This is a genomic window from Runella sp. R5_40, from assembly GCF_057652295.1.
In genome coordinates, this window is record NZ_JBYFCH010000008.1 from 115,343 (window position 1) to 173,013 (window position 57,671).

General features: G+C 45.2%; 49 protein-coding genes (2 of these 49 running past the window's edge). 16 read left to right on the plus strand and 33 right to left on the minus strand.

The window, feature by feature from the left end:
* From AC23N5_RS16180 to glmM, 5 genes are all read right to left on the minus strand, one after another.
* Positions 1-1,134: the 5' portion of a S8 family serine peptidase gene (locus AC23N5_RS16180; protein ID WP_487756374.1), read on the minus strand. The gene continues 60 nt to the left of window position 1, outside the view; the window shows 1,134 of its 1,194 coding nt (coding positions 1-1,134); the start codon lies at positions 1,132-1,134; its stop codon lies beyond the left edge, outside the window.
* 191 nt (positions 1,135-1,325) lie between these two features.
* A complete protein-coding gene (locus AC23N5_RS16185) occupies positions 1,326-1,934 on the minus strand; it encodes an OmpH/Skp family outer membrane protein (protein WP_028522416.1) in 609 nt (202 codons plus the stop codon).
* Between the two features lie 218 nt (positions 1,935-2,152).
* Positions 2,153-3,541, minus strand: coding sequence for a vanadium-dependent haloperoxidase (locus AC23N5_RS16190; protein WP_487756375.1), 1,389 nt, complete (start codon positions 3,539-3,541; stop codon positions 2,153-2,155).
* A gap of 109 nt (positions 3,542-3,650) precedes the next feature.
* Positions 3,651-4,142, minus strand: coding sequence for a gamma carbonic anhydrase family protein (locus AC23N5_RS16195; RefSeq protein ID WP_487756376.1), 492 nt, complete (start codon positions 4,140-4,142; stop codon positions 3,651-3,653).
* 12 nt (positions 4,143-4,154) lie between these two features.
* On the minus strand, positions 4,155-5,555 hold the full coding sequence (glmM, locus tag AC23N5_RS16200; protein WP_487756377.1) for a phosphoglucosamine mutase: 1,401 nt from the start codon (positions 5,553-5,555) through the stop codon (positions 4,155-4,157).
* A gap of 139 nt (positions 5,556-5,694) precedes the next feature.
* On the opposite strand from glmM, the gene AC23N5_RS16205 reads away from it, so the two are divergent.
* From AC23N5_RS16205 to AC23N5_RS16225, 5 genes are all read left to right on the plus strand, one after another.
* Complete coding sequence (locus AC23N5_RS16205; protein WP_487756378.1) at positions 5,695-6,144, plus strand: hypothetical protein; 450 nt, start codon at positions 5,695-5,697, stop codon at positions 6,142-6,144.
* 59 nt (positions 6,145-6,203) lie between these two features.
* Positions 6,204-7,802: a hypothetical protein gene (locus AC23N5_RS16210; protein WP_487756379.1), complete on the plus strand. Its 1,599-nt coding sequence runs from the start codon at positions 6,204-6,206 to the stop codon at positions 7,800-7,802.
* Entirely contained in the window at positions 7,799-9,673 is a 1,875-nt protein-coding gene (locus AC23N5_RS16215) for a CocE/NonD family hydrolase (RefSeq protein ID WP_487756380.1), read from the plus strand. Before AC23N5_RS16210 ends, AC23N5_RS16215 begins: the two co-directional genes overlap by 4 nt.
* Before the next feature lie 136 nt (positions 9,674-9,809).
* The gene (locus AC23N5_RS16220; RefSeq protein ID WP_487756381.1) at positions 9,810-10,424 is read left to right on the plus strand and encodes an immunoglobulin domain-containing protein; all 615 of its coding nucleotides are present in this window, start codon (positions 9,810-9,812) and stop codon (positions 10,422-10,424) included.
* A 39-nt stretch (positions 10,425-10,463) separates the two neighbouring features.
* Positions 10,464-11,435, plus strand: coding sequence for an NADPH:quinone oxidoreductase family protein (locus tag AC23N5_RS16225; protein ID WP_183978912.1), 972 nt, complete (start codon positions 10,464-10,466; stop codon positions 11,433-11,435).
* A gap of 28 nt (positions 11,436-11,463) precedes the next feature.
* Here AC23N5_RS16225 and AC23N5_RS16230 read toward each other — a convergent pair whose 3' ends face one another.
* Complete coding sequence (locus AC23N5_RS16230; RefSeq protein WP_487756382.1) at positions 11,464-12,558, minus strand: Gfo/Idh/MocA family protein; 1,095 nt, start codon at positions 12,556-12,558, stop codon at positions 11,464-11,466.
* 116 nt (positions 12,559-12,674) lie between these two features.
* A complete protein-coding gene (locus AC23N5_RS16235) occupies positions 12,675-13,943 on the minus strand; it encodes an aminotransferase class I/II-fold pyridoxal phosphate-dependent enzyme (RefSeq protein WP_472489636.1) in 1,269 nt (422 codons plus the stop codon).
* A 267-nt stretch (positions 13,944-14,210) separates the two neighbouring features.
* Here AC23N5_RS16235 and AC23N5_RS16240 point away from each other — a divergent pair, with 267 nt between their 5' ends.
* A complete protein-coding gene (locus AC23N5_RS16240; protein WP_183978918.1) occupies positions 14,211-14,552 on the plus strand; it encodes a hypothetical protein in 342 nt (113 codons plus the stop codon).
* Positions 14,553-14,586: 34 nt separating this feature from the next.
* Here AC23N5_RS16240 and AC23N5_RS16245 read toward each other — a convergent pair whose 3' ends face one another.
* The 5 genes from AC23N5_RS16245 to AC23N5_RS16265 form a co-directional block, all read right to left on the minus strand.
* Positions 14,587-15,837 carry an O-antigen ligase family protein gene (locus tag AC23N5_RS16245; protein ID WP_487756383.1) on the minus strand — a complete coding sequence of 417 codons (1,251 nt, stop codon included), beginning with the start codon at positions 15,835-15,837 and terminating at the stop codon, positions 14,587-14,589.
* A gap of 20 nt (positions 15,838-15,857) precedes the next feature.
* Positions 15,858-16,994 carry a glycosyltransferase family 4 protein gene (locus tag AC23N5_RS16250; protein ID WP_487756384.1) on the minus strand — a complete coding sequence of 379 codons (1,137 nt, stop codon included), beginning with the start codon at positions 16,992-16,994 and terminating at the stop codon, positions 15,858-15,860.
* Positions 16,991-17,758 carry a class I SAM-dependent methyltransferase gene (locus AC23N5_RS16255; RefSeq protein ID WP_487756385.1) on the minus strand — a complete coding sequence of 256 codons (768 nt, stop codon included), beginning with the start codon at positions 17,756-17,758 and terminating at the stop codon, positions 16,991-16,993. Before AC23N5_RS16255 ends, AC23N5_RS16250 begins: the two co-directional genes overlap by 4 nt.
* The gene (locus AC23N5_RS16260; protein WP_487756386.1) at positions 17,755-18,798 is read right to left on the minus strand and encodes a glycosyltransferase; all 1,044 of its coding nucleotides are present in this window, start codon (positions 18,796-18,798) and stop codon (positions 17,755-17,757) included. Before AC23N5_RS16260 ends, AC23N5_RS16255 begins: the two co-directional genes overlap by 4 nt.
* A gap of 86 nt (positions 18,799-18,884) precedes the next feature.
* A complete protein-coding gene (locus AC23N5_RS16265) occupies positions 18,885-21,062 on the minus strand; it encodes a hypothetical protein (protein WP_487756387.1) in 2,178 nt (725 codons plus the stop codon).
* A 178-nt stretch (positions 21,063-21,240) separates the two neighbouring features.
* On the opposite strand from AC23N5_RS16265, the gene AC23N5_RS16270 reads away from it, so the two are divergent.
* Positions 21,241-22,533, plus strand: a complete 1,293-nt coding sequence (locus tag AC23N5_RS16270; RefSeq protein ID WP_183978928.1) for an acetylxylan esterase — start codon at positions 21,241-21,243, stop codon at positions 22,531-22,533.
* Between the two features lie 70 nt (positions 22,534-22,603).
* Here the strand turns inward: AC23N5_RS16270 and AC23N5_RS16275 are convergent, their stop codons facing one another.
* The gene (locus AC23N5_RS16275) at positions 22,604-25,717 is read right to left on the minus strand and encodes a TonB-dependent receptor (protein WP_487756388.1); all 3,114 of its coding nucleotides are present in this window, start codon (positions 25,715-25,717) and stop codon (positions 22,604-22,606) included.
* A 150-nt stretch (positions 25,718-25,867) separates the two neighbouring features.
* Between AC23N5_RS16275 and AC23N5_RS16280 the strand changes: the two genes are divergently transcribed.
* Positions 25,868-26,929 (plus strand): DUF3089 domain-containing protein, encoded by a 1,062-nt coding sequence (locus AC23N5_RS16280; RefSeq protein ID WP_487756389.1) that lies wholly within the window; start codon positions 25,868-25,870, stop codon positions 26,927-26,929.
* 51 nt (positions 26,930-26,980) lie between these two features.
* On the plus strand, positions 26,981-28,051 hold the full coding sequence (locus AC23N5_RS16285) for a mannose-1-phosphate guanylyltransferase (RefSeq protein ID WP_487756390.1): 1,071 nt from the start codon (positions 26,981-26,983) through the stop codon (positions 28,049-28,051).
* Between the two features lie 63 nt (positions 28,052-28,114).
* Here AC23N5_RS16285 and AC23N5_RS16290 read toward each other — a convergent pair whose 3' ends face one another.
* The 7 genes from AC23N5_RS16290 to AC23N5_RS16320 form a co-directional block, all read right to left on the minus strand.
* Positions 28,115-28,507, minus strand: coding sequence for a RidA family protein (locus AC23N5_RS16290; RefSeq protein ID WP_028522434.1), 393 nt, complete (start codon positions 28,505-28,507; stop codon positions 28,115-28,117).
* 29 nt (positions 28,508-28,536) lie between these two features.
* The gene (locus AC23N5_RS16295) at positions 28,537-30,915 is read right to left on the minus strand and encodes a M1 family metallopeptidase (RefSeq protein ID WP_487756391.1); all 2,379 of its coding nucleotides are present in this window, start codon (positions 30,913-30,915) and stop codon (positions 28,537-28,539) included.
* Positions 30,916-30,996: 81 nt separating this feature from the next.
* Positions 30,997-32,073, minus strand: a complete 1,077-nt coding sequence (locus AC23N5_RS16300; protein WP_183974956.1) for an LptF/LptG family permease — start codon at positions 32,071-32,073, stop codon at positions 30,997-30,999.
* The gene (locus AC23N5_RS16305) at positions 32,070-32,402 is read right to left on the minus strand and encodes a DUF6169 family protein (protein ID WP_487756392.1); all 333 of its coding nucleotides are present in this window, start codon (positions 32,400-32,402) and stop codon (positions 32,070-32,072) included. Before AC23N5_RS16305 ends, AC23N5_RS16300 begins: the two co-directional genes overlap by 4 nt.
* Positions 32,389-32,538 carry a hypothetical protein gene (locus tag AC23N5_RS16310; RefSeq protein WP_164490184.1) on the minus strand — a complete coding sequence of 50 codons (150 nt, stop codon included), beginning with the start codon at positions 32,536-32,538 and terminating at the stop codon, positions 32,389-32,391. Before AC23N5_RS16310 ends, AC23N5_RS16305 begins: the two co-directional genes overlap by 14 nt.
* Before the next feature lie 140 nt (positions 32,539-32,678).
* Positions 32,679-34,724 (minus strand): protein-disulfide reductase DsbD family protein, encoded by a 2,046-nt coding sequence (locus AC23N5_RS16315; protein WP_487756393.1) that lies wholly within the window; start codon positions 34,722-34,724, stop codon positions 32,679-32,681.
* Between the two features lie 27 nt (positions 34,725-34,751).
* Positions 34,752-35,282 (minus strand): hypothetical protein, encoded by a 531-nt coding sequence (locus tag AC23N5_RS16320; RefSeq protein ID WP_487756394.1) that lies wholly within the window; start codon positions 35,280-35,282, stop codon positions 34,752-34,754.
* Positions 35,283-35,722: 440 nt separating this feature from the next.
* Between AC23N5_RS16320 and AC23N5_RS16325 the strand changes: the two genes are divergently transcribed.
* Positions 35,723-36,739: a GntR family transcriptional regulator gene (locus tag AC23N5_RS16325; protein WP_183974950.1), complete on the plus strand. Its 1,017-nt coding sequence runs from the start codon at positions 35,723-35,725 to the stop codon at positions 36,737-36,739.
* A 179-nt stretch (positions 36,740-36,918) separates the two neighbouring features.
* On the opposite strand, the gene AC23N5_RS16330 is transcribed toward AC23N5_RS16325, so the two are convergent.
* The 4 genes from AC23N5_RS16330 to AC23N5_RS16345 form a co-directional block, all read right to left on the minus strand.
* Complete coding sequence (locus AC23N5_RS16330; RefSeq protein WP_487756395.1) at positions 36,919-37,503, minus strand: carboxymuconolactone decarboxylase family protein; 585 nt, start codon at positions 37,501-37,503, stop codon at positions 36,919-36,921.
* A gap of 24 nt (positions 37,504-37,527) precedes the next feature.
* The gene (locus AC23N5_RS16335) at positions 37,528-38,082 is read right to left on the minus strand and encodes a peroxiredoxin (RefSeq protein WP_183974946.1); all 555 of its coding nucleotides are present in this window, start codon (positions 38,080-38,082) and stop codon (positions 37,528-37,530) included.
* A 292-nt stretch (positions 38,083-38,374) separates the two neighbouring features.
* On the minus strand, positions 38,375-39,496 hold the full coding sequence (locus AC23N5_RS16340) for a glycoside hydrolase family 88/105 protein (RefSeq protein WP_487756396.1): 1,122 nt from the start codon (positions 39,494-39,496) through the stop codon (positions 38,375-38,377).
* A 38-nt stretch (positions 39,497-39,534) separates the two neighbouring features.
* Positions 39,535-40,911, minus strand: a complete 1,377-nt coding sequence (locus AC23N5_RS16345) for a glycoside hydrolase family 88/105 protein (protein WP_487756397.1) — start codon at positions 40,909-40,911, stop codon at positions 39,535-39,537.
* A gap of 152 nt (positions 40,912-41,063) precedes the next feature.
* Between AC23N5_RS16345 and AC23N5_RS16350 the strand changes: the two genes are divergently transcribed.
* The 5 genes from AC23N5_RS16350 to AC23N5_RS16370 all read left to right on the plus strand — a co-directional run bounded on the left by AC23N5_RS16350 (position 41,064) and on the right by AC23N5_RS16370 (position 46,783).
* Positions 41,064-41,822, plus strand: coding sequence for a LytR/AlgR family response regulator transcription factor (locus AC23N5_RS16350; protein ID WP_487756398.1), 759 nt, complete (start codon positions 41,064-41,066; stop codon positions 41,820-41,822).
* Between the two features lie 82 nt (positions 41,823-41,904).
* Positions 41,905-43,812, plus strand: a complete 1,908-nt coding sequence (locus tag AC23N5_RS16355; protein WP_487756399.1) for a histidine kinase — start codon at positions 41,905-41,907, stop codon at positions 43,810-43,812.
* Between the two features lie 76 nt (positions 43,813-43,888).
* Complete coding sequence (locus AC23N5_RS16360) at positions 43,889-45,496, plus strand: tail fiber domain-containing protein (RefSeq protein WP_487756400.1); 1,608 nt, start codon at positions 43,889-43,891, stop codon at positions 45,494-45,496.
* Positions 45,497-45,508: 12 nt separating this feature from the next.
* Positions 45,509-46,441 (plus strand): hypothetical protein, encoded by a 933-nt coding sequence (locus AC23N5_RS16365; protein WP_487756401.1) that lies wholly within the window; start codon positions 45,509-45,511, stop codon positions 46,439-46,441.
* A 3-nt stretch (positions 46,442-46,444) separates the two neighbouring features.
* Positions 46,445-46,783, plus strand: a complete 339-nt coding sequence (locus AC23N5_RS16370) for a LytR/AlgR family response regulator transcription factor (protein WP_487756402.1) — start codon at positions 46,445-46,447, stop codon at positions 46,781-46,783.
* A 65-nt stretch (positions 46,784-46,848) separates the two neighbouring features.
* Here AC23N5_RS16370 and AC23N5_RS16375 read toward each other — a convergent pair whose 3' ends face one another.
* From AC23N5_RS16375 to AC23N5_RS16405, 7 genes are all read right to left on the minus strand, one after another.
* Positions 46,849-48,096 carry a sulfate adenylyltransferase subunit 1 gene (locus AC23N5_RS16375; protein WP_487756403.1) on the minus strand — a complete coding sequence of 416 codons (1,248 nt, stop codon included), beginning with the start codon at positions 48,094-48,096 and terminating at the stop codon, positions 46,849-46,851.
* A gap of 101 nt (positions 48,097-48,197) precedes the next feature.
* Positions 48,198-49,130 carry a sulfate adenylyltransferase subunit CysD gene (gene cysD, locus AC23N5_RS16380; protein ID WP_487756404.1) on the minus strand — a complete coding sequence of 311 codons (933 nt, stop codon included), beginning with the start codon at positions 49,128-49,130 and terminating at the stop codon, positions 48,198-48,200.
* A gap of 52 nt (positions 49,131-49,182) precedes the next feature.
* A complete protein-coding gene (locus AC23N5_RS16385; RefSeq protein WP_487756405.1) occupies positions 49,183-49,896 on the minus strand; it encodes a phosphoadenylyl-sulfate reductase in 714 nt (237 codons plus the stop codon).
* 8 nt (positions 49,897-49,904) lie between these two features.
* Positions 49,905-51,095, minus strand: a complete 1,191-nt coding sequence (locus tag AC23N5_RS16390) for a trans-sulfuration enzyme family protein (RefSeq protein WP_487756406.1) — start codon at positions 51,093-51,095, stop codon at positions 49,905-49,907.
* A gap of 39 nt (positions 51,096-51,134) precedes the next feature.
* Positions 51,135-52,043, minus strand: coding sequence for a sulfite exporter TauE/SafE family protein (locus AC23N5_RS16395; protein WP_183974925.1), 909 nt, complete (start codon positions 52,041-52,043; stop codon positions 51,135-51,137).
* Positions 52,043-52,747, minus strand: coding sequence for a DUF2490 domain-containing protein (locus AC23N5_RS16400; RefSeq protein ID WP_487756407.1), 705 nt, complete (start codon positions 52,745-52,747; stop codon positions 52,043-52,045). Before AC23N5_RS16400 ends, AC23N5_RS16395 begins: the two co-directional genes overlap by 1 nt.
* A gap of 155 nt (positions 52,748-52,902) precedes the next feature.
* Positions 52,903-54,084, minus strand: a complete 1,182-nt coding sequence (locus AC23N5_RS16405) for an acyltransferase family protein (RefSeq protein WP_487756408.1) — start codon at positions 54,082-54,084, stop codon at positions 52,903-52,905.
* A gap of 133 nt (positions 54,085-54,217) precedes the next feature.
* On the opposite strand from AC23N5_RS16405, the gene AC23N5_RS16410 reads away from it, so the two are divergent.
* The gene (locus AC23N5_RS16410; protein ID WP_487756409.1) at positions 54,218-55,291 is read left to right on the plus strand and encodes an MBL fold metallo-hydrolase; all 1,074 of its coding nucleotides are present in this window, start codon (positions 54,218-54,220) and stop codon (positions 55,289-55,291) included.
* 144 nt (positions 55,292-55,435) lie between these two features.
* Here AC23N5_RS16410 and AC23N5_RS16415 read toward each other — a convergent pair whose 3' ends face one another.
* Together AC23N5_RS16415 and AC23N5_RS16420 are read right to left on the minus strand one after the other, a co-directional pair.
* Positions 55,436-57,253, minus strand: a complete 1,818-nt coding sequence (locus AC23N5_RS16415) for a glycosyltransferase family protein (protein ID WP_487756410.1) — start codon at positions 57,251-57,253, stop codon at positions 55,436-55,438.
* A gap of 386 nt (positions 57,254-57,639) precedes the next feature.
* On the minus strand, positions 57,640-57,671 hold the 3' end of the coding sequence (locus AC23N5_RS16420; RefSeq protein ID WP_183974915.1) for a response regulator transcription factor. 664 nt of this gene lie beyond the right edge of the window; the window shows 32 of its 696 coding nt (coding positions 665-696); its start codon lies beyond the right edge, outside the window; it ends in the stop codon at positions 57,640-57,642.

Sequence of the window (57,671 nt, forward strand, 5' to 3'; positions counted from 1 at the left end):
TACTCCGTCGGGGTCATTGGAAGCGGTTCCTGAGGTTGGAATAGCTACTCCTTTAATTAAAAGTAAACCTGCCACGTGTGGTGCCGCCATGGATGTGCCCGAGAGAATGGCATAGCGTCCATTGGAATAGGTGGAAAGGATACGAACTCCGTAAGCGGCGACATCCACGGCGTCGTTGCCATAATTGGAAAAGCTCGCAAAACGTCCAGTACTATCTACCGCTGACACCGTGAAAATATTGCTGTGATTAAGTCTCGCGGGTGAGAAACCACTGGCAAGCTTGGCGTCGTTTCCTGCGGCAATGGAAAACAAAATTCCCAAATCTGCGGCAGTCTGCACCTCGCGGTCGAGGGTAGTTGAAATACCTTCTAATCCCAAACTCATATTGACGACATCGCCCGCTTTGCCATTTTGGCGGATGTAAGAAAGCGCCGAAATCACGCTCGACAGTCGCCCTTCGCCCAACTGATCTAGTACTTTGAGTGCCACTATTTTGGCGCCTGACGCAACGCCCATTACCCCCAAAGTGTTGTTTTTTGCCCCAATGATACCCGCTACGTGGGTGCCGTGCCCGTTGTTGTCTTCGGCAGTAGTGATGCCACTGATGAACGATTGACTGCGTTGGGTGTCGATGTTGAGGTCAGGATGGTCGAGGTCAACCCCCGTATCAATGACCCAGACGGTTTTGTCTTGGAAGTTTTCTCCGTTGCCATACCCTGTTTTTCTAACGTTCCAAGTAACAGAGGTTGAACTTACTACTTCTAAACACGAACATAAGCCGATTTTTCGGTCGGGCTCAATGAGCTCTATGCTAGGGTCAGTTTGGAGAGAATGAAGTTCTGTTGGGGTGAGGCTGGCAAAAAAGCCTTCGCGGTGTCCTTTGAAGGTAGTACGAATCGCTTTTGAGGAAAGGTTGTATTTCTGCCGCAGTTGGTCAGAAACGACGGCTATTCGGGCAGTAGTGCTGGATGTGCTGGAAACCTCTTTGAGCGTAATAATGTATTCACCCTCAATAATGTCGCCGCTGGTGGCGGAAGCAGTCACTAAACAATCAGCCGCAGGGGTCGTTGATGTAATTTCACGCTGACAGCTTGCAAGCCCTACCAAAGTCAGGAGTACGATTACTTTTTTCATTCTGTGTTAAGACGGGTTGGTTAAGAAAAAAGTAAACGTGATAGGTCATAAAGAAGCGCTACGAAGGGGTGAACGAAGATTGGTAAGTTGTTTGGAAAGTAACGCGGTTGTCCCTCAAAAATTGTTGTATAAACAAAAAGCGGCAGCACTTCGATGGAGAAATGCTGCCGCTTTTAACGCCTAAGACGTGCTTATTTTTTAGCTTTAGCTGCGTCTTTTTCTTTGTATTCTTTGTTAAGTCCTTCTACGATTTTCTTGGTTACGTCAAGGCTGGCATCGGCAAACAAAATACCGCCACCTTTGCTGTAGCCCAATACAAACTCGTAGCCACTTTCCTTGTTGTATTTTTTGATATAATCGAAGATGTTGGTATAAAACTCTTCTGTTTTCTTCAAACGTTCTTCTTCCAACTTACGAAGTTGCTCATCGCGGTATTTCGTAATGTCTTGCTCTTCTTTGCCTAACTGCGCTTGCGCTGCTTGTGCTTGGTCTTGCGAAAGAGCACCTTGTTGGGCACGTTGTTGGAAGAAAGCCACTTTATTTTGGAACGTGCGTCCTTTGTTAGCTAAGTCGTTTTCCAACTGAAAGCCTTTACTTTCAAACTCTTTTTGAAAGTCCTTGTAATAATCATAGTTTTTGAGAAGCGAATCAGCTTGCACATAAACGATTTTTTTGCCTTTTGCGGCATCAGGAGTGCTGCTGCTATCTCCCCCCGAAGAGTGATGTTGGAAGTGTTGGTATCCCAAAAAAACGACGGCCAAAGTCAAAACTGCATTCCAAATAAGTAGTCCGTTTTTCACTGTAAAATTGTTTTAAAGTTTTTAAAAGTTAATCGTAAACAAGTCTCTTTCATAGTTAAATTTGTAAAGAGTTGATTTCCAAAAATTTACTTTAAAATGAAAGCAGATAGTTCCAATGGTGACAAAAATAGAAAAAACCATTCCCTTAAAAAAACTTTCGCTCACCAAAAGGACATTTGCCTTTGTGGTGAGCGAAGAGACTGCTTAGTATCTGGTTGTTATTTCTTCCAAGCCAGGGCATTGATATGTTGCCCTACTTTCTTGCCTTCTTTCAGGCCAGTGTCGTTGTCTTGGAAGGTATGAATACCGCCGAGAAAGCGCGAATAGGCGGATTCAGAAGCGGCTTCTTGGAGCGATTTAAAGCTACGGGCTTTGAAATCAACGTTTCTTTTGGTGTCTTTTACCCGTTTTACGTGGGAGTCATCCACAAAGGCAAACGACGTTCCAAAAACGCCTTCAAGCGCTACTGCCGAAGCCGATGACTGTGTGGCGTGGCCTGAGGCATAGCCAGGAAACGGTGGGGCGGGCCAGAACGGCACCCAACTAGGATCGATAGCACGGCGCACAAAAGTATAAGGGCGTTCGTTGTTGAACATGTACTTACATTTCCAGCAAATGATAAAAGCGTCGGCTACTGCAATACCCGTGCGGGCCAATGCTTCCGCGGCTTTGTCTAGTTTTACATTGCTGGTTTTGATGGCAATTTTCGCGATGTTATATGAGTGACCAGGAGGCGTAAAGGTCTCGCTTGGGTCATCAGCCCACCATATTGAGATTTCCTTTTCGGTTTGGGTGAGGCTGATGTTTTTCTTGTAAACGTCGTAGTATTGCTGGAAATAAGGCGAATTTACCTGCGTCGAAATCGTCAAAGGTGCAGGAGGCGTTAAGAGCCCATTGGCTGCGATGAATGTACGGTTTTGACCCCAATACGGTAGCATCGGGATGGTGCGTCCGTTTTCGGTTGGCTGCCACGACCCTGGAAAAACAGGAACTTTGTAGGTAGCGGGGAAATTACGGGTAAACCCTTCGTGTCCACCGTCGCTTTTTGACCAGTCAAAAATGGCCTTTCCGATGGCGTATCCAAACGACTCCGAACGCTCTACAATGGCTTGACTGCTACCTGCAATAAGCTCATTACGAATGACTGTGCCGAGCGAATCAATTTTCTTTTTGGTGGCGTCGTTGGCAGTAGGCCAAAGGTTTTTGGCCATATAAATTTGAGCTGCATTGGCGCTGGCTGCCCAGTTGTATTCTTGGTTAGCTTCGGGGACGGGTAAGTCTGTTAAACCATTTAATTGCTTGACCAATGAACGATTATCTTTGATACCAGGCACAACGGCTTCGTACATGGCTACTCCTGCATACCCCAAGGCGCGAGCGGCCACAGGTGGCGTAAATCCAGTGCTGTTTTGCGTAAGAACTAGGTCCATTTCGGCCCATTTGGTGGCTACGTCAGCACTGTAGGTTTCGGTTCCTTTTGAATTTGCAGTAGGTTCGACGGGTTCTTGAGAAGCGTCGCGACAACTATATATCGTCAGAGCAACCAACGCGGCAACCGCTGTCGGTAATTTTCTTCTGAGCGACCTAAAAAATAGACTGTTTTTCATACTTATTCGTCTTTAATAGGTAAGGCGTATAACGAAGAAGTGTATATCAAAAACAATGCCAAACGGAATAAACGTTTGGCAAAGAGGGGATTAAATACAATGTAAGTGTTTATTGTACTAGTGGAAATGCGCCTTCTGCGTGTTTATATGCCATTTCGACGTAGTGAGCGGCACTTTCAAGAAGTTTTTTGGCATAGGTTTCGGGAAGTTGCTTGATAATTTTCCCTGGCGTACCTACAACCATCGAAAAATCAGGGATTTCCATGCCCTCCGTCACAAGGGCATGGGCTCCGATGATGCAAAATTTTCCAATTTTGGCGTTGTTCAGAATCGTTGCGCGCATTCCAATCAACGAGCCATCGCCAACAATTGCGCCGTGTACAATTGCGCCATGCCCCACCGTGACATCTTCACCAATGATGGTTGGAGTCCCAAAATCAGCGTGAAGAACGGCCGTGTCTTGGATGTTGCTACGGGCGCCGATGCTGATTTTTTCCACATCGGCACGAATCACCGCGCCGTACCAAACCGATACCTCTTCGCCGAGGGTTACTTGGCCCATCACACAGGCAGTAGGAGCAATGAACGCAACGCGACTCATAACATTGTCGATTTATAAATGATTGGAAATGACTTCCTTAATGTCATTGATGATTTTTTTGGCAAGATGGTTGGCCGTAGATTCCGTTTCTGATTCAGAATAAATCCGAATGATGGGCTCGGTGTTAGATTTACGCAAGTGAACCCACTCTTTGTCAAATTCAATCTTTACACCATCGATGGTATTAACGGGGTTTTTGGCGTATTTCTGACTAATTTTTTCAAGCACCTTGTCCACGTTGATGTCAGGTGTAAGCTCGATTTTATTTTTAGAAATAAAATAATTGGGGTAGGTACTTCTAAGAATAGAAATGGATTTTCCGAAGTTAGCCAAGTGGGTTAGGAACAACGCAATCCCAACAAGGGCATCGCGGCCGCTGTGTAAGGCAGGATAAATAATACCTCCGTTGCCTTCGCCACCGATGACGGCATTTTGCGCTTTCATCATTTCTACCACATTTACTTCCCCTACCGCCGCGGCAAAATACTGCGCTCCTGCTTTGAGGGTAATGTCGCGGAGTGCGCCCGTAGATGATAAGTTAGAAACCGTATTTCCGAGGGTATGTTTCAACACATAATCGGCCACAGCTACGAGGGTATATTCTTCGCCAAAAGGAGAACCATCTTCGCAAATCAAAGCCAAACGATCTACGTCGGGGTCCACAACGATACCAAGGTCATAGTGGCCGCGTTTGAGTTCGCTGCTGATTTCGATTAAATTTTCGGGAAGAGGCTCAGGATTGTGGGCAAAATTTCCCGTAGGCTCACAGTTGATGAGTTTGATGTTTTCCTTTTTTACGCCCAAAGCTTCCAACAACATCGGCACGGCAATTCCGCCCGTTGAGTTTACGGCATCGACCGCGATTTTGAAATCTTGCGCGGCAATGGCCTCTTTATCGACCAATGGCAGGTCAAGAATCAACTCAATGTGTTTCTGAAAATAAGTGTTGTCTGTTCGGTAGCTTCCTAATTTACGGACTTCGGCAAAATCAAAATCTTCACTTTCGGCCAAAGCGAGTACATCGGCCCCGTCTTGCCCCGAAATAAATTCACCTACACTGTTGAGGAGTTTGAGGGCATTCCATTGAATCGGATTGTGGCTTGCCGTAAGGATGATACCTCCTGCGGCATTTTCGAGCGGTACGGCAATTTCTACCGTGGGGGTGGTTGAAAGCCCTAAGTCGATTACTTCAAACCCAATGCCTTGAAGGGTAGAGGCTACAAGCTTAGAAACCATTTCGCCCGAAAGGCGTGCATCGCGACCAATCACAATGCGTAAGTTGTTGGGCTGAGAGCGTTTGAGCCAAGTTCCAAAAGCTGCTGAAAACTTTACAACATCAATAGGCGTAAGCGAATCTCCCGTCTTACCTCCAATCGTACCACGAATACCCGAGATTGATTTTATTAGAGCCACTTTATTTTATTTTTTTACTGTCGTATGATGGGGTCAAAAGTAGTAATTTTTGGTCATAAACAGGTGCTTCTTGCAAAATCCAACGACTTTTACGAAGTTCGCCCTTTAATCTGTTTAACACTCTAATTTTTACAAGATTATGCGTAAGTGGCTCTTTCTTGTGATTTTCTTCCTGATTTTAGGAGGAATTTTCTATTATGTTACATTTGGTTATTACAGCGACGGTACGCGCGTAGGCTCATTGGTGAAGTTGAGCCGCAAAGGATACGTTTTTAAAACTTACGAAGGTCAGTTGATGGTAGGAGGAATGTCGGATGGAACGGGGACATTTAATTCTACCACTTGGGATTTTTCAGTCGATGGAGACAACGAAGCGGTGGTAAACGCCCTAAACGAGTCACAACGGACAGGGCAGCGGGTATCGCTTCATTACGAAGAGAAGTTTTTTAAGCTTCCTTGGAATGGAGATACGGAGTATTTTGTCATTTCGGTGGAGTTAATTCCTGCCCCAAACGTTCCTCGACAGGTACTACCCGCACCGCAGCCTGAACTACAAGCGGCTCCCGCGGACACGACCAAAGCGATTTAATTTATTGACTAAAAAAAATACATTGTCGAGGCAGCAGCGCTTCGACAATTTTTTTCTATATGCGTTTACATTGGCTTGGAGTATTTATTGTGTTGCTTGCAGGGTGGGTACTGGTTCATGACATAACCGCCTGGAAGGATGTTGAATTTGGTGATGAAACGACCTATTTGGGCTCAGGTCTGACATTTTCGGTGCCATTTATTGGAGGAGTCCAATGGGGCCCGTTGTATGCTGCTTGGTATGCTTTCTGGCATTTGTTCATTCCCGATAGTCTCGATTTGTACTACGCCAATTGGGCTATTTTGAGCGTTTTGGCGGGTTTTGTCGTCTTTTTGTGGTTTCGCTCTCTGAAGGTATCCGTGGCAATGAGCGCATGGTTGGCGGTGCTGTTCTTATTTTCCAACCAAAACCTTCCGCTTAATCCTAAAATTTCTATCGCTCCCTTTTGCCTCATTTTGGGCGCACTTGCGCTGGTTCATTTCAACGCATGGCCTCAGTACGTGCGCTTTTTGGTGGTGGCATTCACAGGTTTGGTTTGCTCCTACATTCGCCCCGAATTTTACGTGTCGTTTCTTTGTGCGACGGTCATTGCGTTGGGCTGGTTGTGGAAAGAAGAGCCCAAAGATACAATTCGATGGGTGCCTTTGGGAAGTTTTGTGGTAGCTACTTTGGTGTTACACTTGCTTTTTGGTAATCCCTTGTTTGGAGCAGACGACAGCCGTAGCACAGTAGCGTTTCAGCAGCATTTTGTGGTAAATTACAGTGCATGGAATCATCAGCCTGAGCCGAGTACAATTGAATCGCAACTAAAGCTATTTCATAAAGTATTGGGAGATGATGTACAAACCTTTGCCGATGCGGTCAAAAAACAGCCTAAGTGGGCATTTAAACACGTTTTTACGAATATCACACACAGCCTAACGGCCAACGTAAAAAATGCGGTGGATACGTTTTACCAAACCCTTTTTCGGGGGTGGTATTCGCGCTGGCGAACGGCTTTCGTAGGTCTGATTGTCTTGATATTTGCGGGTTGTGTGGATTATCGTCGCACTTTTCAAAACTTTCAGAAAACCTCAGTCGATTTTTGGGGGTTTGTGGCCGTGCTGGTGTTGTTGTTGCCATCGCTCATTGCTACCGTGCTGATTTACCCGCGTACGCATTACTTGGTATTTCATTTGATTCTCATTTTCTGGTTGTTAGCCCAAGTAGTAAAACCGATTTCGTTGCGCAATTTTTCAATGTTTAACCAATCTTTACAAGGAACGGTGGCTTTGGGCGTCTTGCTTGTATTTGTGGGAATTCGGTATTTCTCGTATTCTCAACCTCTCCCCACTCCCATTGCTGACAACGTTCGTTTTATCAAAGCCATTCAGCCTACAGCGCGCTTACGCGTTCTTGAACGCGATTGGTATCGGGTTTTCCTTAAAGAGGAATCTGATTGGATTCACGTGGAAGAATACACTTCGGGTAATTTTACGGACTTTGTAAAAGCTAAAAACATCAATTTCATTTTGATGACCCAAGACATGCAAGCGTATTTTGCAAAAGATGCGGGTTTTCAGGCGTTTTTGCAAAGTCATGCTTCGTTAGGTTTTGAAAAACGTTTAACCAATTCAATAGGAGATTATTTACTCATCAAACAAACTCTCAAACCATGAAAAAGTGGATTCTTTTGTGCGTTGTGGCCTTGCAGCACACCGTTTATGCCCAAGTTGATTGGGTGAAAGAAAATTACACCAAAACCGAATACGACATTCCTGTGCGTGATGGGGTGAAACTGCACACCATCGTTTATGCGCCCAAAGACGCGTCTGCTTCCAATACCTACCCGTTTTTGATGCAACGGACGTGTTACAGCGTAGCACCGTACGGCGAAGGCAAATTCCCTGGCCAGCTAGGCCCCAATAAATTCTTGATGAAAGACAAGTACATCTTTGTTTATCAAGACGTTCGCGGACGCTATATGAGCGAAGGAAAGTGGACAAACATGACGCCGCAAATTCCTAATAAAACCCAGCCCACGCAGGTGGACGAATCGTCGGATACGTACGATACGATAGAATGGTTGGTGAAAAACGTTGCCAACAACAACGGTCGCGTTGGTCAATGGGGAATCAGTTATCCAGGGTTTTATACGGTAGCGGGCGCGTTGAGCCAACACCCAGCCCTCAAGGCTTCGTCACCCCAAGCGCCCGTTTCAGACTTTTATTTTGATGATTTTCACCACAATGGTGCTTTTACGCAAGGCTATTTCTTGACGTTTCCTGTGTTTGGGATTCAGCACGAAAAACCAACTACCTCCCATTGGTGGATGCCACAGATGATTCAGGAAAAAACCAAAGACGGCTATCAGTTTAACCTTGATTTGGGTTCCCTCAAACATTTTGACACGTATTACAAAGACAACTTCTTTTGGCAAGAACACAAAGACCACCCCAACTACGACGAGTTTTGGCAGAAACGCAGCATTATTCCGCATTTAAAAAATGTGAAACACGCCGTAATGACGGTGGGTGGCTGGTTTGATGCCGAAGATTTGTATGGGCCACTGACGGTGTATAAAACCCTAGAAAAAAACAACCCCTCGACCTACAACACGCTGGTGATGGGGCCTTTTGGCCACGGTCGTTGGTCGGCCGAAACGGGCCATACGCTGCACAGCAATGTGTATTTTGGAGATAGTGTTGCTACGTTTTATCAACGAGAAATTGAGAGTACGTTTTTTAAGCACTTCTTGAAAGGCGCGGGCGACGGAAAAACGGGTTTGCCCGATGCGTACTTGTTTAATACTGGCAAGAAACAATGGGAGAAATTTGAACGTTGGCCTGCCGCCGCTGCCGAAAAGAAAACCTTGTATTTCCACGCCAATGGTAAATTGTCGTTTGATGCGCCTTCCCAAGCCGCATCAAAGACAGCCTACGTCAGCGACCCGCTCAAGCCAGTGCCGTACATCGAAGACAATACCGAAACCATGGGCTTCACGCCGTTTAATTACATGTCGGAAGACCAGCGTTTTGCGGCGCGTCGTACGGATGTGCTGACGTTTCAGACCGAGCCACTTACCGAAGATGTAACCCTGGGAGGGGAAATAATGGCCAAACTCAAGATTAGCACAACAGGCTCGGATGCCGACTTTTTTGTAAAGCTCATTGATGTCTATCCTGGCGACGAACCTAATCATGCTTTTATGCCTAATAAGAACGTCATTTTAAGCAATTATCACCAGATGGTACGTAGCGAAATCATGCGTGCGCGCTTCCGAAATTCGTTTGAAAAACCCGAAGCTTTGGTACCCAATAAAGTGACCGACGTGAACTTCCGTTTGCAGGATGTACTGCATACTTTTAAGAAAGGACACCGTATTCAGATTCAAATTCAGAGTACCGCTTTTCCACTTTTTGACCGAAATCCTCAAAAATTTGTGCCTAATATTTACGTTGCAAACGACTCAGATTTTATCAAAGCAACGCACACCGTTTATCACCAAAAAGGCGCTTCAAGTGCGGTTGAAGTGCAAATTTTGCGTTAGAATTGGTATATTTCTATTGGGATATAAAAACAAACCAAATTTGTAATTCGCTGTTAATCAGTTAATTTTAATTTTATTTTTTTGGAGGGTATAATAGAAGCCATTAAATTTGTATTCTATTATACCCTACTCATAAGTGAATTTATTATGTCGAAGAAGCCCTTTGCTGGGCTTCCTTTTGATGATTGTATCCGTCACTCACACCTTTTCTCAAGGCAAAGTTAGTTTCAAAGTAACTGAAATAATATGCCCTAAAGTGTGCGAGGGAGAAAGCCGTTATCGAATTGTTTTCAGCTTGATAGACGCTGAAATCAATTCGAACAAAGGCCGTATTCAAAATGATACCATCGTGGACATTGACCCAAGTTTTGACTATAAAGTAGTGGTGACAATTCGGCCAAACGACACCACCGAGCTCGCCCGCCAAGAAGTAATTCCGCTCCCCATTTGCGACCCCATTTTACCCGACGCTCCCTTGGCAGTTAGTCAAAGTACCTGCGAAGGGCAGCCTATTCCTCCCCTAATTGCATTCCCAAAGGACAATGAAACCGTCGATTGGTATGATAAACCAACGGGTGGGACATTGTTGGCAAAAGGAATATTACAGTATATTCCGACTAACTCTGGTATGTATTATGCCGAAACCCGCCGCCTTGATTCTGGATGTAAAAGCCTAGGGCGAACACCTGCGCGTTTGGACATTCAAAGGACGATGTGCGTTCCGATAACCGTCAAAAAAGTAAGGCAGTAATTTTTTTTGCTTTTAGGGGAAAACAAACCTTCTTTCCTTATGAAAGCCCTTCTCTGCAAACAGTACGGAACCCCCGATAGCCTCCTCGTTGAAGACATAGCTCCACTGACTCCCAAGGCAGATGAGGTGATTATTACGGTCAAAGCCTGCGGGGTTAATTTTCCCGATACGCTTATTATTCAAGGAAAATACCAGTTCAAACCAGCGTTTCCTTTTTCGCCTGGGGGCGAGGTGGCAGGAGTGGTTAAAGAAGTAGGCGAAGGTGTAACGCACCTCAAAGCGGGCGATGATGTATTTGCCATGCCAGGCTGGGGCGGATTTGCGGAGGAACTGGCCGTTAAAGCCAACCGAGTGTTTCGGATGCCGCCTAAAATGGATTATAAAGTGGCTTCTTCGCTGATGTACACGTACGGAACGTCGTATCATGCCCTAAAAAACCGTGCGGAACTGAAAGCAGGTGAAACGCTGCTCGTACTTGGTGCGGCTGGTGGTGTGGGGTTGGCAGCGGTCAATTTGGGTAAAATCATGGGGGCAAAGGTAATTGCAGCGGCGTCGAGCGATGAAAAGTTGGAACTGTGCAAATCGTACGGTGCTGATGCCCTGATTAATTACTCAAAAGAAGACCTGCGCGAACGCCTAAAAGAAATAACGGGCGGTGGTGTGGACGTGATTTACGACCCTGTAGGGGATAAATATGCCGAACCTGCACTGCGCGCGATGAACTGGAAAGGACGGTATTTGGTGGTAGGTTTTGCCGCAGGACAAATACCGTCGATTCCGCTCAATCTGGCACTGCTGAAAGGTTGCGCTATTGTTGGCGTGTTTTGGGGAGCTTTTGCCGAACGAGAGCCTAAAGCCAATTTTCAGAACATTACGGAGTTGTTTCAATGGTACCAAACGGGCGAACTCAAACCCCATATTCAGAAAACATACTCGCTCGAAGAAGCCCCGCAAGCGTTGTACGACATGCTCGAACGCCGAGCGATGGGCAAATTAGTCGTTGTGCCGTAGTGTGTAGGGGTTGCTCACAACCCCTGTGTTATTTCAAAATAATACTCTTTCCTGTCTTAGCAGATTGTACCGCAGCATCCAAAATCTCAACTACCACTTGGTTGATTTCGAGCGAAGATAAATCTTTCTTGGGAGTGATTTCGCCTTTGATGACGGCCCCAAAGTAAGAAAACGGGTCGTTGTAAGGTGCCGAAAGTGGGGTAAGTGTTTGCAATTTTTCGGGGGCGTCGCGTTGCGCGCCATCTCCTTGCCGAACGCGCATTTGGAGGGTTTTGTCACAGATGACGTACCCTTTTTGTCCATAAATTTCGATGTCTTTGCGGTCAAAAGGCCAGTTCCACGAAGCCTGAATGACGGCTTGAGCGTGCGGATAGGTAAGAATAATGGTGGCCTCGTCATCGACTTTTGGGTAAACAGCAGGTTTGATTTGTTGGGTAATGGCCGTGACCGACAGCGGGCGTTCGCCTTGCATGAGCCACGTCATTAGGTTGGCACCGTAGCACCCAAAATCAATGATGGCTCCTCCCCCATTCATCACGGGGTCGGTGAGCCACGATAAAAAGTCTTCGGAACAACCAATTTCTCGGGGCCCTTTGTGCCCGTCGTGAACTACTACCTTCCGAATTTCGCCCAACGCATTTTGTTCTTTAATCATCCGATAGGCTTCTTGGTGGCTGGCGTACCAAGTTGTTTCAAAGTTGGTCAATAGCTGAATTTTATGTTTTTGGGCCAGCTTAACCATGGCTTCAGCGTGTTCACGATTCACGGCCAACGGTTTTTCAACCATCACATGAATGCCTTTGGGCGCGCAGATTTCGACCACTTGTTTGTGTTCATAAATGCTATTAAAAGCACAAACAGCTTCGGGTTGCGTGGCGGCAATCATGGCTTCGAGCGATGGATACCACAGTTTTTCTGACAATTTATAACGTTTCAAATAACGCATGGCCAAATCGCGATTAGGCTCGGCTACTCCCACGATTTCAACATCGCCTTTGTCGGGGCGACTCAGAATCTGATGGACGTGGTCGTGGGTAAAACCAGCGATGCCTAGCCGAAGCGGTTTGGCTTCTACCAATAAGCTACCAATGAGCAACAAGACAAAAACGGAGAGTGATTTCATAGGAGAAGGGTGTTTGTAGTAAAAGAAGGTTGATGTCAAAACTCCCCATTGTTGCCATAAAAAAAGCGAGTAACCTCCTAAAAGGCACTCGCTTTGGAATACAAAACCAAAATTATTTAGGCAACCACTTCGAGGCCAGCGCGATAGACGCCTGCGTCGAGTTTGGAGCGCATGTTGTCAAAAGCTTTTAAGGTACGATCTACGTCTTCAAGCGTGTGTGCCGCCGTTGGAATCAAACGCAAGATGATTTGTCCTTTTGGAATCACAGGATAAACGACGATAGAGCAGAAAATACCCATATTTTCGCGCAAATCACGCACCATGTTGGTCACTTCGGGAAGACCGCCTTGAAGACCCTGCATAAACACGGGCGTCACAGGAGAGGTTGTTTCGCCAATGTTAAACCCAAGGTCGCGGAGACCATTTTGAAGGGCATTGACAATCGTCCAGAGTTTTTCGCGAAGTTCGGGATGCGCTTTGATAAGCTCCAAACGCTTACGACCTGCTTCCACGTAAGGCATTGGCAGGGCTTTGGCGTAAGTTTGTGAGCGCATGTTGTATTTGAGGTACATGATGATGTCTGGATCATCAGCCGCGATGAAGCCACCGATGGCCGCCATTGATTTGGCAAAAGTCGAGAAGTACAAATCAACTTCTTTGGCTACGCCAAAAAGCTCGGCTACTCCGCCTCCGTTGGCACCCATGGTTCCAAAACCGTGCGCGTCGTCCACCAAAAGACGGAAATTATATTTTTTCTTCAATTCAACGACTTTGTCGAGGCTACCTACTTTTCCTGACATTCCGAAAACGCCTTCGGTAATGACAAGAACGCCACCGCCTTTTTCTTCGGCCAATTTGGTGGCGCGAATGAGGTTTTTCTCCAAGCTTGCCATGTCGTTGTGGTTAAACTTGTAGTACTGCCCCATTTTGGCTTTGTGCAAACGGATACCGTCAATCAAGCAAGCGTGCGCTTCGGCATCATAGACGATAACGTCGCGGTGGTCGCAAACACACTCAATGACCGACATCACTCCTTGGTAGCCGTAGTTGAGCAAGAAAGCTTCTTTTTTGCCAACAAACTCCGCCAATTCTTTTTCGAAAATCTCGTGTAAATCAGAGTTGCCCGACATCATACGGGCGCCCATTGGATATGCCAATCCCCATTTTTCTGCGCCTTCGGCATCGGCCTTACGAACTTCTGGATGGTTGGCCAAACCGAGGTAGTTATTCAAACTCCAGTTGAGGACGTCCATTCCACGAAATTTCATATGTGGACCGATTTCCCCTTCTAGCTTTGGAAATGAAAAATAGTGGTGGCTATTAAGGGCTTTTGCGGCCGCCCCGATAGGTCCCCAGTTACTACGTAGTTTCTCGAAAATATCCACTTAATTATGCTATTTTTAGAGTTAAATACAGCTTTTAAATAAATTTTGTACAAAAATAAAAATTCCTAACTCAATTTCAAAGAGTTAGGGGTGTTACTGATGCCAAGTGACTGCGTCTGAATGAAGAAACCAACTCGCAAAAATCCAATTTGTGAACGGTGTTTCGCTGAAAATTAATGTGATGAGCGGCGAACCAACCCGCTTGGTTTCTCTTAAATTTGTAGCAACTTACAATCACTTATTTTAAACCACATAATACGAGTAATCATGGAAGATCAATTGAAAAATGCAGCCGAACAAGCCAAAGCCAAAGCGCAAGAATTAGCTTCTGAGGCACAAGAAACATTTCAAGAATTGAAAGAAGAAATCACGGAGAAAATACAAAGCGTTGATGTAGAAGCCTTGAAAGCGCAAGCGACAGCAAAAGCGGAAGAAATGAAAGCTGAAGCCGAAGAAGCACTCGCCGAAGCCAAAGCCAAAGCGGAAGAGTTGGCTGCCGAAGCCCAAGAAAAATTTGAAGACCTCAAAGAAGAAGCGGGTGAAGCACTCGACAAAGCAACAGGGTTTATCAAAGGACTTTTTGGCGGAAGCGAAGAAGAGAAAAAATAGTCAACTGCTTTGCAGAAATACAGAAAAGGGAAGCCTAGGCTTCCCTTTTCTGTGTGTTATGGAGGCTCATCTCGTGCACGGGAATCTGCAATGAACGAACGTGAATGTAATAAAATAAGACGGTCATCCACGGAAAAAACAAAAACTGTCCTGCGTTTAGATTGGACTCAAAGTAAGGGATAATCATCAACGATGGCAGAAAAACAAAGTACGGACTATCGTAGCGTACATAGACCCAAAAGGCGTTGATGGCGTAAAAAATCAAGAAAAAAAGAAAGGAAAGGAGTCCGCCTGAAAATAAGATTTCGAGGTACGAATTGTGCGATGCTAGATCCGTGTGGACGTCGGCATATACTTCCAGTCCTGCTTTGAAATTATCAAATCCAAAACCTGTCAATAAAACGCCCGGGTCATTGGTAAATACTTCAAAAGCTTTTTGGGCCAACTGAAAACGAATTTCTCCGCGTTGGCGGCGTATTCCTGCGTATTTTGAACGCAAGTTGACGACCGAGTCGGGGCTCATCACAATGTAGTATGCAAAGGCTAATATACAAGTCAGAGCGGCCGCTTTGAGATAAATGGAGATTTTTCGGTTACGAGCTATCAGCACCGCTGAAGACAACGCCAAACCCGCGTAACTGCTTCGTGACCCCGTTAGTACAATTCCCCAAAGTGTCAGAAAGGCGATGAAAAAAAAGAGGTATTGCATCCATTTTTTCATGGGGCTGTTGGCGTAAAGATCAAAACTCGACACAATAAAAAGGGTGCAAGCCCAACCGATTACGTTGGCTTTATACACCCCGACGTATTGGCCATAGACATTGGTAGCTTGGAAAGCGACACCAGTGACGAGCATCATTGCGACGGGATAAAAATACGCTAAACTAAAAACTTGTAACAGCTTGATTTTGGCCTCGTCTTTGGAATAATGTTTGAAAAGATAGACGACGAAGAAATTGGTATAAATCAAGAATGGAATCCAAGCAGACAGCCGCTGAAAACTCCAAAAGACATCGACACTGAAGGGCAGAACGATTACATTGAGACCAATAAAACCATAAAGTGCCCAGTTTTTTTGCTGATTAAAGATGTATTTTATCTGGCCTTGGGCAAACAAAATACCAAGCAAAGAAACGATTACTAAACCCGTACGAATCAATTTGGCCGCTTGAAATGCTCCTCCCCTCAATCCATACCCGTAAATGACCAAGAAGGTATTGAGAAAATACATCACCAAGTGCCAATCCAAGAGCGCCCTGTTTCGAAAAATCCTTCGCCATTGCATAGTTTATCGTTCGGCGTCAATCAGTGTGCGTTGACTACCGACTCAAGCATTTGCACAAAGTTGCGTAACATTTCGTCTTTGGAAAACTTTTGGATGAATTTTCGCCCGTTTTCGGCTTTTTTTAGCCGCAATTGTGGGTTTTCAATACATTCAACCAAGGCGGTTGTCAAACTTTCTACATTGCCCGATTCGATTAGCCAACCGTTATTGCCGTTGTCAACTACCTCAGGAATGCCTCCAACGCGCGAACTTACGACCGAAATTCCGTGGGCAAGAGCTTCGATGTTGGCAACGCCAAATGCTTCGGTGTAGGACGGCACGCAAAAAATATCGTGGCTACGCAGGGCTTCATAGACGCGCGCCTGAGGCTGTGGGCCTTGATAGTCGAGTTGGACGTTGGAAATAGTCTCAAAAAACGAACGGACGTGGCTGGCAAACCAAGGTTCAGGGCCAATAACGGTCAACAAAAAAGAATACTGTGGGAGCTTTTTGAGTGCCGCCGCCACCAAAGGCAATTGTCCTACCAAGTAATCGGCTTTCACGAACAGTACTTTGATGGTACTCCCAAAAGTGCGTTGGGGATTGAACTCAATGCCATCGAGCGGAATGGTTTTATAGAGCTTCGTTACTTTCGGCGTGGGCAATTGGTACGTTTGGCGGATACGTTCTTGTAAAAACTCCGAGTTGGCAATGACGAGTTTATGTTTTTTGGCCGATAAACGCTCAAATTGCTGAAACATAAACCGTTTGAACCACAGCGATTTCCATGCAAAATTCCCCCAGTGGGCGAGCATGTTTTTTTCGTCGTTGATCATACCCACGGTGGGTTTGTCAGAAACCAAGCTCGCCCAAGTTCCATTGAAGGAATTGATATAAACCAACACGTCAAAATCAAATGACTTCTCCAACGCTTTGACGTGGCGATAATAGATAAACCATCGTAAAATTTGCCCAAGCGGCTTTAACAAACGCGGAATTCGGACGGGAACTTTGTGAACATAACGAAGCGACGCCAGCCGCTCGTCAGATACATCTTCGGTCAAAATCCGTAGCTCATGTTCAGGAAAACGCTCGTTGATTTCGAGAATACTATTCGCAAATCGGACGGGCCCGTTCGTTACATTTTCAAAAGCATTGGTACAAAATACAATCTTCATGCGGTTTTTCGAGCTATATATACCCGTTCTGTGGGCGAAATGCCATAGCGTTTGTAATCAATGGTTTGGATAAAAGTATCGTCCTCCACACTAAACCCTTGGGCGCGCAAGCGGTCGGCATAATCAGCGCCGTAATACCACCGTTGGTCGTGGCCGTGATACAGCTTTTGTTTTTCTTCTTTGGTCAATCGAGCATCCGAAAACGAGGTAGGAAAATCCTTGTTGATGGGGTCATGAAAAACGGCGTATCCATCGGGTTTAAGTACGCGCAGTACTTCGCGCATGGCTTTGGTGTCGTCGGGGACCATTACTAAAATTCCAATCGCAATTACTACGTTGAACGTATCATTGTCAAATTTAATGTCATCAATCGACATTACATGGTCGGGCTTTACGGTAATACTACTCGTAAAAGACGTCATGTAGTCAGCCGTGACGTAGTCGATGTACGGAGATGCTTTGATGCTGGGAATCAGGCAGATGTCTGGTGCAAAATGCAGCACTTTTTTTCGGGGAGCTGAGAAAAAACCAAGACGATCGCGGAGGGCTAAAAAAATGTAACGATGCCGCTCAAGCGACTTACAATTGGGGCAATAGGCATTTGTCCGATACCGAAAAGGCATAAAAGCCCGATAATGGCTCTGACAAATAGGGCATTCCACCTCATCCCCAAGCCGATAGGGAATACTCCGCCACTGCAATCGTAGCTGATTGAGCTGATAAATGAGGTTTTGCCGAAGCAGGGTTTTTAATTTTTCTTTCATAGGGTAACAAGTAAGGTCAGGTCGCGGTAATTGGTTGAATCAGCAATGGCAAAGTTTTGGTCGCCAATCGCTTGGAGGGGTAACTCGCGGGCGATTTGCAAACAATGGGGGAGTTGGGAGGATGTTTCAAACAGAAGTGTGGATTGGTGCGCCAACATCCGCGCGGTAGCGTCGGTTTTTAGCGTAACGATGGGTTTACGAAACGAGAGTGCCAAGTCGATCGAGCCAGAATGGTCGATGCGAATAAAGGGTAACACAACCACGTCGGCGGCGTTGAAAAATACTTGGACTTCGTCGTCTTGAATGAAACGGTGGTGGAGATGTATGGAGGAGTTGGCTTGGGCGGCCTTCTCAATAGGTTCAAAAAAAGTGGCGTCGTAACTTTTGCCCGCAATCAACAAACGGTCGTTGGGGCGAGCAATTTCAGAAAAAGCGTCGATTAAGTTGCTAACACCTTTGTAAGGTTTGATTTCGCCAAAAAACAAATATACAAAATCGTCGTCGTTAAGATTCAGACGTTTTCGACATTCGTTTTTAGAAAGGGTATTGGGATAATAAAAATGATACGGCAAATCCTGAATTACCTTTACGCGTTCGGGTTGGAGCGAAAAACGCTCCATGGCAGCTTGGCGAGTTTCTTCCGAATAAACCCTGATTTGGTGGCATTTCCTGAGAAAGAACCCATAAATACGGCGTTCCCAACGAAGCCACAGCCCAGCGTGGTTTTGTAGGTTGTGCAGTGTATGTACAAAACGAACGTTGAATAGGTAGCGTGCGGCCAAAATTTCGGCGACAAAAACGGACGATTTGAAGTACGTCCACAAGCGAGATTTACCAAGAATAAAACTATGTACCCAATCGTAGTAAATTACTGGGGGTCGATGCGCGAAAATAGCCCTTAGTGTACTTCCAATAGTATATTTTCCTCCAATAACCACGTCAAACCCTTCTTCTCGAAAATAACGAACTAGCTCGTACTGAAAGGGGTTTTCAGGGCCAGCATCGGGTAAAACGACGACTTTGAGTGGGTCAGAGGTCAAGAGAAACGCTAGATTAGGTCTTGTAGGGAACAAAAGTACAAAATGTGCATAGAAAAAGAGGTTAAAAGATACCTAAATACACGTAATCATTTTGTTTTGATACAAAGTATGCGTTCAAAATACTGATTATATTCCGTAACACCCCGAAGCAAGACATGGTATTTTGTAGGGGTGAGCTTCGTTGCAAAACGAATGGTGCTTGGAAATAAAATGCTAGGGTTCCAATAAATGGTAGGGGCAAAACCTGCGATTTTGGAAGACATTTGAGATAACGGACTAGGAGTATAGCCTACAACTGAAATTGTTGAAACCGTTTGATAATAATTGAATTGTTTGTTTCCATAAGGCCCCATACGGGTGGTAATCGCTAAAACAAAGTCTCGCCCAGGTACGGGAGGGCGTCCATTGTAAACCGTAATAGGTTTAGTAAATGACCTTACAACCTCAACCCGCTGAATGTTATAAACAGAAAGAGACATTAAACGATCTGCAATATCAGGAAATATGTGACCATCGATGACGACTACTATATTTCGTAAGGAACCACCACCAATGTCAGACGAAAGTGGTGCCGCTTGTACAGAAGTAAATCCTCTATTTCGGGGTACTCTTGTACGGGTAAAACGAGTGTCAGTTCGGGTAAGATAACTGAGTAATTGTAAGCCTGATGTAAGATTGGTTTGTGCGAGAAATTTATCGTCAATTTCCCAGGTTTGGTCAGCCAAATAATACTCACGTTCAATGTTCCTTTTGGCTTTCACCTTTACACTTGCCAGAGTGATACCATCTTGAAATTGTAGCGTAGTATCTCCAGAGTAAACAGTGTTGTTGCTACGCATAAGAGCTGGAAATGGAGCATCAAAAAAGGGTTTTAATGGAGGGATAACTCTAATAGCGGTTTTCTTTGGTCGGTCTTTACTGGAAATTTGCTGAATTACCCAATGGAGTGTGTCTTTCTCGTGGGTCATTCCTTCAATTTTAAAATATCCTATACTATCAGCAATTACACTGTAAGTTTGCTTTGTTGAAGGTTCGAGGAATAGCAAATTCGCAAAAGGCACAGGTTTTCCCTTCTCATTAAGTACTTGAGCCGTCACCCAAAGCCCGTTGCCTATGACTGGATTGGGAGAGGTATAACGAGGGTGAGTAATAAACCAAGTATCACTAGGTAACGATGCTGGAGTGGAAGAAGAAAAGTAGGCTTGCTGGGCACTATCAAGTACTGACACACTACCCCATCCTTGTAATTTTTTTCCTGTGGTATCGTTTAATGCGATGTTTAGAACTATCTCTTCTCCTGCCAAGTAGTTGCTTTTATCCTGTAAAACTGTAAGACCAGTGGGAGAATAACTTCCGAAAACCCAGCGTTCAGCGAGGAGTTGGTTTTGATTGCTAAAAACGACGAATCGCACCACACCTTCAGGAAATAGATTTTTTGGTATTTGGGTTATTACGACATTTTTTGATGTACTATCAATCATTGAGAAATGAAGAGAATCACCACTAAATCCTTCAAGCTTAAAAGTTCTATTGGAGGGAGGTAAGCGGTTGAAAACTCTAATTTTGAAAAAACTAGGATTGGATTGTCCATCAATCGTCAATACAATGCCCTCTGTTTGAGAACTAGGTAGAGGAAAACTCTGGTTCAAGAAGTCTTTCCAGTTAATGAGTGCTCTATAATTAATAGTAGGTTGAGGGCTTAAAATAAACTCTCCAAGGCCCATTTCATTTGTTTTGGTTTGAGTAATAACGTTGTTATGATTGTCGATGACTTGTACCGTAGATTTTATCCCATAGCCATCTAACGACTGTACTTTTAGAGCTATTTTCGAGGGGAGTCCTTCCACTAAACTCCCTCCTTCTGGGTAAAAAGAAACTTCTAGCGTACTGTCTAAAGGGGGGGCGAGAGTCATTGAAACGCCTCTTTGGGTAATCCAAACCAGAGTGGAATTGCATTCGCCTTCCCAAGTATAGGATTGTATTCGATAAGGCCCACGTAAAAGTGTATCAGAGAGGTAAATAGCTCCGTGAGTTTGACCATAGTAAATTGGACGTTTTTGAGTAGTTACAATTCTCTGGTCTGAATTTACTAATTCAACAATCAGGGTTGATAGGCTATCAGGTAAGTGTTTTGGAAGTTGAGCTGCATACCATATAGTATCTCCTTTTGCATAAGCTTGGCGGTCGGTTTGAAAGTGTATTTGTGCAAATAAATGGAATTGAGCAACTGTAGCAAGGACAACAAATAAGCTCCAACGTTTCATGGCTATTTGATGGTTAAAGTCTTCTTAGAGGAAGGATCGGCTAGTTCATTTATTTATTACAGATGAATGTTTTAAGAGCGGGTTTATACAGAAATGTGCATAGAAAAAGAGGTAGATTTTCTTTTATAAAAACGTTCTTTTTATATCTCAATTTATTTGTAAACTTAGTTTTTTCCGCATGAAAAAGACCATTTTTGTATCCTTTTACCTTCTGATGAGCTGGGTGGCGTTAGGCCAACCCGCCGAACGATTTTATAAAGTGGTGGTGGCTCCCGATCACTTCGACTGGACGTACAAAACGGGTGAAAACGTGAAGTTTACTATTTCTGTCCTCCAAAATGGAAATTTGGTAAAAAATGCCCGTATTCGCTACGAAGTTGGCCCCGAAAAAATGGAGCCGACAAAAAAAGAAACCCTGTCACTCCCAACAGGCTCGCTGACGGTAGAGGCTGGTACGATGAAAATGGCTGGTTTTCTGCGCTGTATCGCATTTGCGGAAATAGAAGGGAAAGAATACAAAGGGCTGGCAACGGCGGGCTTTGACCCACTGAGTATTCAGCCGACGGTAGATAATCCCTCGGATTTTGATACATTTTGGACTAACGCAAAAGCAGATTTGGCCAAAATTCCTTTGGATGCAAAAATGACGCTTTTGCCCGAACGCTGCACGGAAAAAGTAAATGTGTATCACGTAAATATTCAAAACTTCCGAATGGGTGCGCGCCTTTATGGGATTTTGTGCGTTCCCAAAAAAGAAGGAAAATATCCCGCCTTGCTTCACGTGCCAGGTGCGGGTGTGCGCCCGTACGGCGGAGATATTGCCAATGCCGAAAAAGGAATCATTACGTTACAAATAGGTATTCACGGCATTCCAGTGACGATGGAGCCTTCAGTTTATACCGATTTAGGGGCTGGGGCTTTTAATGGTTACTGGGCGTATAACATGGACGACCGCGACCGTTTTTATTACAAGCGGGTCTATTTAGGCTGCGTGCGTGCCAATGATTTCTTGACGAGCTTACCCCAATACGACGGTTCAAATTTGGCTGTGACGGGTGGAAGCCAAGGCGGGGCGTTGTCGATTGTAACGGCGGGGTTAGATAACCGTGTCAAGTGGTTAGGGGCGTTTTATCCAGCGTTGTCAGATGTGACGGGATACTTGAAAGGACGTGCGGGAGGGTGGCCGCATTATTTTGATAAAAACACGATTGCGTTTGGTAATAAACCCGACAAAATCGCGACGATTGGTTACTATGACGTCGTAAATTTTGCGCGGAGAGTCAAAGTGCCAGGGTATTACTCGTGGGGATTCAACGACGAAACCTGCCCGCCAACGTCGATGTACGCGTCCTACAACGTTATTTCGGCTTCCAAAGAGTTGTTTTTAGCCCTTGAAACAGGACACTGGACCTACCCCGAACAAAACGAACGGATGACGGGCTGGCTGGTGAATAAACTGACTGGGAAATAGAAAGTTATTGGTAACAAACAAAAGCGGCTTCGAGTTACCCCGAAGCCGCTTTTGTTTGTTAGAGAGAATATTACTTGTTAAGTAGCTCGTCGAAAGTCAATGAAACGTAGTACATCGAGCCGATAGAAGGGCTACCATAGGCTTGGATGTATGGCTTCCCACCGATGTTGGTACCACCCACTTTCAAAAGAGATTTGAAGCTAGCTAGTTTGTAGCTTACTTGAGCATCTAAGTTAGTAAAAGAAGGAACGTCCGTATTAGAGAACAAAGGTACTCCTGTGGTTGTAGGAACGACAAAGCTTGATTGCCAGACGAATCCTTGTTGATGCTTGAGGGCAATGTTAAATCCAAATTTCTCACCACTACCCGCACGCTTGCCGAAATTGACGTTAAAGCGGTTTTGAGGCGTATTGAATCCAGAGTAAGGAAGCTCAGGAGTGGCAGTAAAGTCTTTCAACACGTTATTGGCAAAGTTTCCTCCCATAAAATAGCCTTTTGAAAGCGAGTAGTTAAGTGCGATCGAAAAGCCAGTTACAACGATGTCTTTGTCGCTGTTGGCTGGGCGAGAGAAACCTGCACGGGTGCTGCCACTAGCTAGCCCCGAGGCAATTGGTAAGCCAGGAGCCGCCGCCGCAGTTGGTACTACGACTGTTACTCCCCCAATAAAGTTTTGGTAAACGCTATAATAATACGAAGCATCTACCATCAATTTTTTATTAATGAGACCCTTGTAACCAATTTCAAACGATTTTACACGCTCTGGACGAAGCGCCTTTGCTTGATATTTAGGTAAAGTTGCTAGAGCAAAAGCAGGAGCTACTTGCGTAGTTACGGCAGTTACTTGTTTTACTACCTCGTTTTGGACGTTGGTTGCAATTGTTTGTTTAATTGCATCAGTAGCCATTTGAGCAGCTACCCCTGCCTGAACTGCTGCTGCTGCATTAGCTGCGGGAATCTGGCCAGCTTGAACAGCTGCTGTCACTTGAGCCTGAACAGCCGCTGTCACTTGAGCTTGAACAACAGTCGTCACACCCGCTTGAATCGCGGCAAGTTGAGCTGTAACCGCTGCGGTAGCATAGGCTTTGGCTTGGTCAATAATGGCTTGGGTAACGTATTTGGTTGGGTTTATTGAGAAATCAACCAGCGTTTCGCGAAGTACACCAGAACTTAGGTTATAGCGTTTGTCAAACTCTGGCAAGCCTCCGATGAGGGTTCCTCCAGGTGTTTGTAGGTCGATGTACTGGTTTTGAGTAGTTGGAATACGGAAACCTGTTTGGTAAGAAAGGCGAATGTTTTGATCCCCAAAAGTTGTTACGGCCGACAAGCGAGGCGAGAACTGGCCTTCAAAGTTTTGGTTTTTATCGTAACGAAGCGAGGCACTTAACTTGAGGTGGTCACCAAAAAGTTTTTTACCAGCTTGTACAAAAGCACCATATTCGTTGATAGGGATGGTTCCATCACGGCCATCTTTAAGGTCAGCGAAAAGTGTTCCTTGAGAGCGGAGTTGATACATGCGGTAGTTGGCCCCTACTAACAAATCAATAAATTTGAGTTGATTTTTGAAATTGTAAACGCCTTCAAGGTGATACATATTGGTTTTTTCCAAGAAACCTCCCCCACCTTGAACGATTGACATATTTCTGTATTTGTCCAAAAGCGTATTGTATTCAGCAGTTCCAGCGGCAGGTAATCCTTTATCGGCCGTTTGGCGTGCCAAAATGTGAGCTTGTTCTTCGGCCATCCCAGCACCACGTGCCGTAGCAAAGGCGCCTACGTATTCACCAAACCAGTTGGCATGAGGTTTTACTCCGTTAAGCATAGCTACCGCAGCCAAACCAGCTGTGTAAGAATCTCCAGAACGCTCTTGCGTAGTGTAGCCTTTCAAGGTAAAATTGTCCCCACGGAGCTCTAGTTTAGCTTGCGTCAAGTTAAAATTACGAAGCGAGTATTTCCCAGTCCCTGTGTAAAGCGTCGTTCCAAAACCATAATTTACTTGACCAACTGCTTCTACTTTTTCAGAGATACGGTAGTGAAGTGCACCATTAAACTTGAAGCTTTTTACGTTGTTATCTACCAGGGTATTTTCCAAAAGACCCGTACGACTCACGTTCGCATTGGGAATTAACGCTAACGCGGTAGAAGGTAACAATTTGGCGGCAATAAGCGAGTTGGCAACGGTTTGCATGTTGGCTTGCACTTCGTCGCCGTAGGTGTTGGTTCCGTCGTAGTCTGTTTTTGTACCAGCACCTCTGAGTGGGTCAGCATTCCCTCCTAGGTTTAAATTGTCGTAGTTGGTTGATTGCCAGTCTTTGGCTTGGATGTAGCTAAGGTTGACCTTAAAAGCTACTTTGTTATTGAATGCTTTGGCATAACGGATAGAAACGTCACCAAACGGAGAAGACGCTTGTGTACGATTGCTTGCCGACATTACTCCTGTTTTTACGGCTGCGCTCAAACCTTGGTACAAAAACGGGCTTTTGCTATTCATCAAAATTAAACCATTGAGAGCGTTAGGGCCGTAAAGTGCCGAAGCTGCTCCTGGAAGTATTTCTACGCTTTCTACATCAAGCTCTGGCATCCCCACGATGTTGTCGATTGGGAAGTTAAGACCAGGTGCAGAGTTATCCATCCCGTCAATCATCTGAACTGTACGTGGGTTTCCTGTAGAACCAAATCCACGCATGTTAATAGATTTAAAGAGCAAACTTTGCGTCGCCATGTCAACGCCTTTCATGGTGGCTAACCCATCATAAAATGACGGCGAAGCATTATCTCGAATGCCCCGAATGTCCATTTTTTCAACTGTCACAGGAGACTGCATTACGCTTTCTTCCACCCGCGATGCCGATACCACCACTTCTTGGCCTAGCATTACTTGCTCTTTGAGCGAAACTTTGATGTCGGAGCGGTTGCCAGTAACTTCTATTTCTTGGCTTTCGTATCCTACTGAGGACACGACCAAAGCAAAAGGTGTAGGAGTGCTTGTTGTAAGAGAAAAATTGCCTTTGGAGTCGGTGATGGTACCAATTACTTTTCCTTTTACCTGAATACTTACTCCCACTAAGCCTTCACGCGTATTTGCATCGGTGATATTTCCCGATAATTTGGTTTGTGCCAGCAACGTACCTGCACTGACTAACCATGCCGTTAAATAAAACACGGCATTACGTAGTGATTTACTCATAGGTTTTTAATTGGTTTTAGATTGCTCTTGTGATAATTTTACTGCGTAATATTCGCTCTTTTAAAGATAATTTACAATTTATACCATGTATATTCATATTATAAAACTATTATGCACGCATAATTATTTGAAAAATACAAAATGGACTTTTTGAAAAAACGCTTATTTTGGACAATTGCGGGAATAATTGGTATAAATCCCGCCGTAGAAGCACAGGTTATTTTGCGAAATTCGTACAGTGTTGGAACGGCTCCTAAAGCGCCAGATTATTCGCTTACAACGAGCTGGGCAGCACTGCCTACCCAAAAAGATGCCGCCGACAATTTGCCACTAAAATCGCAAGGATTAGCAGACGGACAAGCTGAGGCCAAAGCGGATGTCTTCTTTATTCACCCCACTATTTATACTCAAAAACCTGCAGAGGGAGCTTTTGAATGGAATGCGGATATCAACGATGCGGCCCTGAATAAGAAGGTGGATGAGTCCACAATCCTGAACCAAGCTTCGGTTTTTAATGGTTCGTGTCGGGTCTATGCGCCGCGTTATCGGCAAGCGCATTATTACTCTTTTGTTACCCCAAACCAAGAAGATAGACAGCAAGCACTTGATTTGGCCTACGCGGATGTCAAAAAAGCGTTTGAATATTATTTGGCACAATACCAAGATGGACGCCCTATTGTCATTGCTTCGCACAGCCAAGGCACGTTACACGCAAAACGCCTGCTCAAAGAGTTTTTTGACGGAAAACCACTCCAACAAAAGCTCGTTTTTGCGTATCTCGTAGGTGACATTGCAGGGCCACCTGCGCAGCCCAACGAGTTTGAATTTATTAAACCTGCGCGCTCTGCCGAAGAAGTAGGTGGTTTTGCGTCTTGGCATACGTATTTACGCGACTATTTCCCCGAAAAATACCAAACGTACCATTTTTCGACGGCTGTTTGTACCAACCCTCTTACTTGGCGACTAGACGAAACATATGCCCCTAAAAGTCTAAATAAAGGAGGCGTTGGGTTACGGTTTACATTCCTGCCTCAGCTGGCCGATGCCCAAGTCCACCAAGGGCTTTTGTGGATACATAAGCCTTACGTCAAGGGGCGGTTTTTGTTACGCACCAAGGTTTGGCACAGCGCCGATATGAATCTTTTTTGGCAGAGCATCCGAGAAAACGTAGCTTTGCGTATAGAAAATTATTGGAAGAATGCGGGGAAGTAACGCGCTAACGACTTCAATTACACCTATTCATCTTATTTTGACTTTAGATTAATGAATCAACATACATACGTCATCATCATGGCAGGAGGTGTCGGAACACGTTTCTGGCCTTTTAGCCGCAACAACAACCCAAAACAGTTTCATGATGTACTAGGAACGGGAAAAACATTACTTCAGCAAACAGCAAGCCGCTTTGAGGGCGTTTGTCCCGATGAAAATATCTACATCGTTACGAGTACTGAATATTATCAATTGGTCAAAACACAGTTGCCGTTTTTGAGTGATGACCAAATCCTGCTTGAACCCAACCGCCGCAACACCGCGCCGTGCATTGCGTATGCGTGTTACAAAATCGCGGCCAAAGACCCGCAAGCAACGGTGGTTGTCGCTCCTGCTGATCACATTATCCTGAAAGAAGAAGTATTCAAAGAAAAAGTCAGATTGGCCCTCGACGTGGCATCCCAAAGTGAGGTACTGATTACGCTGGGTATTCAACCTACGCGCCCCGACACAGGCTATGGCTACATTCAGTATTTGCCTTCGGAGGGGTTGGTGAAAAAAGTGAAGACATTTACCGAAAAACCGCAACTAGAAATCGCCGTTAAGTTTTTGGAAAGTGGTGATTTTGTCTGGAATGCAGGGATTTTTATTTGGGGTGTGCGTTCGATTATCAAGGCATTTGAAGCGCACTTGCCTGAGGTAGCGGAGGTGTTTGCCGAAGGGAAAAGCGATTATTATACCGACGCTGAAAAAGGGTTTATTGAAAAAGCGTACATGCTTTGCAAAAATATTTCCATTGACTTTGGTATCATGGAAAAAGCAGAAAATGTATTTGTTGTTTTGAGCGATTTGGGCTGGTCCGATTTGGGAACTTGGAAGTCGATGTACGATATTTCGACCAAAGATGAAGAACGAAACGCGGCAGACGGTAAACTGATGCTTTACGATACTAAAAATTGCATCATTAAAACGCCGAAAGATAAGCTAGTGGTGGTGCAGGGATTAGAAGGGTACATTGTCGCAGAAAACGACGGGGTACTTATGATTTGTAAAATCGACGAAGAACAGCGCGTGCGGGATTTTGTAGCCGATGCCAAAGCGCTTGGAAATCAATATATCTAGTAAAAAAAACCTCCCGAAAGTTTTGAACTTTCGGGAGGTTCAAAACTTTCGGGAGGTTGACCCTTAGGCTTCTTGTAAAATAGCCGTTACTTCGATTTCAATAAGGTATTCGGGAGCAATGAGTTTGCTGATTTCAACCATTGTCGTACAAGGACGAATCTCTCCAAAAAACTCTCCGTGTGCCCTTCCGTACGTTTCCCATTGCGCAATGTCCGTCACAAAAAGACGCGTTCTTACGACATCTTTGAGTGAAGCTCCTGCTTGAACGAGCACTTTCTCGATTTTTTCAATGATAAATTTGGTTTGGCCATAGGCGTCTCCGACGGCTACGGGGCCATTTTCGTCGGCAGCAACTGTACCCGTGACTTCAATAATGTTGCCGATACGTACTGCGCGGGAATAGCCAATAATAGCTTCCCAAGGGGCTCCAGTGGAGAGGTTTACTCTTTGTGACATTCGTTTATGTATGATTGATGGGTAAAAAATTACTCGTTTTTAGCGCCACCCTGCTGACCTGCCTTCGGCGGTTGAGCTTGCTGAGCTTCACGCATTGGGTTAGAGCCTCCACGTTGGAAACCACCCCCTTTGAATAGTTGGAAACGCGTTGGTTGCGTCGGCTGACGTGGGAAGCTGTTGCTCTCTTCGTCGATGTCGGCAATCTCACGGAATGGGTCTAATGTCCATTGTACCACTTTCTTTTTCGTGGTAATAACTTTCGATACTTGTTGGTCGTTCAAACGCCAGATTTCCGCTGGGAAGCGTGCTACCGAATCCGTACCATCTTCAAATTGCATCTTCACAATCACAGGCATTGGCAAACCACCTTTGTTCTTCACTTTCAACGTATAGAAATTCATCCCTGACTCTACCAATTTGCGCTCGTCTGGTGTTAAGCTTGCCAAGTAGGTTTCGTATTTTTTCTTGTCGGCTTCCGTCACTGCGTACGGGTCGTACGAATTGTAGAAATCCTTCATATCAGGATTTTTCTCTACCACCGATTCTTTGATAAAATCTTTATCGCGCTGACGAGCAACGGTTTCGCGTTTACTGTTGGCGGTTGCTCGCTGTTCTGCCTTCGTGATTTCAGGGTTTTGTGTGTCTAAGGCAAACCATTCTACTTCCACCAAATCTTGGTCAACGGGTTCGGTACCATAGAACCAGCCTTTCCAGAACCAATCCAAATCCACGCCTGACGCATCTTCCATCGTACGGAAGAAATCGGCAGGAGTTGGGTGCTTAAACTTCCAACGGTTGGCGTATTCTTTGAAGGCATAATCAAACAATTCGCGTCCCATGACGGTTTCGCGCAAAATGTTTAAGCCCGTCGCAGGTTTGGTGTAGGCATTTGGGCCAAAGCCCATGATGTTGTCTGAGCTCGACATGATAGGTACCTGCTTGCTTTGCTCGGTACGCATGTATTCGGTGATATTTTGAGGTTCAGCTACGTCGCCACCAAGGTTGCGATCCCATTCTTTGGTCGTCAGATACTCCATAAACGAGTTTAAGCCTTCGTCCATCCACGACCATTGGCGCTCGTCAGAGTTCACAATCATAGGGAACCAATTGTGCCCTACTTCGTGGATAACTACCTGAATCAAAAAGTTTTTGATACCTTCTGAATACGTTCCGTCAGCATCGGGGCGGGCTCCGTTGAATGAAATCATCGGGTATTCCATTCCTCCCACGGGGCCGTGTACCGACTGCGCAACTGGATATGGATAGTCGAACGTGAATTTTGAGTAGGTTTTTACTGTGTGCGCCACCAACATGGTTGAATATTGTCCCCAAAGCGGATTGGCTTCTTTGGGATAAAACGACATGGCAAGTACTTTTTTGCCGTTGAGTTCTACGTTCATGGCATCCCAGATAAACTTACGGCTACTTGCAAAAGCAAAGTCACGGACATTGTCAGCTTTGAATACCCAAGTCTTTTTACCATTGGGTTTGTTGGCTTCGTTTTTAGTCGCTTCGTCTTGGCTGACAACCAAAACAGGCTTATCGAACGTGGCGCGCGCTTTTTCTAAGCGCTTCAATTGCTCCGATGAAAGAATTTGTGAAGCGTTTTGAAGCTCACCACTCGCACCTACGATGTGGTCATTAGGGACAGTAATCGCTACTTTGTAATTTCCGAATGGCAAGGTAAACTCGCCTTGACCCAAAAACTGCTTGTTTTGCCAGCCGTTTACGTCGTCATAGACGCAAGCACGCGGGAACCACTGAGCGATTTCGTAAATGAAGTTGCCATCTTTGGCAAAAAACTCAGCGCCACCGCGAGCACCTTGGGCAAAGCGGAAATCGGTGATGTTGAAGTTCCAGTCAATTTGAAAACTGATTGATTGTCCTGAGCGAATAGGAGCGTTAAGGTCGATACGCATCATGGTTTCGTTGATGCGATAACGGAGGGCTTGGCCCGTCTTAGGGTCTTTTACGGCCGTAATTTTATGACCGTAATCCTTGTCAATCATCGAACGAGTCATGGACGTAGCAGGCATTCCCTTTTCGTTGATAGAACTCGTCCGCGTCTGATTGGCCATGGAGTTTTTGGCAAAAAGATTCTGGTCAAGCTGAATCCACAAATAGCGTAGCTCATCGGGTGAGTTGTTGAAATACGTTACTACTTCTGAGCCCGTAAGACGTTGTTTTTCATCATCGATTTCGGCTTTGATGTCATAATCAACGCGGTTTTGCCAATATTCCTTTCCTGGCGCTCCCGATGCGGTGCGGTAGGTGTTTGGGGTTGGCAGGGCAGTTCCCATTTGTTCAAAACGAGAATTGGCGTGGTAATTTGCGGCGGGGGGTTGTGCGATAAGCGGTGAAAGTGCGCCGAGTAGGCAGCACAACAGCAGGACAAAAAACTTATTCATTGGGGTTTGTTGATTGAGTTAAGTCGAATAATGATTCGCATGACTTGAGCAGTTTACTGACCAAAAGTATGAAAATATTTTTTACCTCGGTAATGTCTTGTACAACACAAAACCAATCGCTGCAAAAATGATATTAGGCAGCCATACCGCCACGATAGCAGGAATTGTGCCCGATTCGGCAATTCCTTTGGCCAACATAAAAAACAACAGATAGACAAAGGCCAATATAAACCCAAACGCAATTTGCAAGCCTGAACCACGGCGGCTTTTTCGGGCTGATACGACGACGCCAATGATGGTCAGTATGATGAAAGCAAACGGGTGCGTAAAGCGGGTGTATTTTTCGAGCAAATAGGTTTCGACCCCGTCGGCTCCGCGTAGTCGGAGAAGGTCAATATAGTCGTTGAGTTGGGTCAGCGTTAGTTCCTCGAAGCGATTTTTATCATTTTCAAAGTCTTTGGGGCTGAGGTTGAGCGTGGTGTCAATTTGTACCCCTTTGGTAATGGTTTCGGTCAGGCCGTCGATTTTCCGAATTCGATAGTCGTAAACCGTCCATTTTTTCTTTTTAGGCTCCCAAACGATGCGGTCAGAAGTAAGTTTTTCTTTCAGTTGATTGCCTTCGATGTGTTCTAACGTAAACTTATACCCCGTTAGCGAAGCGTTGTTGTAACTCTCAAGGTAAGCATACAGTTTAGGAGCTACTTTAATGTGGAAGTTGCGCTGATTGAAATAATATTGGTCTTCAATGTATTTGTATTCAAAACCTAAGCGGATTTTATTTGCCCGCGGAATCACCCACCCTACCATGTAAAACGTAAACAAAGCCAACATCGCCGAACCAATAAAATAAGGAACCAACATCCGAAGAAAACTCACGCCACTACTAAAAATGGCAATGATTTCGGTGCGAGCCGCCATTCTAGCAGTAAAAAAAACGGTGGCAATAAATACCAACAACGGACTGAGGTAGTTGGCATAATAGGGAATCAGGTTGGCGTAATAGTCAAACAGAATCTCGCTCGCGGGTGGGTTGAACTTACGGAAGTTGTCGATTTTTTCAGTGAAGTCAATCACGCAGATAATAAGCAACGTGATGAGCACCGTAAAAACGTAAGTAATCAGAAAGTTTTTAAGAATATAGCGATCTAATAGTTTCATGATTTATAATCAGAGTACATTTGATAGCTTTCTAAGAAAGCATTTAAGAGGTTCTCCCGTTCGGTGTTATTTCTATGGATTAGAACAGCGCCTAAAATAACAACATCGTCTAATGAAAACGAAAAATCGTACTTTTCGAGGTCAGTAGTACGGAATTTTATAAACCATTTATCAAAGACTCTTTTTCGTGCAAACTGTTTTTTATCGATACTCTCGCAAACATAAATCAGCACATTTTGATGATTTTCGAAGAAATTGGATAAAAAATATAAAATCGTCGAAGAGACTCTTGCGTCAACAGGCAGTTCTTTGAAACTAAATTCTAACAATTTTGCGACCCTTTTTGTTAATGATAGATGTGTTGCCTTTACTCAATTCTTGATGAATTTCGTTTTTATCACTCATCATTTTTCGTACAGTTTCTTCTAAACTGCTTCCTTTAGGAATATTGATTTTGATTTCCATGGCGCTTGCAGTTGTCTAAATCTTTGATTCTATTTACTAAACCATGCTGACCACTATTTGGCAAGTGGGGTTTTTATGTTTTACACAAAGCTACTAAAATAATAAAACCGCTCGTAATCAACGAGCGGTTTTTAGATTATTTAACGCTTAAACTTCGAAAGTCCAGAATCGAGAAATTGCACAAATTCTTCGGTGCTTGCGTAGCCAATGGGCTTGGTGAGTAGCTCACCGTCGGGACTAATGACGCAGTAAAAAGGCTGAGCGTTGTTGTTAAACTTCGTGATTTGCAAATCTGCGTTCTTGTCGCCGATGGTTGTTTTTTCGCGCTTATCGTAAGTTGATACAAACTGTTGTTCCTTAGGAAGTTCGGTTTTGTCATCCACGTAAAGCGAAGCAATCACAAACTCTTTCTTGAGGCGATCTAGCACTTCGGGTTGTGGCCAAACGTTGGCTTCCATTTTGCGGCAGTTGGCGCAGTTGAAACCTGTAAAATCAACAAATACCGGTTTGCCTGCGGCTTTGGCTTGGGCTAAGGCTTGTTCGTAATCAAAAAAGCCTTCAAGGCCATGTGGCAAGTGAGGTTTGCTGCGATCGAGTTTGGCCGTACTTCCCGTACCTGTTCCACCAACGGCGTTGGTCAAGAAAAAGTCTTGGGTTTGCTCTGGAGGCAACCAGCCCGACAATGCCCGAAGAGGCGCTCCAAACATCCCTGGAAGCATATAAACCACAAAAGCGAAAGTCGAAGATGAAATCAGCAAGCGCGGAATCGTTACTCCTTTCACGGGAGAGTCTTTGTCCATGCGAAGTTTGCCAAGTACATAAAAACCAATGATGGTAAATAGCACAATCCAAATCGCGAGGAAAATTTCGCGGTCAAGCACATTCCAGCGGTAAGCTAAGTCTATGTTGCTCAAAAACTTGAGTGCTAATGCAAACTCCAACAGGCCAAACACAACCTTAAATTCGTTGAGCCATCCACCTGATTTAGGAAGGCTTTTCAAGAATTTCGGGAACATAGCTAAGCCCGTAAACACCACGGCGAAAGGCATTGAGAAAGCAATCATCCCAAGCACGGGACGCATCACTTCGTTGCCTTTGGAGGCCAAAATAAGGAGCGAACCTGCAATGGGTGCCGTACACGAAAATGAAACCACCACAAGCGTAAGGGCCATGAAGAAAATTCCGATAAGGCCGCCTTTATCGGCTTGTTTATCGACATTATTCACAAATGAACTTGGCAAAACGATTTCGAACAACCCCAAAAACGACAACCCAAATAAGATAAATACCACAAAGAAAATGGCGTTGGGTGCCCAGTGGGTACTGATAAAGTTGGCAGCTTGTGCTCCTCCAATGCGTGATACTAAGAAACCCAGTAAGGTAAAAATAGAAACGATGGAAAGGCCATACAACAAAGCCTTGCTAGTGCCGTGCTCTTGTTTGGTAAAATAACTCACCGTCATGGGCATGATTGGATAAATACACGGCATAAAAATAGACGCCAAACCGCCTAAGAAACAAGCCAATAAGAAGCTCCACAACGACTCTTCTTCGGCGGGCTCTGGGGTAGTGATGGTTTCTGAAGATTCAGCAACCGCCTCCGACGTTGCTTCAGCAGCGGTAGTTGGTGTTGCGGCAACAGTATTGCTGTCTTTGGTTGGGGTTGCTGTAACTTGCTCTATTGGCTGGCCCGCCGTAGGCTGAATCGTTGCAGCTGCGTCGGCCGCTACTTTAATATCGGTAATTTTAAAATCAGCACTTCCCATGGTGCAGAGCCCATCGTTTTGGCAAGTTTGATAATCAACTGCTACTTCGATTTGCGGGTTGGCCTTGAGAATCTTTACTTTTTGTACAAAAGAACCTGTGCCTTCTGCCACGCTCGTATTTCCTCCCCAAACCTCTTCGTAAAAGTTGTGAAATCCAACGGGCTTGATTTTACCCACCAATTGATACGTATCGTTGGGCTTGAATTTAAACTCGGTTGGATTGGGGCCATCTTTTACCTCAAATTCGGTCGAGTACAAATGCCAAGTGGGGTCGATAGCCGCAATGAACTTAATCTCGACAATGTCTCCTACTTTCACCTCTTTTTTGGGGGAATCGACATTCCATTTTGCGTGATTTTGCACTTGCCCAAAGGTGGTGAGGGTCAAGAGTACTAAAAGAGCACTGATTACACTTTTCATAAAGTACGTTATAGATAACGGTTAGTTTTACTTGATTTTTTGCAACGACTTGGCATTTACTTTTCGTATGACTTCGCTTCGTTTAAACTTTACGCGCCAGACCGCCAAATGTGTGGCATCTTCCCCAAAACATTTGTGACAAATGCTACTTTGCAGCGAAACGGGTGCATTATACACCAGTGCAGAGTCGCCTAATTTTTGGATATTAGGGATTTGAGAGAGTTTATTTTCGGCATTATATACGTAAGCATCGAGGATTTCTTGCTCTTTGGCCGACAATGCGGGGTTTTTGAGGTCCTTTGTGCCTAAGAGGTTGATTTCTGCGGTATATAACTTTTCCAACGAATCTATTTGTGGCAACTTTTGCAATTGGCAAAAAGCCGCAGCATCTGAAGGCGACTTCGCTAGGGCGTTTTCGAGGTTTGCTTGTGCTTGTTTTACAATTCTCTGGCCCCAGTCATCCACAATAGTCACGACTTGTTGGGTCGTAACGCGTTTGATTTGCATACTTTTTACCTTCTCAACGGCTTCTTTGGAGCCATTGACACGCCTTTCCATATTGCAACCAACAAATAATAGACCAATGAACGCTACGAGCGTAAACGACGAAAAATAATTCACAAACAGATGGATTTAGAATACAAAACTATCTTTATTCTGATGTAAAGCCAAAACGCCTCAGCAGCTGGTTTGGTTCAGAAAAAAGCGTTGCGAAAGCCGTATTTGTTGAAGATATATGTATAAAGTACAATTTTTTTTGACCATTACTCCTGCACTACAAACAAGTGTTTGGTAGCTGCTTGATAGTTAAAATTACAACTATTTCTTCAAAACCTACTATTTTGGTAACGTTCCCGATAACGATTGCATAAAAAAATACGTAAAAAGCAGTCAAAAATTTAATAATAACTTCCTACATTTCAATTACCAAGTCAACTACCCAAAAAATACGTCTGTTGGTATTTCTCAAAAAAAGACAATTGTAAATAGGAAATAAGATGAACAGTGCTCTAATTTCAATTAATCCCTTTGATAAAGTGCCGAAGTACAAGCAAATTGTTCAATCGGTAATGCGGGATATTGAAAGAGGAGTTTTGAAAAAAGGAGATCAGCTTCCTTCGATTAGCGAACTGAGCATTGAGTATTTGCTGGCTCGCGACACGGTAGAAAAAGCGTACCGCGAGCTGCGGGCGAAAGGGCACATTGTATCGGTACAAGGGAAAGGGTATTATGTGCAGTCGGATAGTGACAAGAAGATTAAAATATTGTTGATTTTCAATAAATTAAGTTCTTACAAAAAGATAATCTATTACTCGTTCTTAAAAGCACTTGGCGATACTGCGATTGTGGATTTGCAGGTACACCATTACAGTGCAAGTCGTTTTCAAGAAATTATCGAGCAAAATCTGGGGGCTTACAACTATTACGTGGTCATGCCGCATTTTACCCAAGACCTCGATAAAGCCGATTATCTGGATACGTTGAAAAGCATTCCAAAGAATGAGTTGGTGTTGTTAGACCGTGACATTCCTGAACTGACGTCTAACCCATTGAGCATTTATCAGCGTTTTGATAAAGATATTTTTGAAGCATTGGAAAGTGCCAATGATTTACTTTTGAAATACTCAAAAATAGCCCTGGTTTTTCCGTCGGATGGAAATTATCCCGTAGAAATTGTGCAAGGCGTGCGAAATTTCTGCATCAATTACCATAAAAAGTTTGAAATAAAGGACTCCATTAACGACGAAATACTGGAGACAAAAACGGCCTACATTGTCGTAGAAGAAAACGACTTGGCGGAATTGGCCAAAAAAGTAAAACAGGCAGGATATACGCTCGGCAAAGAAATTGGCTTGATTTCGTTTAATGAAACAACACTCAAGGAATTGCTAGGAATCACAGTCGTTAGTACCGATTTTGAGACCATGGGACGTACGGCGGCTTCGCTTTTGTTGAACAAACAACGAATAAAAGTAAAGAACCCATTTTACATGATTCGGAGAGGATCTTTGTAACGTGGAGAGGGTTGCTCACAACCCGCCTGAGGAGAGAATAAGAATTTTTACTGAGAGGAACAGATGGTTTTTAAACAGCCCGTAAAATTTTACGGGCTGTTTTTTTATCTCCAATGGTAGCGTACCCAAAACAACGTCTGTTGATGAAGTAGTTGGTTTTTAGCTGGTTGATGGCAGCGCTACAATAATGTTATAAAGCTTTTGAAAATAGCTGCAAGACGTACAGCATCGAAAATGCGCTGCTCAGATGCTCCGTGAGCTTTCACAGAGGTTTCGTGCGAGGTAACGCACATTTCACAGCCATTGACGGCCGAAATGACGAGGCTCAGTAGTTCAAAAAACTCTTTTCCCAACACAGGATTCATCATGATTGACATCCGAATACCTGCTTGCATGTTGTTATAGCTTTCCTTGTTCATGAAATGACGGAAACGATAAAACACGTTGTTGGCATTCATCAACGATACGCAGGCTGCTACTTCGTTAAGCTCTTTTTCGGTGGCACCGCGCTGTTGTGCAAGCGCCTCAAGGGCGTTAATCAAGTCGGTGGCTTTTTCGTTGATAGCCACACCTAAAGCCAACAAAACCGCGTCTTTTTCGCCCAAAGATGGTGCTTTAAGCGCATTGGCGACGTTGATTTTCAGGTCTTTGATGTAACGATGGTCGGCATCGTTTAGGCGGTCGAGAAAAATACTATCGTACTCGGCTGGTAGGTTTACCTCTGCCAGCAAGCTTTTTTTAGTTTCACTAATTGTTCCAAACATCGTAGAGATAGGTTTTACCAATCATTAAGCAGTAAGGGTAGCCTCGCCTTGTTTCCAGTTGCATGGGCAAAGCTCGTCGGTTTGGAGGGCATCCAACACGCGCAAAACCTCGTCCACATTACGTCCTACCGACAAGTCGTTTGCACATACCCAGCGAACAATTCCTTGTGGGTCAACGATGTACGTAACACGGTAAGCTACTTTCTCGTTGGCTTCCAAAATTCCAAGCTCTTCCGCCAATGATTTCGACGTATCGGCCAACATGGGGAATTTAAGTCCTGTCAAATCTTCGTGATTTTTGCGCCATGCCAAGTGAACAAACTCAGAGTCAGTAGAAGCACCGATAAGGATTGTGTCACGGTCAGCGAAGTCTTCTACGCGTTGGTTGAAAGCGGCGATTTCGGTAGGGCAAACAAACGTAAAATCTTTTGGCCACCAGAACATCACCATCCATTTATCCGCGTTTTTGTGGTCTTCTGAAGTGATGTCATAAAACTCGTTGCCTTTTTCTAAAGACACGACAGATGTTTTTTTGAACGAAGGGAATTGTGCTCCCAAACCTAACATTTTGCTGGACATAGTCGTAAGGTATTTTAAAATTAAAAATTGTTATAGTACAATTTATTGTTCTTAATTTTTGAAATTAAAAGCTTTTGTACTTGAAAAGTATAATTTTAATCTCAGCGCAAAACTCCGCCAAATGTATATACGTATCAAATTGATATTTTCTATATATGTATAGATTTTATCAATAACTTGGCCTAATGTATTGAGGGTAAAGGCGTTATTTTAGAAGAAATAAGGCATAAAAAATCCCAATTCCTGACGAGAATCAGCAATTGGGAAAACGGTTTTAAGCGGAAGGTAGGTATTATAATTTCACAACTTCGGTGCCTGCCAAGAGAAAGCAGCCGAGGCCAAAGTCTTCATAGTCGGGTTGTTTGTCGTAGCTGAGGGGTTGGCCATCTTTGGGCTCTTTTCCCGTGCCTTGCACCCAGCCTAAAAAGCCGTTGGGGTGTACACATTCTTTCAGCATGGCATTCATGGCCTTGGCAACGATGGGCTGGTATATTTTCTTATCCAAAAGACCATTACGCATTCCCCACGCCATTCCATACACAAAAAGCGCCGTACCAGTAAGTTCTTTTCCTCCAAAATCCGTTTCGTCGGTTAGGCTTACGTTCCAGTAGCCATCGGGGCGCTGGAGGGCAGGCAGGGCTTTCATCATTTCGAGGTACGTTTTTTGGTATTCTTCGCGGTGAGGGGCGTTTTTGGGCATAATGTCGAGTACCCGTACCAAAGCTGCTACTACCCAGCCATTCCCGCGCGACCAATAGCAGTTTTTACCTGCGGGGGTTTTGTACGGTGGGTCAAAGTCCTTATCGCGCCACCAAAGCCCTTCGGCAGGATTGTAAAGCCCTTTATCGCCGTGCTGGTTTTTGGTGAACAAATACATGTCGTACATTTTTTCGTAGTAGCGATTGTCGTCATAAATTACCCCCAACTTGGCAAAAACGGGCATCGCCATTTGCAGGGCATCCACCCACGACCAGTCATCTTTCTTTTCGCTGTTGACTAGGTTGTCCATGCAAGCTTTGATGTCGCGGATACGTTCCTCTTTTTTATCCATGAGGTAGAGGTCAATGTAGGTTTGTCCGCAGCACTGGTCATCGCCGTTGCGGGTGGTAATGCCATTGCGAAGTCCCCATTTATGGGCTTCTCCCCACGAAATAGCATAGTCGAGGTACTGTTTTTGAGGGTCAATTTGGTAAAGCGCCATTAGTCCTTCGTAGTAAACGCCACGGGTCCAGATATTACTGGGGCGTGTGCGGTCTTTTCCCACAATAGGTTTTCCCACATCCGACCATTTGTTCATAAAATACGCATTGGCCGAGGTCATGGCCTTTAAGACGTCTTTCTTTTTGGGTAATTTTTGGGCAAAAATAGCGGTTGTTACCCACAAACTACAGCAAATGATAGTTATATATTTCACGTTAATGGTTTGATTTTCATTGTATTGGGGAAAGACTATTACTTCTTCTGTAACAACTGTACTGAGCTGTCGTTAATCTCAAACTGTTTGTTTTTCAGTAGATTGATAACCTCTGCTCCAGCCAAAATCACGGGGCCATAGCCATGTGCCGCAAATGGACTGATGGGGCGGTGGTAATAAAATGCGGGGTCAAAGCCCATGCCCGTTCCTACACACGTACCTTCTACTTGACCCTTTTCGTTGACTTTGGTCGCAACAGCGTTCCAGCCTAGTAAGGCCATGGGAGCATACGCAAGGCCGTCAATCCAGCCTTTGTTGATGGCGTGCGCGATGGCATATGTGTAAATAGCGGTCGCTGAAGTTTCTAAGTAAGAATCTTCACGGTCGAGCAATTGATGCCAAAACCCAGAACCTGATTGGTACGATGCCAAGCCTTTGACGTGCGCTTTTAACAAAGCGATGATTTCTGAGCGAGCAGGATGGTTTTCAGGAAGAACGTCGAGCACTTCTACTTTGGTCAGCAGCCCCCAGCCGTTGGCACGGGCCCAGTGGAATTGTGGATGCTCGGTCATGCCTTCGACCCAACCGTGCATATACACGCCTTTTTCTTTGTTGAACATCCGTTTCGCAAACTGCAAAATCTGCTTGGCGGCTTCGTCGTAGTATTTTTTATCGCCCGTGAGTTTTCCCATTTGAGCCAAGGCAGGAACTCCCATAAACAAATCGTCGAGCCAAAGGGTGTTGGGTTGAGGGCGATTCCGAGCGAGCGTGCCGTCGCTGAGGCGGTGTTCTTTGGTTAAAATATAATTGATGTGATTGTCGATAAGTGGACGTAGCTTCGACGTATTTCCTCCGCGCGTGGCTTTAATCATGGCCGCACACATGGCGCCGCAATCGTCGAGGGCATGTGGGGTTAATAAACCGCGCAACGGCCCTTTTGTACCCCAATCTGCATGTTCTTCAGTGGTTTTTTTAAAATAGGGCGCGGCATTAGCGATAAACTCCAAGCGTTTGTCCACGTACTCTTTATAGCGGCCATCACTCGTGATTTGGCTAGCCAAAAGCATGGCACCGTAAGTGACCCCCCACTCGTAGCTGACCAAACGAAAATCTCCTTTTTGGAGGGCGGTATTTTCATCAATTTTTGACAAATCACTGACGGTTTCGCCCGTTTTGGAGTTGACAAATGCAGTAGGGGTGACGGTATTCAAATATCCATGAATGCGGTCTAACGTTCCCTTGATGTCGTTGGCTTTTGAAATTCCATAAGGAACAGGGTAGTCGGGTTGGAGCAAATGCAAAGGCGTGTTGGAGTCGTTGGCGTTGGTTACGTTTCGTTGGGCCGATGCAGTTATCGAAAAACAAGCCGCAAGGAGCGTAGAAGCGGCAAGCGAGCAAATGATGGAAGGTTTCATAAGTAATAGGTTTGGTACAAAATTGATAAGGTTTGGGTTTACAACATTCCCGTACCCACCTGTGAAAGAAAAAGATACAAGAAATAGCACGCCCAATGTATAGCTGTACTTGGTGAAAACTTTATTTTTGCAAATCTACTGTAACTCTTGGTATGCTCACTGCCCTACTCATAGACGATGAACAAAACAGCACTGATGTGTTGGTATATGACTTACAGCACTATTGTCCTGAGGTTTCGGTAGTAGGTATGTTTGAAAACCCTGCGGACGCCATCGGGTTTTTGAAAGAACATTCCGTAGATGTAGTGTTTTTGGATATTTCGATGCCCGAAATGAGTGGTTTCGACTTTCTGGAGGCGCTTCCATCGGTCGATTTTGAGATTGTGTTTGTGACGGCTTACGAAGAGTTTGCCCTGGCGGCCTTTGATTTTTATGCCCTCGATTATTTGGTAAAACCCGTGGCTCCCGAAAAACTAACTCGGGCGGTGGAGCGGTTGTTGACAAAGAAAAAAGAGAATCAAAAAGTCGATTATGTTAATATTCAGGCACTTTTGGGTAATTTAACCCTGATGCAGCAAGACTCGACCTCGATGGCAATTCCGACTCAAGAAGGCTACGAAATCCTCAAAACGGGCGATGTGGTTTTGTTGGAGGCCGATGGAAGTTATACCAACGTTGTGCTCAAAACGGGAGATGCGGTGTTGGTTTCTCGAAATTTGAAGGATTTTGAGCGAATGTTACCCCTTCGAAAATTCGCCCGTATTCACCATTCGTACATTATTAACATCGACTACATCAAAAAATACCAAAAAGGCGACGGTGGGGTTGTGACCATGACCAACGGAAAGGCACTGTCGGTGTCGCGCGCCAACAAAGCTAAGTTGTTGACGCTCATTCGGGGTGATTTCTAACCGACCGCTCGTGAACAATTGTAGTTTTTGGTAGGATTTTACTGCATTATTCTAAAACTTCGTGGCCTACAGTTTGTAACCTATGGGGCATTGGCGAAATTGGTGGATGGCCGTTTGGGCCTTTGGGCTACCGTTGTACGCAGCGGGGCAAAGCCCTGTGCGCCTTGATTCCTCGCTTGCGTTGCCGTTGGACCTTACTTCGGCCGTTTGGGTTTGGATTGATTCAACGGGGGAGGTCGCCGACGAACAGGCCATGACTAAAGGGAAGTTTACCCCGCTGAAAACCACAACGATTCCTCGGCTGTTGCAGAAAGAAGTCCATTACAATTATTGGGTACGGTTGACCCTCCAAAATGCAACGTCGGTGTCGCAAGAGCTGCTTTTGACGTTGGGCAATTTTTACGAAACAACGCTCTACGAACGCAGTCCAACTGCACAAACCCTCTATCAACTATATACCTCTCAGCGCTTACTCCCCTCAGAGCGATTGTACCGATACGACCATCGGTATTTTCCCCTTTATTTTGCTCCTTATCAGTCGCGCTATCTATACGCCAAAATTCGTGCTCTGACGGGAAAGCCGTTCGAGATAAGGCCGTTTTTGTACAGCTACGACGCCGAGGCCAAAGAACGCGTCAAGGGCCTGTATGATGACTATTTTCCGATGGCAGTCAACCACGAATTGATGGCAGTTTTGGCGTTTTTAACCGTTTTTTTCCTGTTTCAATGGGTTTTAAATCGCCAAAGGTACTTGCTGCTTTACTCCTTTTACCTCATGTCGATGTGGGGATTTGCGGCCTACGGCGCTTCTTATTCGTCGTACGTGGTGGACTATATCAGCTATGTACCTTTTCTGCGTTTTACGTTGCAACAAAACTTCTACATCCTGCTGACGCTGTTTACACACACCTTCTTTTTGTTTGAAATTTTGGGGATGAAAAACTGGCCGTCGAGTTGGACCAAGCGCTATTTTGAACGTTTGTTTTACGTAGTAGGAGGTCTGCTGGCGATTGAGCTAGTGCTTACGGTGGTGTATCGCCGCCTCGACCTTGAGACCAATTTTCATCAATTGTGCCAATTTGTATTACCTGTCCTTAATGTGACGAGCCTGGTGTTGCTTTGGGCCACCAAAGAGCGCGTGTCTTGGTTCATCAAGTTGGGGGCGTTGGTCATGGTGATCGGAACCACCATTGGCTTTGCATCGGTCGCGTTGGGATGGGCGCCCATGAGTTCGATGCTGCTCACGCACTACCCCAACGTCTATTTCAATTACGGCGTACTGATTGATATTTTGTTTTTCTCGTTGGCAACGGGGGAAAAAATGGTGCAAGTTCAGCGCGAACGAAATCGGTTGCTGCAAAATTATGCCCTCTCGGAACTGACGACGTTGCGCACGCAAATCAACCCGCATTTTTTGTTCAATAGCCTCAATTCCATCAAAAGTTACATCATTAAAAATAAAACGCAGGAAGCCGCTGCTTACCTTACCGATTTTTCGGTGTTGATGCGCGAGATTTTGGACAAAAGCCGTGAACAGTTTTTGCCATTGGGACAAGAATTGGAAATCATTCGACAATACTTGTTGTTGGAGCAACGTCGTTTTAGTCAGCCTTTTCAAATCGACCTACAAATCGACGACGCCATCGACCTCGACGCTGTTCAAGTACCTGCCTTTTTGTTACAACCTTTTGTAGAAAATGCCATCAAACACGGTTTTAAGCGGCTGGAACGAGAGGGCTGTGTTTGGGTGAAAGTCAGTAGTTTAGAAGATGGCATCGCAATAGTCATCGAAGACAACGGCATTGGCCGAGACAAAGCCGCAAAACTTCGTTTGGCATCGGTCAAGCACCGTTCAATGGGTCTCTCGTTGGTTGAAAACCGTTTGCGATTGTTGCGCGAAATCTACCATTGGAACATCGACCTAACAATAGAAGACGTTGCGCCTTCAACGGGTACGCGCGTAACCTTACGTATTCCCTTTTTTGATTAAAGCGTAAGCTGGGAGTTACAAACCCAAAGCTGCGAGTTATGGTCGTAACTACGTCAGTGGTGAACTAGGGGTTGAAATGAGTTTTGTTTTTCTGTCTTTTTGGAAAAACAAAACGGCTTTTATTTCTCCCTTTATGAAAACATCGTTTACACTTCTTGTGATGGCATGGGTTATTGTGGTAAGTAACGGGTTGGCCTACGCCCAAAGTACCGAACTCCGCCCAGGGGTGATTTTGCCACAGATGACCACCGCCCAACGCACTGTGTTATCGGCCACCAACGGAATGTTGGTTTTTGACACCAACACCCAAAGTTATTGGCTGCGAAGCAATAACACTTGGACAGAACTCCCCAAAACAGCCGCCAACACCAACTTCTGGGAGCAATCGGGCGCGGCAGGCAATGAAATAAGAAATACCAACTCGGGTGGGTTTTGGTCAGCAAATCCGACAGCAGTAACCACCACATCAAATCCTGCTACTACTCCCGTAAGTGGGGCAGGAACACGCCTGATGTGGATACCTTCACGGTCGGCTTTTCGGGTAGGTACAGTAGCTGGAACAGAATGGGATGCTGATAACATAGGTAGTCATTCTATCGCTATGGGGTATGGCACAACTGCCAGCGGAAACTATTCAGTGTCCATGGGACTCAATACTACTGCCAGTGGAGTTTATTCAACGGCTATGGGAGTAGATACAAGAGCCAGTGGAGGCGTTTCAACAGCTATGGGAACGACTACAAGAGCCAATGGAAACTATTCAACGACTATGGGGGGGAGCACTATAGCCAGTGGTGACTTTTCCACCGCTATGGGATTGCTTAACGTTGACGACCCCAATGGCTTATTGATGTTGGGTAATGGCATGATTAATCAAAGAAAAACAATTTTGGTTGTCAGAAATGACAACAGCATGGGATTGGGAGATTTTGGGGCTGCTACCAATACGTTGGCTACTTTACACGTCAATACGTATAAAAATGTCACTACGGGTCGTGTTACGGTGTTGTATCCTACCATTGCTACGCCCTCCAACTTTCCTACCTCGACGGCAGAGCTTTCTATTTATGCCGCTCAGGGGATTTTTTCGGCAACCTACATTGGTTCAGCCCAAAATGTGGTGCTGTCGGATGCCCGCATCAAAGAAGTAGAAGGTACCTCAGACAATGCCCAAGATTTAGCGACCTTGCGTCGGTTGCGCATCACGAATTATCGCATGAAAGACCGCTACGTATGGGGCGACCGTGCGTTTAAAAAAGTGATTGCGCAGCAAGTAGAGGAAGTATATCCGCAGGCGGTACGTCGTCAAACTTCGTTTATTCCTGATATTTATCAAGCAGCACCGTTGGAAAATGGTTTTGTGAAACTTGCGGGTCACACGCTCAAAGCAGGCGAGCGGGTAAAGTTGATGGTGGATAACCGCGAAGAAATAACGGAAGTACTGGAAACCAACGAAACAGGATTTAGAATTGGGGGTTCGGTACCATCCACGATTGTATTTATCTATGGCCGTGAGGTGTCCGATTTTCGCACGGTGGACTACGAAGCCCTCTCGATGCTGGGAATCAGCGCGATACAGCAATTGGCCAAAGAAAACGAAATACTCAAAAGCCGCCTCAGCCGCTTAGAAGCGCTTGTTGAAAACTTGGCTACTGCCGATGCCACTACTAAAACGGGTAAATAATCCACCACTCACATGAAAAACTATTCTTCCATTTTTACGCTCGCTTTCTGGGGTTGGTGCGTGGCACTTACTTCGGCCGTTGGACAAGTAACCACTTTGCCAAATTCTATCGGAATTGGCCCAAGTACCAACCCCGCCATTCCGCTGCACATCAACAAATCGGGCGAAGCTATGCGCATTGACGGGGCTTCTAATCCTTTTGCGGCCTATTACAACAATGGCCTTTTGAAAGGGTACGTACAAACCACCCCGACCACGCTTACCATAGGGACGTCTAATACTACCTCCGACTTGGAATTTCGCACCAATACCCTTTCGCGGATGCTTATCAGCGGCAGTACTGGCGACATTACGATGAGTAGCAGGCTCAATGCAGGTTCGGGACTTCGCCTCACGGGGCCGTTGGTGGTGTCGGGGTCGTCGGGAGCGGTAGGCCAAGTGTTGATGACGTTAGGAAATACCTCGCCGATGTGGGTTGATGTTGTTCAAAACCCTCAAGTGGGCTTTGAAGCTACCTATGCGTCGTCGATTACCCTTGCTCATAATACAGAAAACGTACTTTCAGGTTTTACCGAAAACTGGGACGACGGGTCTATGTTGAATCCTTTGGCGGGCGAAATAACCATACCGTCCTCGGGACTGTATCGTTTTGAATGCAAACTGTCATTAGGTCGAGTGGGAAACAACCCAGCCATCGAACAAGGGAGACTCCGTTTTGCTCTCTATCAAAACGGGACACTCATTCGTCAAATGCACTTTGATTACAAAATCAACGGACTGGGATTGGCTGTGGCACATCAGAATTTTGTAGAGTCGGTAAAGTTGAGTCAAGGGGATAGAATAGTTTTTAGCATTGTACAAAGCAACGAAAGTAACACGCCAATCCTTTTGTACGTAAACGGTACGGGCGGAGATACTCAATTTAGGGGCTATAAAATATATTAAACCATGTCTCTTTTTCCACTCACCGACCGCACCCAATTGTTGCTGGAAGACATCCTGTACTTTGAGGGTGAAGGCAATTATACCTTTGTCTATTACCGAAATCGGCCTGCTGTGTTGCTTTCTAAAAGCATTGGTTTCTTAATGGAGCGCCTACCCGAAGGGATGTTTATACGCATCAGCCGCAAATACGCTATTCACAAAAATGCCGTCAGTAGCTTGCAATTCGAGCAAGGAGAACGAGAAGTAACGTTTTTTGAGAGTATCACTTTGACGGTTTCTCGGCGACGGTGGCGTGAGTTTAAAAAAACGGTGGGTACCAAACCCATTCGTCTCAGAAAATAGCCGTAAAAATGAAAAAGCCATTCTCTCCGTAGTGGAAAGAATGGCTTTGTATAAAATAGAACTTCTTACGCTTCTACCATGCAAGCCCCTACGGTTACGTTAGAGGTTTCGTCAATCAAAATGGCCGCACCGTTGGCGCGGTTGGTTTGATAGGCGTCGTAAGCGATAGGCTTGGCTGTGCGGAGAACAATCTTAGCGACATCGTTGAGTTTGAGGCTTTCGATGTCTTCCAATTGGTCGTAATTGCTAATATCCACGCGGTATTCGATGCCTTTGACCGAACAACGAACCCGAGTCGTACCGTGTTGAAGGGTGTATTTGTTGCCAACTTTTAGCTCTTTGCGGTCGTCCATCCAACAAATCGTTGCTTCTACGTCTTGACTAAGGACGGGGGAGTTACCTGTGCCACTGATTAAGTCTCCGCGGCTAATGTCAACGTCGGTTTCGAGTAATATTGTCGCTGATTGAGGCGCCGAAACTTCCTCTACTTCTTGACCATATACTTCAATTTTAGCGATTTTCGACGTTTGTTCAGACGGGAAAACGGTAATGGTATCGCCTTTGCGAAATACGCCACTCTGTACACGTCCTGCATAGCCACGGTAATCGTGTAGTTCCTCGGTTTGAGGGCGAATCACGTATTGTACCGAGAAACGAGCGTCGTTGAGGTTCAAGTCGTGCTGCACATCTACATTTTCCAAGAAATGAAGCATGGTTTCGCCCGTGTACCAAGGCATGGCCTCCGACTTATCCACAATGTTATCCCCTGCCAAGGCACTTACAGGGATGATTTTGAGGTCTTTGATGGCCAATTTGTCGGCGAGTTTTTGGTATTCTTGCGCAATTTGCAAGAACGTATCTTCCGAATACCCCACCAAGTCCATTTTATTGACGGCCACCACGATGTGCGGAATACCCAACATCGAAGCAATCAGCGAGTGGCGGCGCGTTTGTTCAACGACTCCTTGGCGGGCATCAATCAAAATAATGGCCAAGTCGGCATTGGAAGCACCCGTCACCATGTTGCGCGTGTACTGAATATGCCCTGGGGCATCAATGCTGATAAACTTACGGTTAGGCGTTTGGAAGTACTTGTAGGCCACGTCGATGGTAATGCCTTGCTCGCGTTCTGAGCGCAATCCGTCGGTCAACAGCGCAAGGTCGATTTCGCCATCTCCGCGTGTTTTGCTGGCTTTTTCGACGGCTTCCAGTTGGTCAGCCAAAATACTTTTTGTATCGTAAAGCAAGCGTCCGATGAGGGTACTTTTCCCGTCATCAACACTACCTGCGGTTATAAATCTTAGAATGTCCATTAGTTCAAATTTTTAATGTCGAGCATAAAGTGTCGAGTTCAGAGTGCACAGTGTCGAATAGTTTCGTTCATTCGTCATTCTACACTCAAAAATTCGACATTCTAAAAATATCCTCCCTTTTTGCGGTCTTCCATGGCCGCTTCGGTTTGCTGGTCATCGATACGCGTTTCGCCGCGTTCGCTGATGCGCGTCGCCTTGATTTCGGCCACTACTTGTTCAATGGTACTGGCTTCTGATTCAACGGCAGCCGTACAAGTCATGTCACCTACGGTACGGAAACGGACGGTTTTGGTAACAATCACGTCGGAATCGTCTTTGTAGATAAAATCGGCGTTGGCGAGCAAGTTTCCGTCGCGCAAAATCATTTCGCGTTGGTGCGAGAAATAGATGCTTGGTAGCGGAATTTTTTCGCGCTCAATGTACGCCCACACGTCCAATTCGGTCCAGTTAGAGATAGGGAAACAACGTACGTTTTCGCCTTTGCTAATTTTTCCGTTGAACAAATTCCAAAGTTCAGGACGTTGGCGTTTAGGATCCCACTGACCAAACTCATCGCGGAAGGAGAAAATGCGCTCTTTGGCGCGGGCTTTTTCTTCGTCGCGGCGAGCACCACCGATACAAGCGTCGAATTCAAATTCTTCGATGGTATCGAGCAACGTAAAGGTTTGAAGCCAGTTGCGGCTGGCGTTTTTACCCGTTGGTTCTTTTAAGCCTTTGGCTTTGATGGTATCTTCTACTTGGCGCACAATCAACTTCGCTCCCACTTCATTGGCCATCCAATCGCGGTATTGAGTTGCTTCGGGGAAGTTGTGGCCTGTATCGATATGAACCAATGGGAAAGGAATTTTGCCTGGTGCAAATGCCTTTTGGGCAAGGCGTACCAGTGTAATAGAATCTTTACCGCCCGAAAACAACAATGCTGGACGCTCAAATTGACCCGCTACTTCGCGCATGATGTAGATGGCTTCCGATTCGAGTTGGTCGAGGTAATCCTGACGTTGGGCTTCGGAGGATAAACTTTGAATATTTGACATGATGTATCGTGTCTGAATTGGATAATTTACGTTTAAATCGAAGAGCGTTTGGTTATCTGGCGTGCAACCCACACTCTTTTTTACTTTCGTCTTCCCACCACCAACGGCCAGCACGGAAGTCTTCTCCTTCGAGAATAGCACGGGTACAAGGAGCACAGCCAATGCTCACAAACCCTTTGTCGTGCAGCGGGTTATAGGGGACATTGTGGGCTTTTACGTATTGTTTTACTTCGTCAAAACTCCAAGCAAGCAAAGGGTTGTATTTGAATAACTCATGCCCTCCATCCCACTCGATGGCTTGCATTCCTGTGCGGTTGTTTGACTGCTCGGCACGGATACCCGTTACCCACACTTTTACGCCTTTGAGGGCACGGTTGAGGGGTTCAACTTTACGAATAAAACAACACTCTTTGCGGTTTTCGACGGATTCGTAGAAGCTAAGTGGCCCTTTTTCAGTGAGTAATTTCTCAACACCTGCGCTCTGAGGAAAAAATACCTCTAGTTTGGTGTCGTAGCGATTATTGGTTTTTTGCAGGGTCGTGTAGCTTTCTGGAAACATCCGCCCCGTATCAAGGGTAAAAATGCGAATGTCGATGCCGTTGGCCAAAATCATGTCGGTGATGACTTGGTCTTCGTAGCCCAAGCTACTTGAAAACGCCACTTGTCCAGGAAAAAGCTCCGACAAAAGGCGAAGAGCTTCGACTTCCGTTTTGCCTTCAATTTGGTATAGCAACGATTCGGTACTATGTGTTTCGGTGGGTGTCATGGTAATAACTATATTTTTTCAGCCAGTACTTCTGCACTTACTACTGCTGCTTGTGAAAAGTCTTCAATTAAATCTTCTATCGACTCCAACCCCACAGAAATACGAATCAACCCTTCCGTAATTCCCAAGGCTGCTTTTTCGTCGGGTTTCAATTTAGAGTGAGTGGTCGTAAATGGATTGGTAATGATGGTACGGGTGTCTCCTAAGTTTGACGACAAGGTCGGAATTTGGAGTGCTTTCATAAAGGCGCTTACTCGTTCAAAACCACCTTCCAGTTCTATCGTTACAATGGCGCCGCCTGCGTTCATTTGCGCTTTGGCAAGCTCATATTGGGCATGACTTGGCAAAAACGGATAGTTGACCTTTTTTACTTCTGGTAATGCTTCTAGTGCCTGGGCCAATTGCAATGCGTTTTGGCTGTGTTTTTCCATACGCAATTCCAACGTTTCGAGGCTTTTGCTCAATGTCCACGCATTAAACGGCGACATCGACGGCCCCGTGTGGCGGCAGAAGAAACGAATAGGAGCGATGTATTCGGCTTTACCAACCACTACCCCGCCCAATACACGACCTTGTCCGTCCATGAATTTGGTAGCAGAGTGAACCACTAAATCGGCACCAAAATCAATCGGTGTTTGGATGATAGGAGTCGCAAAACAGTTGTCAACGTTGAATATCAACTTGTGTTTTTTGCACAAACGGCCAATCATTGCTAAATCCACCAATTCCAACCCAGGGTTGGAAGGGGTTTCTAGGTAAACCATGCGGCTGTTTGGCTGTACGGCGGCTTCCCACTGTTCTTCGGTAGCATCGGCGTCCAAATAGGTATAGGTAATGCCCCATTTGGCAAAAATTTGGGTAATAATTTGGTGCGCTGACCCAAACAAGGCGCGACAGGCAATAATATGATCGCCAGACTTTAGGATACCCGCCATACTCGCAAAAACGGCTGCCATACCCGTAGCAGTGGCAAGGCCGTCTTCCGCTCCTTCGAGCATACACACTTTGTCCACAAATTCTTGAACGCTAGGATTAGAGAAGCGGCTGTAAATATTGCCTTCTTCTGTTTCGTCAAACAATGCCTTGCCTTGCTCTGCCGACTCAAATGAGAAACTTGAGGTAAGAAAAAGGGGCGTTGAATGTTCGCGGTACTGCGTTTTTTTCGTTTGCGTACGAATCGCTTTCGTCTGACGTTTCATGATTTTCTTTAAAATTAGGTCGCAAAATTACACATTATACTACAATATAGCTTTTAAAACTACGCGCAAGCCCAAGAAAATGACCAAACAACCTACGATGACCATCAACGGTTTACGATTGACTTTGTTGACCAAATAGGCCCCAAAAGGCGCAGCTAAAACCCCTCCTAACACTAAACCTAACACCACTTGCCAGCTGTTGATTCCTTCGAAGAGCAAGAAAGTAATGCCACTTGCGAAGGCAACCGCAAATTCGGCCGCATTGACCGAGCCAATGGTGTAGCGAGGGTCACGTCCGCGACCGATAAGTGTAGAGGTAACGATAGGCCCCCACCCGCCGCCGCCAACGGCGTCCATAAATCCACCAAAAAGTGCCAATACTCCCAAACGCTTGGTTGGTTTTTTAACGGTGGTTTTTTTCAACCCTTTGCTGACGATGATACAGCCAAGCACGACCATGTAGGCGGAGATATACGGCTTAATGACGTTTCCGTCGATGACGTCTGATAATAAATAAGCACCTGTTATTGAGCCGATTACGCCAGGAATCAAAAGCGTACGAAAGAGCTTTTTATTGATGTTTTTAAACTTAAAATGTGAAATGGCTGACGCACCCGTGGTAAACATTTCTGATAAGTGAACACTGGTACTGCTCACGGCAGGAGGTACGCCCAAAGTAAGCAAGAAGGAAGTAGCGCTCGCGCCGTAACCCATGCCTAGTGCTCCATCTACGAGCTGGGCGAAAATCCCTACGAGAAGAAAAAAAGCAAAGTCAGAATTAAATCCCTCCTTAAAATTCTCGATGGAAAAGTCAGACCCGTGTTTGATGAGAAGATACCCAAAGGTGAGGGTCAGCAAGGTCACAGGAATTCCAATCCACATCCACTTTTCGGTGTCGAATTGGGGCTTTTTGGCTGAAATAGGGGCCGTTTTTGTGGCTGGGTTCATTAGGATTTTATGTTAATTCGGTGGTATATCGTAAGTCTTGTAATATTTCGATCAAAGAACTGATACCCACTACTGCGCTGCTGGTACCAGTGTAAATAGCCTAGTTCGATGGCTAGCTTTTTTCCAAGGTTTTGTTCAAGTCCGAGGTAAATTCGGTTTTGGTCAAATGGGTTGAGGGTAATGTTCTTTCCTGCATTGACCATCAATTCGTTGGCTATTTTAAGATAGGTAGTATGCTCGGTACTTTGCTTCGACAATAACACAATGGCTTGCGCCCGTAGTCGTATCCTAAAATTGAAATCGTAGCCTTCTAACAATTGCTTTCCGTTATTTCTATGAATAAACCGCTCGTCAACTCTTAGTCGCTGGGCCAATACCAGCCGTTTTCCAAAGGGCATTGTTAGGTTTATTTCCTGAAAAGGCCGAAGCTCAGGGACAACCAAATGCACTGTTGCGTCAGGACTTTGGGGACTTTGCCGCGAATACGTAAAACCCGCTGCAATGTCAACGTTAGGTAAAACTTTATAATGAAGATGACTGTGTATAATCAAGTGATGTTGGGTGTTGGCCTGTAAAAACCGACGATTGTCGATTTCGTTGTGCCAAGTCCATCTTGGATGAAAATTCAACTGATTATAGTAGCGCGTCCAGTACAAAGTTTGACGAGTTACTTCTTTTTGTTGTGCTATCGTTTTATAAACCACAGCTTGAAGGATTATAAAAACAATAATCCTAATTACAGATATGGTATATAATCTATATAGACTTTTTTGCATAAATTAAATGCCGCCCTTTCGGAACGGCATGACAAAAGTAGGTGCTCTATTTGAATAGTCCAAAAATGGGCGTGAAAATCTGATTAAATTCTTACAAAAATCCGATTTTTATACATCCAGTACAAAATTGACCACTCTACAAAAAGAATAAGCCCGCCACGTACAAGTGATTCGTAGGTCGTTCCAAAGGCTTGGTCGTAGGTTTTTGAGATATGAATTTGAATAGAGTGATGAATAAACTCTACGATGGTGTGGGAGATTACGTAGGCCGCAATGGAGTTCATACCAATCACAATCAACCAAAAGAAAGCCTTTCGATACCCCTGAATATCGACCAGCCAAAAGAAAGCGGCCAATAAAATAAAGCACCAGCCACCACTGAACAGTACCCAGGTGGGTGTCCAGATGCGTTTTACATTGGGGCAAATGCCTAACCAGTTGAAAGTTAAAGCAATGATTAGTAAACTGACGCCCATGGCCACAAATTTTAGGGCTTTTTCTTTAGGGGCGGTATCGTCTTTGAGCCATTGTCCTGCCAAGAGCCCTAGCGTCATCGTACCGAGGGTGGGGATAAAACTTAGCGTAGAATACCCTCCACCGTTACGAATAAAGGGTTTTTCACGCGGGAAAAGGTTCATAAACCATTGGTCAAATGCCCATGCAGCATTGGTATTTTTGTTCCAATGAGCCGCCAATCCTTTCAAATTGTGTTCCCAGTCAGGAGTAACACCCACGGCGGCGTAGTCAAAATTAGCATCGGGTAACGGATACAGGAAAAAAAAGAGCCAATAGCCTACTAAAATAGTAGCCAATGCAGTCAGCTGGGTACGAACCGACTTGAAGCCAAACCAAAACAAAAATGGGTAACCCATCCCGATTTGAGAAAGGGTATCTTCAAAGGTAAAGTTGGTTTGCTCGCGGTGCATGGAGCGCAAAAACACACCTAAGAAAATGAGAATAAGCGACCGCTGAAGCGTATGGCCAAACATATCGCGGAAGACTTGCCCTTTGGCCACCCGACTTGCGACGGAGTAGGGCAACGCCACGCCCACCAAAAATGAAAACGAGGGCTGGATTAGGTCGTGCAACGAACAGCCTACCCACTCAACGTGGTCTTGGTTAAAGGCTAAAAAAGCCCAAAAGGAGCTTTCGGGAAGGGCTTTGGAAATGTGGCCAAATTCGAGGACTTCGGCCATCATCAGAAACATCACAAAGCCACGGTACGCGTCAACAGAAGAAATGCGGTTAGGTATAGTTTGTGCCATGAGAGAGAAAAGGGTTTGGTGCAAAAAGGTAATGCAAAGAGTTTTATAACCTTGGCGAACTATGAACTTATCAAGGGTGTTTTTGATACTACTAATTCTTTGTGCTTTGATACCTTTTCTTCGGTCAAAAAAAATGCTAGTTACCTTGGTGGTTGTAGCTTCCTTGGGGAGCGTATTTTATTTTTTTATGTACGAAAAATTTGACTGGAAGGTCGAAGGCTTTCGTTCAAATCCAAACTTGAAAACCATTCGAGCTGATTGGAAAGGGAACCCTGTCAATCCGCAAGGGCGCTTTTTGAATGATCCCGTTACGCCTCTACCCGCTTTTGGCGAATTGTGGCGTTGGCAAACGGAAACAAACCCACAAAAGCAAGAAAAGAAAACCGAGACATTTCGCCTGAACGTTACCAAAAATTCGGACTTTCTACACTCAAACGAAGATTGTGTGGTATGGCTAGGGCACGCGACGTTTTTTATCCGACTCAACGGGGTCACTTTTTTGACCGACCCCGTGCTCGATAGTCCTTCGTTTTTGATGAAACGTTTTAGTGAACTTCCCGTAACTATTTCAGACCTCAAAAATTTGGATTACATCATCGTCTCGCACGACCACCGCGACCACTGCGACGAACAAAGCCTAAAAGCGCTGGCTCCTCAAAACCCCAATGCGGTTTATTTGACGGGTTTGGGGGTAGAAACGGTCTTTGGAGATTGGGTAAAAAGTACAAAAATTCAGTCGGCGGGTTGGTTTCAGGCGTACCAAACCGATACCACAAAAATTGAAGTTATTTATTTGCCTGCTCGTCACTGGGGGCGGCGCTATCTCAACGACACCAATAAAAACCTGTGGGGTTCATACTTGATTCGGGCCAATGGAAAAAGTGTGTATTTTGGGTCAGATTCGGGCTACGGGGCGCATTACCAGGAGTTAGGTCAACTATTGGGCGGCGTGGACGTGGCGTTGCTGGGCGTAGGTGCGTACAAACCCGAATGGTTTATGTCAGCCAGCCACATGGGGCCGAAAGATGCCGTCAAGTCAGCCCATGAACTCAATGCAAAACGCTTTATTCCGATGCACTACGGAACGTTTGATTTATCGGATGAACCACTGGGTGATCCTTATCGGGCATTGCAAGAATTACAGAAAAAGCCCGAAAATCAGGGGTTTATTCAATTAGCAGGCGTAGGAGAAGTGGTGAGGCTGTGATGAAAAATTACGAATGACGAATTAGGGAATGACGAATTATCTAATAACAACAGCGGCGAAGGACTTCCTTCGCCGCTGTTGCTTTTAAGTGCCCAGGTCGTGGTGGTCACGGTTAACAAATAACAGTTAACAATTAACTGTGCTCTAGCTAACTCTTGTTTTGTGCGCTCTTTTGGCGGCCAAATCGTGGGCGGTGTCGTAGTACGAACGGAGGTTGTTCCAATCGAATACTTCGGCAATGTTTTCCACTTTATTCCGCTGTTGAATACGTTCGCGGAGGTTCATTTTCACAAATTTGAACAAAATGTTGGCGAGCTGATCTGCGGCTTGGTCAAAATCCTGTGTATTGCGGTTGATGACATAAATACCACGGTTTTCAAAATCGCGCATGATTTGCATGATAAAGTCCCCAAAACCAGACAAATCGCTCGTTACGGTCGGAATCCCGCGCACTACGCACTCAAGCGGCGTATAGCCCCACGGTTCGTAGTAACTTGGGAAAATACCTAAGTGACATCCACGCACAAACTGCCCATAATCTAACCCAAAGAGAGGATTGGTAGATGCAATAAAGTCGGGGTGATAGACAATCTTCACGCGGTCTTGCTCGTGGTTTTTAAGTCCCGAACGCTCGCAGAATTCGGTGATAGAATCGGGCGTTTTTAAGTCGTGCGTCACGTACGGCGGAAGGCGTTTTGTTTTCCACGTCTGAATTGTACGACGCAAACGCAAGCGCCAGTATTCGTCCACAAACTGGTTTAAATCAGGCAAATTGTGGTCGCTCGATGCGGCCGAAGCCATGTACAATTTCTCGCCTAATTGTTTTTCGATGGCGCTACACGTATCCTGAATTTCCCCTAGAACGGCTCGTGATTGGAGTACATCAGGATTAATAGAATGATATGGCTGTTTGGTTACGATAAACATCACCACCGTCATGTCCATTTTGGCTTGTACCATTTTCCAGTTGAGGCGCGCTAGGGCTTCAAGGGTAATGTCGTAGCCTTTGTTGACAAACTCATACCGCCCCGACGTGAAGAAGTAGAGCGTTTTATCAAGATTGAAGGAATAGCTTTGGAAGAAATGCCCCATCACGAAATCGTGGATATTCTCCTTGTATTTCATGTGAAGGTTTTGGAACTCGTGGACAGCCGCAAATCGCTGAATATTAAGGCCATTGGGGAGAACAAGGTCAGGCGTTTTTCCCAGAAATACCTCGCACTCACGGGCTGTTACGTCGCTGACCGTCGTGCTGACGTGGGCATTCAAGTACGCCAATCGCTCAACCGTCGCTTGCGCTTCAATACCGTAATGCCGAGCTTCGTGTTTCCAGTCGAAATAAGGAAGTTTGTGGTAAAAATCACGCTCATTGGAAGCGATATAACGCCCTAGCATGGTGGCGTGGGTAGTAAACACCGTCGCGACCCGCACGTCGTCGCGGCGCAAATCAGGCAAGCCCGAGCTCGCCATCCACTCGTGGAAGTGGGCGGTAATATCAAATTTTCGAGCGTAATCTTGGGCGTAGTACGTTAAGAACTTCCGCACCATTTCGCCAAAGCAAAGGGTTTGGTTGACGAGGTCTTCAACATTGACCGTCGAGATTTGATGGCGCTCCCACAAGCCGTATTTAATGGCATCTAAGCGCGGCATCATGCTACGAATATCAAACAAAACCACACGAGGTTTGCCCGTAATGAGCCAATATCCATACTCTACCGCCAAGCCTTCTTCGCGCATTTTTTGAACAACTTGGTAAAGGCCCGAGCCGTCGTCCGAAGTGATGGGTTCGTATTCGGTGAGTGCGCGCTGGGGAAAATAAGGGCCAAGGCACACATATTCGTCGCCCCATTGGTCAACCATGGCAGGGACCTTGCTTCTAATCACTGTATAAATCCCTCCCACTTGGTTGCAAACTTCCCAAGCGACTTCAAAAAGGAGGTTTTTTTTTGGTTTTTTTTCCACGGTTAAGTACGGGTTAATGTACAATTCAAAGTAAAAAATGAACTATTTCAAGATAGTGTTTTGCAATAATAATGGATATTTAGCCTTCCACCAAAAAATGAATCTCCTAAGTAGCTTTACGAAAATTAAACACTATTTGGCAGAAATAGACCTGCCTCAGCGCGTCTAACTATTGTCCTACAAATACCCTGATTTTTGGGTGTAATGGCTTGAAATAACCCAAAAACAGGTTTTTTGAAAAAGAGTATTTAGAGTTTCACTAACAATTGTGGCGAGTTTGCTACTTCCAAAAAAGCAGTTTCTCCTCCAACAATACTAAAGAAAAAAAGAATAAAAAACTACGAAGGCATTGAAGGATGGTAATAATTTGTTGACAAATCGTGTGGTTAAGCTTTGAAAAGATAACCAACTCCTTTGA

Excerpts from the sequence above, each read along its gene's own strand:
- AC23N5_RS16190 (WP_487756375.1), bottom strand. The coding sequence starts at position 3,541 with ATGAAAAACAGTCTATTTTTTAGGTCGCTCAGAAGAAAATTACCGACA.
- AC23N5_RS16195 (WP_487756376.1), bottom strand. The coding sequence starts at position 4,142 with ATGAGTCGCGTTGCGTTCATTGCTCCTACTGCCTGTGTGATGGGCCAA.
- AC23N5_RS16205 (WP_487756378.1), top strand. The coding sequence starts at position 5,695 with ATGCGTAAGTGGCTCTTTCTTGTGATTTTCTTCCTGATTTTAGGAGGA.
- AC23N5_RS16210 (WP_487756379.1), top strand. The coding sequence starts at position 6,204 with ATGCGTTTACATTGGCTTGGAGTATTTATTGTGTTGCTTGCAGGGTGG.
- AC23N5_RS16215 (WP_487756380.1), top strand. The coding sequence starts at position 7,799 with ATGAAAAAGTGGATTCTTTTGTGCGTTGTGGCCTTGCAGCACACCGTT.
- AC23N5_RS16225 (WP_183978912.1), top strand. The coding sequence starts at position 10,464 with ATGAAAGCCCTTCTCTGCAAACAGTACGGAACCCCCGATAGCCTCCTC.
- AC23N5_RS16230 (WP_487756382.1), bottom strand. The coding sequence starts at position 12,558 with ATGAAATCACTCTCCGTTTTTGTCTTGTTGCTCATTGGTAGCTTATTG.
- AC23N5_RS16240 (WP_183978918.1), top strand. The coding sequence starts at position 14,211 with ATGGAAGATCAATTGAAAAATGCAGCCGAACAAGCCAAAGCCAAAGCG.
- AC23N5_RS16245 (WP_487756383.1), bottom strand. The coding sequence starts at position 15,837 with ATGCAATGGCGAAGGATTTTTCGAAACAGGGCGCTCTTGGATTGGCAC.
- AC23N5_RS16250 (WP_487756384.1), bottom strand. The coding sequence starts at position 16,994 with ATGAAGATTGTATTTTGTACCAATGCTTTTGAAAATGTAACGAACGGG.
- AC23N5_RS16255 (WP_487756385.1), bottom strand. The coding sequence starts at position 17,758 with ATGAAAGAAAAATTAAAAACCCTGCTTCGGCAAAACCTCATTTATCAG.
- AC23N5_RS16265 (WP_487756387.1), bottom strand. The coding sequence starts at position 21,062 with ATGAAACGTTGGAGCTTATTTGTTGTCCTTGCTACAGTTGCTCAATTC.
- AC23N5_RS16270 (WP_183978928.1), top strand. The coding sequence starts at position 21,241 with ATGAAAAAGACCATTTTTGTATCCTTTTACCTTCTGATGAGCTGGGTG.
- AC23N5_RS16275 (WP_487756388.1), bottom strand. The coding sequence starts at position 25,717 with ATGAGTAAATCACTACGTAATGCCGTGTTTTATTTAACGGCATGGTTA.
- AC23N5_RS16285 (WP_487756390.1), top strand. The coding sequence starts at position 26,981 with ATGAATCAACATACATACGTCATCATCATGGCAGGAGGTGTCGGAACA.
- AC23N5_RS16290 (WP_028522434.1), bottom strand. The coding sequence starts at position 28,507 with ATGTCACAAAGAGTAAACCTCTCCACTGGAGCCCCTTGGGAAGCTATT.
- AC23N5_RS16295 (WP_487756391.1), bottom strand. The coding sequence starts at position 30,915 with ATGAATAAGTTTTTTGTCCTGCTGTTGTGCTGCCTACTCGGCGCACTT.
- AC23N5_RS16300 (WP_183974956.1), bottom strand. The coding sequence starts at position 32,073 with ATGAAACTATTAGATCGCTATATTCTTAAAAACTTTCTGATTACTTAC.
- AC23N5_RS16310 (WP_164490184.1), bottom strand. The coding sequence starts at position 32,538 with ATGGAAATCAAAATCAATATTCCTAAAGGAAGCAGTTTAGAAGAAACT.
- AC23N5_RS16315 (WP_487756393.1), bottom strand. The coding sequence starts at position 34,724 with ATGAAAAGTGTAATCAGTGCTCTTTTAGTACTCTTGACCCTCACCACC.
- AC23N5_RS16320 (WP_487756394.1), bottom strand. The coding sequence starts at position 35,282 with ATGGAAAGGCGTGTCAATGGCTCCAAAGAAGCCGTTGAGAAGGTAAAA.
- AC23N5_RS16325 (WP_183974950.1), top strand. The coding sequence starts at position 35,723 with ATGAACAGTGCTCTAATTTCAATTAATCCCTTTGATAAAGTGCCGAAG.
- AC23N5_RS16330 (WP_487756395.1), bottom strand. The coding sequence starts at position 37,503 with ATGTTTGGAACAATTAGTGAAACTAAAAAAAGCTTGCTGGCAGAGGTA.
- AC23N5_RS16335 (WP_183974946.1), bottom strand. The coding sequence starts at position 38,082 with ATGTCCAGCAAAATGTTAGGTTTGGGAGCACAATTCCCTTCGTTCAAA.
- AC23N5_RS16345 (WP_487756397.1), bottom strand. The coding sequence starts at position 40,911 with ATGAAACCTTCCATCATTTGCTCGCTTGCCGCTTCTACGCTCCTTGCG.
- AC23N5_RS16350 (WP_487756398.1), top strand. The coding sequence starts at position 41,064 with ATGCTCACTGCCCTACTCATAGACGATGAACAAAACAGCACTGATGTG.
- AC23N5_RS16355 (WP_487756399.1), top strand. The coding sequence starts at position 41,905 with ATGGGGCATTGGCGAAATTGGTGGATGGCCGTTTGGGCCTTTGGGCTA.
- AC23N5_RS16360 (WP_487756400.1), top strand. The coding sequence starts at position 43,889 with ATGAGTTTTGTTTTTCTGTCTTTTTGGAAAAACAAAACGGCTTTTATT.
- AC23N5_RS16365 (WP_487756401.1), top strand. The coding sequence starts at position 45,509 with ATGAAAAACTATTCTTCCATTTTTACGCTCGCTTTCTGGGGTTGGTGC.
- AC23N5_RS16370 (WP_487756402.1), top strand. The coding sequence starts at position 46,445 with ATGTCTCTTTTTCCACTCACCGACCGCACCCAATTGTTGCTGGAAGAC.
- AC23N5_RS16375 (WP_487756403.1), bottom strand. The coding sequence starts at position 48,096 with ATGGACATTCTAAGATTTATAACCGCAGGTAGTGTTGATGACGGGAAA.
- cysD (WP_487756404.1), bottom strand. The coding sequence starts at position 49,130 with ATGTCAAATATTCAAAGTTTATCCTCCGAAGCCCAACGTCAGGATTAC.
- AC23N5_RS16385 (WP_487756405.1), bottom strand. The coding sequence starts at position 49,896 with ATGACACCCACCGAAACACATAGTACCGAATCGTTGCTATACCAAATT.
- AC23N5_RS16390 (WP_487756406.1), bottom strand. The coding sequence starts at position 51,095 with ATGAAACGTCAGACGAAAGCGATTCGTACGCAAACGAAAAAAACGCAG.
- AC23N5_RS16395 (WP_183974925.1), bottom strand. The coding sequence starts at position 52,043 with ATGAACCCAGCCACAAAAACGGCCCCTATTTCAGCCAAAAAGCCCCAA.
- AC23N5_RS16405 (WP_487756408.1), bottom strand. The coding sequence starts at position 54,084 with ATGGCACAAACTATACCTAACCGCATTTCTTCTGTTGACGCGTACCGT.
- AC23N5_RS16410 (WP_487756409.1), top strand. The coding sequence starts at position 54,218 with ATGCTAGTTACCTTGGTGGTTGTAGCTTCCTTGGGGAGCGTATTTTAT.